Annotated in this window: 50 protein-coding genes and 1 pseudogene (1 of these 51 cut by a window edge); 19 read left to right on the top strand and 32 right to left on the bottom strand. The window is 72.2% G+C overall.

What is annotated here, in order from left to right; translation table 11 throughout:
• Both ACWEQO_RS11705 and xylB read right to left on the bottom strand, forming a co-directional pair.
• Positions 1-761: the 5' portion of an ROK family transcriptional regulator gene (locus ACWEQO_RS11705; protein ID WP_361458821.1), read on the bottom strand. Its footprint begins 475 nt before the window's first position; 761 of the gene's 1,236 nt are visible here — the first part of the coding sequence; it begins with the start codon at positions 759-761; the stop codon falls past the left edge of the window.
• Positions 762-827: 66 nt separating this feature from the next.
• Complete coding sequence (gene xylB, locus ACWEQO_RS11700; RefSeq protein ID WP_361458819.1) at positions 828-2,309, bottom strand: xylulokinase; 1,482 nt, start codon at positions 2,307-2,309, stop codon at positions 828-830.
• A 114-nt stretch (positions 2,310-2,423) separates the two neighbouring features.
• Between xylB and xylA the strand changes: the two genes are divergently transcribed.
• Positions 2,424-3,590 (top strand): xylose isomerase, encoded by a 1,167-nt coding sequence (gene xylA / locus ACWEQO_RS11695; protein ID WP_452981688.1) that lies wholly within the window; start codon positions 2,424-2,426, stop codon positions 3,588-3,590.
• 428 nt (positions 3,591-4,018) lie between these two features.
• A complete protein-coding gene (locus ACWEQO_RS11690) occupies positions 4,019-4,342 on the top strand; it encodes a hypothetical protein (protein WP_452981685.1) in 324 nt (107 codons plus the stop codon).
• Between the two features lie 44 nt (positions 4,343-4,386).
• Here ACWEQO_RS11690 and ACWEQO_RS11685 read toward each other — a convergent pair whose 3' ends face one another.
• Entirely contained in the window at positions 4,387-5,706 is a 1,320-nt protein-coding gene (locus tag ACWEQO_RS11685; protein WP_452981682.1) for an SWIM zinc finger family protein, read from the bottom strand.
• Positions 5,703-8,735 carry a DEAD/DEAH box helicase gene (locus ACWEQO_RS11680; protein ID WP_452981679.1) on the bottom strand — a complete coding sequence of 1,011 codons (3,033 nt, stop codon included), beginning with the start codon at positions 8,733-8,735 and terminating at the stop codon, positions 5,703-5,705. The genes ACWEQO_RS11685 and ACWEQO_RS11680 overlap by 4 nt, the downstream gene beginning before the upstream one ends.
• Positions 8,736-9,007: 272 nt before the next feature.
• On the opposite strand from ACWEQO_RS11680, the gene ACWEQO_RS11675 reads away from it, so the two are divergent.
• The gene (locus ACWEQO_RS11675; RefSeq protein ID WP_361458809.1) at positions 9,008-9,190 is read left to right on the top strand and encodes a hypothetical protein; all 183 of its coding nucleotides are present in this window, start codon (positions 9,008-9,010) and stop codon (positions 9,188-9,190) included.
• Positions 9,191-9,380: 190 nt separating this feature from the next.
• Positions 9,381-10,278 (top strand): annotated as a pseudogene (locus ACWEQO_RS11670) (oxygenase MpaB family protein).
• Positions 10,279-10,299: 21 nt separating this feature from the next.
• On the opposite strand, the gene ACWEQO_RS11665 reads toward ACWEQO_RS11670, so the two are convergent.
• Complete coding sequence (locus ACWEQO_RS11665) at positions 10,300-10,920, bottom strand: class I SAM-dependent methyltransferase (RefSeq protein ID WP_452981676.1); 621 nt, start codon at positions 10,918-10,920, stop codon at positions 10,300-10,302.
• Between the two features lie 302 nt (positions 10,921-11,222).
• Here ACWEQO_RS11665 and ACWEQO_RS11660 point away from each other — a divergent pair, with 302 nt between their 5' ends.
• Positions 11,223-11,636 (top strand): roadblock/LC7 domain-containing protein, encoded by a 414-nt coding sequence (locus ACWEQO_RS11660; RefSeq protein ID WP_361458804.1) that lies wholly within the window; start codon positions 11,223-11,225, stop codon positions 11,634-11,636.
• 255 nt (positions 11,637-11,891) lie between these two features.
• Here the strand turns inward: ACWEQO_RS11660 and ACWEQO_RS11655 are convergent, their stop codons facing one another.
• Both ACWEQO_RS11655 and ACWEQO_RS11650 read right to left on the bottom strand, forming a co-directional pair.
• Positions 11,892-12,758 carry an acyl-CoA thioesterase gene (locus ACWEQO_RS11655; RefSeq protein WP_361458802.1) on the bottom strand — a complete coding sequence of 289 codons (867 nt, stop codon included), beginning with the start codon at positions 12,756-12,758 and terminating at the stop codon, positions 11,892-11,894.
• A gap of 19 nt (positions 12,759-12,777) precedes the next feature.
• Entirely contained in the window at positions 12,778-15,300 is a 2,523-nt protein-coding gene (locus tag ACWEQO_RS11650) for a DEAD/DEAH box helicase (protein ID WP_361458800.1), read from the bottom strand.
• 136 nt (positions 15,301-15,436) lie between these two features.
• Between ACWEQO_RS11650 and ACWEQO_RS11645 the strand changes: the two genes are divergently transcribed.
• Complete coding sequence (locus ACWEQO_RS11645; RefSeq protein ID WP_361458798.1) at positions 15,437-16,231, top strand: metal-dependent hydrolase; 795 nt, start codon at positions 15,437-15,439, stop codon at positions 16,229-16,231.
• A 27-nt stretch (positions 16,232-16,258) separates the two neighbouring features.
• On the opposite strand, the gene ACWEQO_RS11640 is transcribed toward ACWEQO_RS11645, so the two are convergent.
• The 5 genes from ACWEQO_RS11640 to ACWEQO_RS11620 form a co-directional block, all read right to left on the bottom strand.
• Positions 16,259-16,513: a type B 50S ribosomal protein L31 gene (locus tag ACWEQO_RS11640; RefSeq protein ID WP_109380703.1), complete on the bottom strand. Its 255-nt coding sequence runs from the start codon at positions 16,511-16,513 to the stop codon at positions 16,259-16,261.
• A 77-nt stretch (positions 16,514-16,590) separates the two neighbouring features.
• Positions 16,591-17,061 carry a DUF5709 domain-containing protein gene (locus ACWEQO_RS11635; protein WP_452981671.1) on the bottom strand — a complete coding sequence of 157 codons (471 nt, stop codon included), beginning with the start codon at positions 17,059-17,061 and terminating at the stop codon, positions 16,591-16,593.
• A gap of 200 nt (positions 17,062-17,261) precedes the next feature.
• Positions 17,262-19,043, bottom strand: coding sequence for an ABC transporter ATP-binding protein (locus ACWEQO_RS11630; RefSeq protein WP_452981667.1), 1,782 nt, complete (start codon positions 19,041-19,043; stop codon positions 17,262-17,264).
• Positions 19,040-20,932, bottom strand: coding sequence for an ABC transporter transmembrane domain-containing protein (locus ACWEQO_RS11625; protein WP_452981664.1), 1,893 nt, complete (start codon positions 20,930-20,932; stop codon positions 19,040-19,042). The genes ACWEQO_RS11630 and ACWEQO_RS11625 overlap by 4 nt, the downstream gene beginning before the upstream one ends.
• A 183-nt stretch (positions 20,933-21,115) precedes the next feature.
• On the bottom strand, positions 21,116-21,583 hold the full coding sequence (locus tag ACWEQO_RS11620) for a MarR family winged helix-turn-helix transcriptional regulator (protein ID WP_361458790.1): 468 nt from the start codon (positions 21,581-21,583) through the stop codon (positions 21,116-21,118).
• Between the two features lie 166 nt (positions 21,584-21,749).
• Between ACWEQO_RS11620 and ACWEQO_RS11615 the strand changes: the two genes are divergently transcribed.
• The gene (locus tag ACWEQO_RS11615; RefSeq protein WP_452981661.1) at positions 21,750-23,552 is read left to right on the top strand and encodes an ABC transporter ATP-binding protein; all 1,803 of its coding nucleotides are present in this window, start codon (positions 21,750-21,752) and stop codon (positions 23,550-23,552) included.
• A gap of 43 nt (positions 23,553-23,595) precedes the next feature.
• Positions 23,596-24,435, top strand: coding sequence for an endolytic transglycosylase MltG (gene mltG, locus ACWEQO_RS11610; RefSeq protein ID WP_361458786.1), 840 nt, complete (start codon positions 23,596-23,598; stop codon positions 24,433-24,435).
• A 73-nt stretch (positions 24,436-24,508) separates the two neighbouring features.
• Here the strand turns inward: mltG and ACWEQO_RS11605 are convergent, their stop codons facing one another.
• Positions 24,509-25,591, bottom strand: a complete 1,083-nt coding sequence (locus tag ACWEQO_RS11605) for an NAD(P)-binding domain-containing protein (RefSeq protein WP_452981657.1) — start codon at positions 25,589-25,591, stop codon at positions 24,509-24,511.
• 114 nt (positions 25,592-25,705) lie between these two features.
• On the opposite strand from ACWEQO_RS11605, the gene ACWEQO_RS11600 reads away from it, so the two are divergent.
• Complete coding sequence (locus ACWEQO_RS11600) at positions 25,706-26,134, top strand: YjbQ family protein (RefSeq protein WP_452981655.1); 429 nt, start codon at positions 25,706-25,708, stop codon at positions 26,132-26,134.
• 348 nt (positions 26,135-26,482) lie between these two features.
• Here the strand turns inward: ACWEQO_RS11600 and ACWEQO_RS11595 are convergent, their stop codons facing one another.
• The gene (locus tag ACWEQO_RS11595; protein WP_452981652.1) at positions 26,483-27,319 is read right to left on the bottom strand and encodes a universal stress protein; all 837 of its coding nucleotides are present in this window, start codon (positions 27,317-27,319) and stop codon (positions 26,483-26,485) included.
• Between the two features lie 139 nt (positions 27,320-27,458).
• Positions 27,459-28,361: a universal stress protein gene (locus ACWEQO_RS11590; RefSeq protein ID WP_452981649.1), complete on the bottom strand. Its 903-nt coding sequence runs from the start codon at positions 28,359-28,361 to the stop codon at positions 27,459-27,461.
• Between the two features lie 301 nt (positions 28,362-28,662).
• Here ACWEQO_RS11590 and ACWEQO_RS11585 point away from each other — a divergent pair, with 301 nt between their 5' ends.
• Positions 28,663-29,133, top strand: a complete 471-nt coding sequence (locus ACWEQO_RS11585; protein WP_361458776.1) for a cation:proton antiporter regulatory subunit — start codon at positions 28,663-28,665, stop codon at positions 29,131-29,133.
• A 142-nt stretch (positions 29,134-29,275) separates the two neighbouring features.
• Here the strand turns inward: ACWEQO_RS11585 and ACWEQO_RS11580 are convergent, their stop codons facing one another.
• Positions 29,276-30,568, bottom strand: a complete 1,293-nt coding sequence (locus tag ACWEQO_RS11580; protein ID WP_452981645.1) for an MFS transporter — start codon at positions 30,566-30,568, stop codon at positions 29,276-29,278.
• A gap of 126 nt (positions 30,569-30,694) precedes the next feature.
• Positions 30,695-31,786, bottom strand: coding sequence for a DNA polymerase III subunit beta family protein (locus tag ACWEQO_RS11575; protein WP_452981642.1), 1,092 nt, complete (start codon positions 31,784-31,786; stop codon positions 30,695-30,697).
• A gap of 390 nt (positions 31,787-32,176) precedes the next feature.
• Here ACWEQO_RS11575 and ACWEQO_RS11570 point away from each other — a divergent pair, with 390 nt between their 5' ends.
• Positions 32,177-33,871 carry an IS200/IS605 family accessory protein TnpB-related protein gene (locus tag ACWEQO_RS11570; RefSeq protein ID WP_452981639.1) on the top strand — a complete coding sequence of 565 codons (1,695 nt, stop codon included), beginning with the start codon at positions 32,177-32,179 and terminating at the stop codon, positions 33,869-33,871.
• Entirely contained in the window at positions 33,868-34,242 is a 375-nt protein-coding gene (locus ACWEQO_RS11565) for a VOC family protein (RefSeq protein ID WP_452981636.1), read from the top strand. Before ACWEQO_RS11570 ends, ACWEQO_RS11565 begins: the two co-directional genes overlap by 4 nt.
• Before the next feature lie 233 nt (positions 34,243-34,475).
• On the opposite strand, the gene ACWEQO_RS11560 is transcribed toward ACWEQO_RS11565, so the two are convergent.
• The 3 genes from ACWEQO_RS11560 to ACWEQO_RS11550 all read right to left on the bottom strand — a co-directional run bounded on the left by ACWEQO_RS11560 (position 34,476) and on the right by ACWEQO_RS11550 (position 36,366).
• Positions 34,476-35,039 carry an SRPBCC family protein gene (locus ACWEQO_RS11560; RefSeq protein WP_452981633.1) on the bottom strand — a complete coding sequence of 188 codons (564 nt, stop codon included), beginning with the start codon at positions 35,037-35,039 and terminating at the stop codon, positions 34,476-34,478.
• A 266-nt stretch (positions 35,040-35,305) separates the two neighbouring features.
• On the bottom strand, positions 35,306-35,512 hold the full coding sequence (locus ACWEQO_RS11555; RefSeq protein WP_452981630.1) for a DUF397 domain-containing protein: 207 nt from the start codon (positions 35,510-35,512) through the stop codon (positions 35,306-35,308).
• Positions 35,509-36,366, bottom strand: coding sequence for a helix-turn-helix domain-containing protein (locus ACWEQO_RS11550; RefSeq protein ID WP_452981627.1), 858 nt, complete (start codon positions 36,364-36,366; stop codon positions 35,509-35,511). The genes ACWEQO_RS11555 and ACWEQO_RS11550 overlap by 4 nt, the downstream gene beginning before the upstream one ends.
• Positions 36,367-36,542: 176 nt before the next feature.
• On the opposite strand from ACWEQO_RS11550, the gene ACWEQO_RS11545 reads away from it, so the two are divergent.
• Positions 36,543-37,046, top strand: coding sequence for an ATP-binding protein (locus tag ACWEQO_RS11545; protein ID WP_452981624.1), 504 nt, complete (start codon positions 36,543-36,545; stop codon positions 37,044-37,046).
• Between the two features lie 497 nt (positions 37,047-37,543).
• Here ACWEQO_RS11545 and ACWEQO_RS11540 read toward each other — a convergent pair whose 3' ends face one another.
• The 4 genes from ACWEQO_RS11540 to ACWEQO_RS11525 all read right to left on the bottom strand — a co-directional run bounded on the left by ACWEQO_RS11540 (position 37,544) and on the right by ACWEQO_RS11525 (position 40,926).
• Positions 37,544-38,920 carry a hypothetical protein gene (locus ACWEQO_RS11540; protein WP_452981621.1) on the bottom strand — a complete coding sequence of 459 codons (1,377 nt, stop codon included), beginning with the start codon at positions 38,918-38,920 and terminating at the stop codon, positions 37,544-37,546.
• A gap of 220 nt (positions 38,921-39,140) precedes the next feature.
• The gene (locus tag ACWEQO_RS11535) at positions 39,141-39,371 is read right to left on the bottom strand and encodes a hypothetical protein (protein WP_452981619.1); all 231 of its coding nucleotides are present in this window, start codon (positions 39,369-39,371) and stop codon (positions 39,141-39,143) included.
• Positions 39,372-39,765: 394 nt separating this feature from the next.
• Positions 39,766-40,254 (bottom strand): hypothetical protein, encoded by a 489-nt coding sequence (locus tag ACWEQO_RS11530; RefSeq protein WP_361458756.1) that lies wholly within the window; start codon positions 40,252-40,254, stop codon positions 39,766-39,768.
• Positions 40,255-40,533: 279 nt separating this feature from the next.
• The gene (locus ACWEQO_RS11525; RefSeq protein ID WP_361458754.1) at positions 40,534-40,926 is read right to left on the bottom strand and encodes a DUF5997 family protein; all 393 of its coding nucleotides are present in this window, start codon (positions 40,924-40,926) and stop codon (positions 40,534-40,536) included.
• Positions 40,927-40,997: 71 nt separating this feature from the next.
• Between ACWEQO_RS11525 and ACWEQO_RS11520 the strand changes: the two genes are divergently transcribed.
• On the top strand, positions 40,998-41,798 hold the full coding sequence (locus ACWEQO_RS11520) for a LysR family substrate-binding domain-containing protein (RefSeq protein WP_361458752.1): 801 nt from the start codon (positions 40,998-41,000) through the stop codon (positions 41,796-41,798).
• 26 nt (positions 41,799-41,824) lie between these two features.
• Here the strand turns inward: ACWEQO_RS11520 and ACWEQO_RS11515 are convergent, their stop codons facing one another.
• Both ACWEQO_RS11515 and ACWEQO_RS11510 read right to left on the bottom strand, forming a co-directional pair.
• Positions 41,825-42,574 (bottom strand): DUF4142 domain-containing protein, encoded by a 750-nt coding sequence (locus ACWEQO_RS11515; protein WP_361458750.1) that lies wholly within the window; start codon positions 42,572-42,574, stop codon positions 41,825-41,827.
• 503 nt (positions 42,575-43,077) lie between these two features.
• Complete coding sequence (locus ACWEQO_RS11510; RefSeq protein WP_361458748.1) at positions 43,078-43,773, bottom strand: HAD family hydrolase; 696 nt, start codon at positions 43,771-43,773, stop codon at positions 43,078-43,080.
• A gap of 222 nt (positions 43,774-43,995) precedes the next feature.
• Between ACWEQO_RS11510 and ACWEQO_RS11505 the strand changes: the two genes are divergently transcribed.
• Positions 43,996-45,048 carry a lactonase family protein gene (locus ACWEQO_RS11505; protein WP_452981612.1) on the top strand — a complete coding sequence of 351 codons (1,053 nt, stop codon included), beginning with the start codon at positions 43,996-43,998 and terminating at the stop codon, positions 45,046-45,048.
• A gap of 105 nt (positions 45,049-45,153) precedes the next feature.
• On the opposite strand, the gene ACWEQO_RS11500 is transcribed toward ACWEQO_RS11505, so the two are convergent.
• Both ACWEQO_RS11500 and ACWEQO_RS11495 read right to left on the bottom strand, forming a co-directional pair.
• Entirely contained in the window at positions 45,154-46,077 is a 924-nt protein-coding gene (locus ACWEQO_RS11500; protein WP_452981609.1) for a sirohydrochlorin chelatase, read from the bottom strand.
• Between the two features lie 84 nt (positions 46,078-46,161).
• Entirely contained in the window at positions 46,162-47,250 is a 1,089-nt protein-coding gene (locus ACWEQO_RS11495; RefSeq protein WP_452981606.1) for an N-acetylglucosamine kinase, read from the bottom strand.
• Positions 47,251-47,344: 94 nt separating this feature from the next.
• Between ACWEQO_RS11495 and ACWEQO_RS11490 the strand changes: the two genes are divergently transcribed.
• On the top strand, positions 47,345-48,061 hold the full coding sequence (locus ACWEQO_RS11490) for a uracil-DNA glycosylase (protein ID WP_361458740.1): 717 nt from the start codon (positions 47,345-47,347) through the stop codon (positions 48,059-48,061).
• Positions 48,062-48,170: 109 nt separating this feature from the next.
• On the opposite strand, the gene ACWEQO_RS11485 is transcribed toward ACWEQO_RS11490, so the two are convergent.
• Together ACWEQO_RS11485 and ACWEQO_RS11480 are read right to left on the bottom strand one after the other, a co-directional pair.
• Entirely contained in the window at positions 48,171-49,331 is a 1,161-nt protein-coding gene (locus tag ACWEQO_RS11485) for a WD40/YVTN/BNR-like repeat-containing protein (RefSeq protein WP_452981602.1), read from the bottom strand.
• 52 nt (positions 49,332-49,383) lie between these two features.
• Complete coding sequence (locus ACWEQO_RS11480; RefSeq protein WP_452981599.1) at positions 49,384-51,102, bottom strand: DNA alkylation response protein; 1,719 nt, start codon at positions 51,100-51,102, stop codon at positions 49,384-49,386.
• 101 nt (positions 51,103-51,203) lie between these two features.
• Between ACWEQO_RS11480 and ACWEQO_RS11475 the strand changes: the two genes are divergently transcribed.
• Positions 51,204-51,992: a PaaX family transcriptional regulator C-terminal domain-containing protein gene (locus ACWEQO_RS11475; protein WP_452981942.1), complete on the top strand. Its 789-nt coding sequence runs from the start codon at positions 51,204-51,206 to the stop codon at positions 51,990-51,992.
• Positions 51,993-52,099: 107 nt separating this feature from the next.
• Here ACWEQO_RS11475 and ACWEQO_RS11470 read toward each other — a convergent pair whose 3' ends face one another.
• Positions 52,100-52,903, bottom strand: a complete 804-nt coding sequence (locus ACWEQO_RS11470; RefSeq protein WP_361458732.1) for a pectate lyase — start codon at positions 52,901-52,903, stop codon at positions 52,100-52,102.
• Between the two features lie 374 nt (positions 52,904-53,277).
• On the opposite strand from ACWEQO_RS11470, the gene ACWEQO_RS11465 reads away from it, so the two are divergent.
• Complete coding sequence (locus ACWEQO_RS11465) at positions 53,278-53,745, top strand: DUF6214 family protein (protein WP_361458730.1); 468 nt, start codon at positions 53,278-53,280, stop codon at positions 53,743-53,745.
• 18 nt (positions 53,746-53,763) lie between these two features.
• On the opposite strand, the gene ACWEQO_RS11460 is transcribed toward ACWEQO_RS11465, so the two are convergent.
• Positions 53,764-54,435: a DUF305 domain-containing protein gene (locus ACWEQO_RS11460; protein ID WP_452981595.1), complete on the bottom strand. Its 672-nt coding sequence runs from the start codon at positions 54,433-54,435 to the stop codon at positions 53,764-53,766.
• Between the two features lie 207 nt (positions 54,436-54,642).
• Between ACWEQO_RS11460 and ACWEQO_RS11455 the strand changes: the two genes are divergently transcribed.
• Positions 54,643-56,163: an LVIVD repeat-containing protein gene (locus tag ACWEQO_RS11455; protein WP_361458726.1), complete on the top strand. Its 1,521-nt coding sequence runs from the start codon at positions 54,643-54,645 to the stop codon at positions 56,161-56,163.
• Positions 56,164-56,254 lie beyond the last annotated feature (91 nt).

The following is a 56,254-nucleotide window of genomic DNA, read 5'->3' as shown; positions in this document are numbered from 1 at the left end:
TGCAGCAGCCGCCCGTCCACGACCACGGCGGCGCCGATGCCGATCTCGGCCGACACATGGAGGAAGTCGCGCGGTGTGCCCTCGCCGAGCCAGAGTTCGGCCAGCGCGCCGCAGTTGGCCTCGTTGGCCACGGTCAGCGGGAACCGCGCCGGGAGCAGGGCGCCGAGATCGGTGTCGCGCCAGCCGAGGTTCGGCGCGCGTACGACGGTCCGGGCGTCCCGTGCCACCAGGCCCGGCACGGCCACGGTGAGCCCCGCCGGCCACAGCCCTTCGCCCTCGGCCTCGGCGACGACCCGGAGCAGGAGTCCGGTCAGTTCTTCGAGCACCGGTCCGGGGGAGCGGCCGCGGTTCGGGACGTGCCGTACCGCCCGCGCCCGGACCCGTCCCCGCAGATCGACCGCGCACACCGCGAGGTGGTCGACGCCGACCTCGGCACCGATCCCGGCCGGACCGCGCCCGCTGACGGCGAGCGCCGAGCCCGGCCGGCCCACGCGTCCGGGGCGCTCGGGGCCCAGTTCCTCCAGCAGGCCCGAACGGATGAGCTCGTCGACCAGGGTGGACACCGCCGCCCGGGTCAGGCCGATGCGGGAGGCGACGGCGGCCCGGGACAGCGGCCCCTCGGCGCTGACGGTGTGCATCACCCGCGAGAGGTTGCGGCGGCGCATGCCCTGCTGGGTGTCGGGCAGTGTGCGTCCCGGGCCGGGCGGGGGCGGCACCCGCCCCGAACCGGCCGGGCGGGCCTCGTGCAGCGGTGCGCTCATGCCTCCGTCAGTCCTCGTCGGTTCCGTCATGGTGCGGGCCGGGGCCGGTGTCCGCCGGCGAAGGCCTCAGTCGGTGTCCGTGCCCCGCTCCAGGAGCGGGGCCGCGTCGGAGAGTACCCCGGCGATCCTGGCCAGCGTCTCCTCGTCCCGCTCCACCGGCTCCAGCACCGGCCCCGCCGCCGTGTCCCAGCGGCGGGCGACCGCGGCCGGGTCCTCCCCGGTGAGCAGGCCGGCCGCCTGCGCCGCCGCACCGAGCGCCACCAGTTCCCGCGCCTCGGGCACCTGCACGGCCCGGCCCGAGAGCCGTCGTACGGTCTGCTGCCAGGCCGCGCCCCGGGAGCCGCCGCCGATCAGCAGCAGGGGCGCCGACGGGTCTGTGCCCTCGCCGTCCTGGCCGTCCTTGCCCTCCTGGCCGTCCTTGCCGAGGACGCGGTCGAGCGCGCCGAGCAGGGAGTGCACGGCGCCGTCGTAGGCGGCCTGGAGCAGCTGACCGCCGGTCGTGTCATGGCGCAGCCCGTGCAGCAGGCCGGACGCGTTCGGGAGGTTGGGGGTGCGTTCGCCGTCGAGGAAGGGCAGGAGCGTGATGCCGCGGCCCGGTTCGACGGCCTCGCGGTCCAGCCCCAGCAGGGTCGCCACCCGGTCCACGGCGAGCGTGCAGTTGAGCGTGCAGGCGAGCGGCAGCCAGTCGCCGCGCGCGTCGGCGAAGCCCGCCACGATGCCGGTCGGATCGGTCGGCCGGCGCCGCGACACCGCGTACACCGTGCCCGAGGTGCCGAGGCTCATCACCGGGGTACCGGGCCGCACACCGAGGCCCAGCGCGGCGGCCGCGTTGTCCCCGGTGCCGCCCGCCACCAGGGTGCCCTTGGAGAACGGCAGGTCGGGGTGGGCGCGCACGGTCCCGGCCACCTCTCCGGACCGTACGACACGGGGCAGCAGCGCAGGGTCGAGCCCCACGTGGGCGAGGATCTCCTCGTCGTACGACTCGGTCCCGGAGGCCCACCATCCGGTGCCCGAGGCGTCGCCGCGGTCGGTGGTGCCCTGGCCGGTGAGCCGTCCGGTGAGGTAGTCGTGGGGGAGCCGGACGGCCCTGGTGGCACGGACCGCCTCCGGTTCGTGCTCCGCCAGCCAGCTCCACTTGGTGACCGTGAACGAGGCGGTCGGCACGCTTCCGGTGCGCTCGGCCCAGAACTTCGCGCCGCCCAGTTCCTCGGTCAGCCGGTGGGCCTGCGGCGCGGAGCGCACGTCGTTCCACAGCAGCGCCGGACGCACCGGCTCGCCCCGCTCGTCCAGGGTGACCAGCCCGTGCTGCTGGCCGCCGATCGACACCGCGGCGGCCTCGTGCGCCGCCTGCCCGCACTGGCGCAGGGCCTCGGAGAGGGCGTCCCACCACTGACGCGGATCGCTCTCCCGGCCCGCCCCCGAGGTCACCGTGTGCGGCGCCTGGCCGCTCGCGACGACCCGTCCGGTGGCCGCGTCGACGACCAGCGCCTTGGTGGACTGGGTGGATGTGTCCACGCCGACGACGAGCGGACCCTCGGCTGCTGACATCGGTTTCTCCCTCTTCCGCGGTTCAGCGGGTGTCTCTACTTCCCAGAGCTGCTCCCGCATACTAATTTGTAAATCGCCATGACGAAATAGTCGCAGCGAGCAAGGAGCCACGTCATGAACTACCGGCCCACCCCCGAGGACAAGTTCACCTTCGGTCTGTGGACCGTCGGCTGGCAGGGACGCGACCCGTTCGGCGACGCCACCCGGCGCGCCCTCGACCCGGTCGAGTCGGTGCAGCGCCTGGCCGAGCTGGGCGCTCACGGCGTCACCTTCCACGACGACGACCTGATCCCCTTCGGCTCGAGCGACAGCGAGCGCGAGGGGCACATCAAGCGGTTCCGGCAGGCGCTGGACGCCACCGGCATGAAGGTGCCGATGGCGACGACCAACCTCTTCACCCACCCGGTGTTCAAGGACGGCGCGTTCACCGCCAACGACCGCGACGTGCGCCGCTACGCGCTGCGCAAGACCATCCGCAACATCGACCTCGCGGTCGAACTCGGTGCCCAGGTGTACGTGGCCTGGGGCGGCCGCGAGGGCGCCGAGTCCGGTGCCGCCAAGGACGTACGGGTCGCCCTGGACCGCATGAAGGAGGCCTTCGACCTGCTCGGCGAGTACGTCACCTCCCAGGGCTACGACCTCCGCTTCGCCATCGAGCCGAAGCCGAACGAGCCGCGCGGCGACATCCTGCTGCCCACCGTCGGCCACGCCCTCGCGTTCATCGAGCGCCTGGAACGGCCGGAGCTGTACGGCGTCAACCCCGAGGTCGGCCACGAGCAGATGGCCGGGCTGAACTTCCCGCACGGCATCGCACAGGCGCTGTGGGCGGACAAGCTGTTCCACATCGACCTCAACGGCCAGTCCGGCATCAAGTACGACCAGGACCTCCGGTTCGGGGCCGGTGACCTGCGTGCCGCGTTCTGGCTGGTGGACCTGTTGGAGTCGGCCGGCTACAGCGGCCCGAGGCACTTCGACTTCAAGCCGCCGCGGACCGAGGACCTCGACGGGGTGTGGGCCTCGGCGGCGGGCTGCATGCGCAACTACCTGATCCTCAAGGACCGTGCGGCGGCCTTCCGTTCCGACCCGGAGGTGCAGGAGGCGCTGCGCGCGGCCCGTCTGGACCAGCTGGCGGAGCCCACGGCGGCCGACGGCCTCCAGGCACTGCTCGGCGACCGGTCGGCCTTCGAGGACTTCGACGCCGACACCGCCGCCGCGCGAGGCATGGCCTTCGAGCACCTCGACCAGCTGGCGATGGACCACCTGCTGGGCGCCCGGGGCTGAACCCGGATCACCCGGGGGCCGGGGCCCGGGACGGTGTGGGCACAGCCGGCGCGCCGCTTCGCGCGGCGGCCGAGCTCATACGGGGCCGCACGAGCCCGGCCGCCGCGCGGAGCACACCGCGGAGGCCGGGCCCGTGCCCCGGCTCCGTGTCGCATTCCGTGCGGGACGCTCGCGCCGGGAGCGCGTCCGAGGCGACCATGGCCGGTATGGCCAAGCCACCGGTACCGCCCCAGCCGCCCGGCCCGCCGGATGACACGCCGCCCCCGGGCGGCGGCTTCGGACCCCCCTCGTACGGCGGCGCATCTCCGCCGCCGGACCCGCCTCCGCCCGGTCCGCCTCCGCCCCCCGACCCGCCGCAGGGCCCGCCCGGGGGCGGAGGGGACGGAGGGGGACCAGGGCCCGGTGGGCGCAGGAACCTGCTGCTCATCGTGCTCGCGGCGATCGTGGCCGTGGCGGCCGTCTTCGTGGTCGTGCTGACGGCCTCGGGAGGCGACGACCCGCCGGACGAAGGCCCCGCCGGGAGCGGCACGGCCGCCCCCGGTTCGCCCGACCCGTCCCCGGGCGTCCCGTCCGAGCTGCCCAACGGTCCGGAGAGCCTGCTGCCGTCCGGTCTCCCCACCGAACTGCCGTCGGACTTCCCGAGCGAACCGCCCAGCGGTCTGCCGACCGAGCTGCCGAGCGGCGTGCCCAGCAATCTGCCGAGCGGGCTCGAATCGCTCCTCCCGCCCCTGGACGAGGCCGGGCTGCGCTGACCCGGGCCGGGCACGTACGCGGCGTCCGTCGGGGGAGGGCTGTTTCAGGCCCTTCTCCCGGAGCGGAGCTCCGCCCTCGCCGACGCCAGGGCCGTCGCCGGGTCCTGAGCGGCGCCTCCCGCCGGGACCCAACGGCCGCGCTCCTTGCGGTACGGCCACCAGCGGCCGTCGCGTCCCAGCCGCAGCTGGACCGGCGCGCCGACGACGGTCCAGCGGTTGGCGCGAGCCCGGAACACCGGCCGCTCGTACTCGTCGCCCTCGGCCCAGGCCGACTCGAGGGCCCCGCGCGCCCGGGCGAGCGCTTCGGCGTCCACCGTCCACTCCTCGTCGAGCACGGCTAGCGCCGCCGTACCACCCTGGCGCCAGGCCCGCACGGCCACGGCCAGACCCTCCCGGCCACGCCCCGAACCGGTGGCGAGCCGGTCCGCCACGGCGCGCGCCGGGTCACCGGCGGCCAGCCGCACCGCGTCCCGGGCCACCGTCGGCTCCGGCTCCACCGACTGCCGTTCATGCGACTGCCGTTCATGCCCGTCCCGGAGCGCCTCCGCGAGCAGGTGACGGGCCTGCGCGGAGGTCCGCGCGGCCAGGAACTCCAGGGCGGACGGGTCGATCCCGGCGGGGGGCGGCCCGTCCGTGTCCAGTGACGGCGGCACCCCCGGCGCCACGGGCAGCGGGGGAGCGGCGGGCAGCCCCGGCCGGATGCCGCCCACCGCGAACGCCTCGGCCGCGTCCACGCCCTCCGGGCGGGACCGCTTCTCCGTGCGGGTCCCGGCATGCGACCGGAGCGCGTCCAGCAGGGCCCGCTCACCGCGTCCCCGCAGCAGGAACAGGACGAACGGATCCTGGTCCAGCAGCAGGGCCACCTGGTAGCAGAGCGCCGCCGTGTGACCGCAGTGGTCCCAGGCCCCGCAGTCGCACTCCGGCTCCAGATCGCCCAGGCCCGGCAGCAGTTCGACCCCGGCCGACTCCGCGTCCTCCACCAGGTGCGGCGGCATCTCCCGGTCGAGCAGCGCCGCCACATGTCCGGCCCGTTCGACGGCCATGCCCAGAAAACGGTCCCACTGCTCGCCGGACAGCTCCTGGAGCAGGACGTCCGCCCGGTGCGCCGTGCGGTCGCGGTCCTGCACGACGGCCGTGATGCGTCCCGGACGGACGGACACCGCGCCGACCGCTCCCGCGCGGGCGAGCCTGCGCCCCGCCTTGAGCTGCCGGCCGTCCAGGGCCGTGTCCTCCAGCGCCGTCAGCCAGGCCCGGCCCCACCAGGTCCGCGCGAAACCACGCCCCCGCGCGGGAGGCGGTGCGGCGAACGTCCGCTCCGGCCCGGCGGCTTCACCGCCGGCCGCATCACCGTCGTACCGGCTCATCGTGTTCCCCCTCGCAGTTCCACCAGATCCGCCAGTTCGGCGTCCGTCAGTTCGGTGAGCGCCGCCTCCCCGGAGCCGAGCACCGCGTCCGCCAGTTCGCGTTTGCGGGCCAGCAGTCCGGCGATGCGGTCCTCGATCGTGCCCTCGGCGATCAGCCGGTGCACCTGCACCGGCCGGGTCTGGCCGATGCGGTACGCGCGGTCCGTCGCCTGCGCCTCGACGGCGGGGTTCCACCAGCGGTCGTAGTGCACGACGTGCTCGGCCCGGGTGAGGTTCAGCCCCGTGCCCGCCGCCCTCAACGACAGCAGGAAGACCGGGACCTCGCCGTCCTGGAAACGCCGCACCATCGCCTCGCGCTCGGCCACCGGAGTGCCGCCGTGCAGGAACTGCGACGGCACGCCCCGCGCGGCGAGGTGACGCTCCAGCAGACGGGCCATCCGCACGTACTGCGTGAAGACCAGCACCCCGGCCTCCTCGGCGAGCACCGTGTCGAGGAGCTCGTCCAGCAACTCCAGCTTCCCGGACCGCCCCGCGAGCACCGGACGGTCCTCCTTGAGGAACTGCGCCGGATGGTTGCAGATCTGCTTGAGCCCGGTCAGCAGCTTCACGATCATTCCCCGCCGCGCCATGCCGTCGGTGCCGTCGGCGCCGGAGATCTCGGCGAGGGCCTCCCGCACCACGGCCTCGTACAGCCCCGCCTGCTCCTGGGTGAGCGACACCGGGTGGTCCGTCTCCGTCTTCGGCGGCAGCTCGGGCGCGATCCCGGGGTCCGACTTGCGGCGGCGCAGCAGGAACGGCCGTACCAGCCGGGCCAGCCGCTCCGCCGCGGCCGGGTCCTGCCCGCCCTCCACGGCGTCCGCGTACCGCCTGCGGAAGGTGCCCAGCCGGCCGAGCAGGCCGGGCGTCGTCCAGTCCAGGACGGCCCACAGTTCCGAGAGGTTGTTCTCCACGGGGGTGCCGGTGAGCGCCACGCGTGCGCGTGCGCCGATGGAGCGCAGCTGCCGGGCCGTCGCCGCGTACGGGTTCTTCACGTGCTGGGCCTCGTCGGCGACGACCATTCCCCAGTCCACCTCGGCGAGCCGGGGAGCGTCCAGGCGCATGGTGCCGTACGTGGTGAGGACGAACTCGCCCTCGGCCAGGTCGTCCAGCGAGCGGCGCGCACCGTGGAAGCGGCGCACCGGCGTACCGGGCGCGAACCGTTCGATCTCCCGCTGCCAGTTGCCCATCAGGGAGGTCGGGCACACCACGAGGGTGGGACCGGCGGACGCGGGATCGGACTGCCGGTGCAGATGCAGGGCGATCAGGGTGACGGTCTTGCCGAGGCCCATGTCGTCGGCGAGGCAGCAGCCCAGGCCCACGGACGTCATGTGGGCCAGCCAGTTCAGCCCGCGCCGCTGGTAGTCCCGCAGGGTGGCGGCCAGAGCCGCCGGCTGTGCGACGGGCTGCTGCGCCTCGGGGTCGGCGAGGCGGTCCCGCAGGGCCGCCAGCCAGCCGGTGGGCCGCACCTCGATCCGGTGGCCGTCCACCTCCACCGAGCCGGTCAGGGCGGCCCCCAGCGCGTCGACGGGCCGCACCTCGTGGTCCTGGCGCGCGCGGGCGCGGAGCACCTCCCGAGGATCGAGCAGCACCCACTGGTCGCGCAGCCGCACGACGGGACGCTTGCTCTCCGCGAGCCGGTCCAGCTCCGCGCGGGTGAGCTGCCGGTCGCCCAGGGCGAACGACCAGTCGAAGGCGAGCAGCGCGTCGGCGGAGAGGAAGGACGGTCCCTGCGAGGCGTCCGCGACGCCGGTTTGCCCGGCGTGCCGCTCGTCGGCAGCGGGACCGATCTCCGCGCGGGTGGTCAGTTCGCGGGTCAGCTCCCTCGGCCAGTGCACGTCGACACCCGCGCCGGCGAGCGCCCTGGCGCCCTCACCGAGGAGCTCGGTGACCTCCTCGTCGACGAGCTCGACCGCGTCCGGCACGGTCGCCGACAGCAGGGGGGCGAGCGGGGCCCAGGCGCGGGCGGCGCGGCGGAGCGCGAGCAGCGTGTCCATCCGGGCGCGCGGTCCGAAGCCGCCGGCCGCGCCGTCTGTTCCGTATGCACCGTCTGTGCCGTGTGTGCCGTCTGTGCTGTCCGAACCGGCCGAACCGGCCGAGGGGGCCGCCCACACGTCGGCGGCGTCCGCGACGAGCGCGGGATCGCTCACACTGTGCACCTGGAGCACCACTCGGAACGTGGCGTTCGCGCCGTCGTCGTCCATGGTGCCGCTGTCCACGGCGCCGTCGTCCCGGGGGTCCGTGAGCCCCGTCAGGTCCGTGAGGCCGTGCACCTCGACGCGCAGCGACAGGCGTACGCCGGCGTCGTGGCCCGCGGCGACGTCGGCGGCCCAGTCGCGCAGTTCGGGCAGGTGCTGCCGCTGCGGCGCCGCGTAGGCGGGGGTGCCGGTGACGAGGGGAGCGGCGGGGGAGCGGGGCAGGGTGTCGGCGACCGCGTCGAGGAAGGCGCGCAGCAGCCGTTCGGGATCGGGCAGGCGCAGCGGCCCCGGGCCGCCCAGCGGCAGGGCGTGCGCCTCGGGCGGCATCGCGGCGGCCAGCCGGCGCACCGCCTCGACGTCCTCCGCGTCCAGCGGGCCGGTGCGCCAGGCGTCGTGGCCGGCCGGGGACAGCCCCGGCAGCAGCAGACCGCGCGCCACCAGAGCCAGGGCGTGCACGGCGGCAGCGCCCCAGAACACGGCGGCGGGGTGCCCTTCGTCGTGCCTCCGTGCCCGGGTGAGGACGGGCAGCGCGGCGCGCACCGGCAGCAGCGCCGCCGGGACGTCCACCGTCTCCACCCCGCTCTCGCCGGGAACGACGACGGTCAGCTCCTCGACCGACGCCGCGTCCACGGCGGGGGGAGCCGACCCGTCGGGCCGCCAGAAGGCGATCCGGCCGGTGCGGGCCGGGTCACCGGGTACGAACACGGCCGAACAGCGGGCCAGTTCGGCGTACTGAGCGGGAGCGTGCGGCGGGGGAGGCGGCTGCGCGACGATGACGGAGATCCCTTGTTTCATTGATTCATCAAACTTGACTAGTGGCGTCGGAGCCGCCGAGAGTACAGCACGGCCGGGGGCGACCGGGTATCCCTGGGCGGTGAACCGGGTCACCATGGACGCGCGATCGTGTTCCGTTCCGGGGCATCGCCGGGTCGCCGGGTCGCCGGTGGCTCTCAGGGAAGCCCGGGGGCGAATCTCAGGGACGTCTCAGGGTCGCGGCCGGAACCGCCGTGGGCGCGGGTCCGTTTTCACGACAGAGAGCGGCAACGGCCGCGAAGGAGGCGACACTCATGTCGAAGAACGCCAAGATCGCCGCAGGGGGTGCGGTGGCCGGGCTCATCCTGCTCATCTGGCTGCCCTGGTGGGCGGCGCTCCTGATCATCCTGGGAGTTCCGGCCGCCGCGTACCTCGCCCTGGACCCTTCACAGCGGAGCCGGCTGCGTCGTGTCTCGCGCAAGGAGCTGGGCCGCTGAGACCGGGGGGCGCGTCCGGCGGGCCGGAACCGGGTCAAGCCCTGGCCCCGGCCCGGTTCCGGGGCCGGCCGCTCCGAGCCCCGCCGGGCGTGCCCTCGGGCACCCGGTGGACCGCCGTGACCCTCACCGGACGTACGGATCCCGCGACACACAGTAGAGTCGAAGTCCGGTGGCAGGAGGGGGCGGCGCGGTGAAGCGCTTCGAGCGACTGGAACAGATCCGGCGGATGGACCCGCACCGGGACGCCACGGAGATCTACCGCCTCAGCGCGGCGTACGAATTCCCCTGGGACTTCGCCCGGTCACTCGAACTCGCCCTGTACCGCACGTACGCCGGTTCCCCGCATCGGCCGTCTGCTCGCCGAGACCGCGGAGCTCACGGACCGCTCCCAGAAGCGCTACGACGACACCTCGCTCCTCCTGGACGCCCTCGTCGAGCACGGATTCGGCAGTGACCGGGGCCGGACCGCGATCCGCCGCATCAACCGGATGCACCGCAGCTACGACATCCCCGACGACGACATGCGGTACGTCCTGTGCACGTTCGTCGTGATGCCCAAGCGGTGGATCGACGCCTACGGGTGGCGCAGGATGTCACGGCACGAGACCGTCGCCAGTGTCGTCCATTACCAGACACTCGGGCGGCACATGGGCATCCAGGGCATCCCCGGCTCCTACGAGGAGTTCGAGAGCTGCCTCGACTCCTACGAGCAGTCCCACTTCGGCTGGGACGAGGGCGCGCGCCGGGTCTCGGACGCCACGCTCGCTCTCATGGCCTCCTGGTACCCGCGCCCGCTCGCCCCGCTGCTGCGCACCGCCACACTGGCCCTGCTCGACGACCCCCTCCTGCGGGCCTTCCGGTACACCCCGCCGAGCGCCGCCACACGCGCGTGCGTACGCCGCGCGGTGCGGCTGCGCGGCCGCGCGGTCCGGCTGCTGCCGCCCCGGCGCGCCCCGCACTTCGCCCGGCAGAACCGGGAGATCAAGAGCTATCCGGACGGCTACCGACTGGAGGACCTGGGCACCCGCCCGGTGCCGGGCCTCGGCGGCTGCCCGGTGCGACACCCGGACAGCGCGCCCACCGACTGAGCACCGGGGCGGCCGAAGAGGTCAGTCCTCCCGGACGGCCAGCGCCAGGAACCGCGTCTCCTCGTCGGCGTACGACGTCATGCGCCAGCCCGAACCGGCCAGCAGCGGGCGGAGGTTGTGCTCCGCGCGGAGATCGTCCGGTGTGAGCGAGCGGCCCTGGCGGGCGGCGAGCGCGGCCCTGCCGATCGGGTGGAACAGCGCGAGCGTCCCACCGAGGCGCACCACCCGTGCCAACTCACGGAGATTTTCGGCCGGATGGGGCAGGTGCGCGATGAGGCCCGCCGCGAACACGGCGTCGAGCGACCCCGGGCGCAGGGGCAGTGCGGCGACGTCGGTGAGCAGCAGCGTGCCGTCGCCGTCCCGTCCGGCGGCCGCGGCCTCCCGCAGCATGGCCGGCGTCAGATCCGCCCCGAGGACCGTCCCCGAGGAGCCCACCGCGGCACGCAGCGGCGGCAGGGCCCGTCCGGTGCCGCAGCCCGCGTCGAGCACCCGGTCGCCCGCACGCAGTCCGAGGTCGGCGACCGCGGCCGCGTAGGCCGGACCGTCGTCGGGGAAACGGCGGTCCCAGCCGGCGGCACGTGCGGTGAAGAACTCCTGGACGTGTGTGTGGTCGTCCGTGCGGTCGTCGCTCATGTCCCGCATGATCCCCCACCGGACGGCCCGGACCGCACCGTCCGGCGGCAAAGAGCTCGCCGGTACGGGTTCCGTGCGGGTTCCTCACGGGTTCCTCACGTGTTCCGTGCGGGACGGAATCGCGCCGTTCCTCGTCGGTCATCTTCTGCCCCATGGCTCCTAACCTCCTTGTCCGGCGCCCGGTCGTGGGGAAGGCTGGCCACGGGGATCTCCCCGCCAGGGGATGTGCCGCACGGGGGAAGCGAACGGAAAGGCTCACGAACAGGACCACGGGAACCATCACGGGGAAGAGCAAGGGGGAGATGCGCGAAATGACGCAACAACAGGGACTCGACTGGCTGCTGGACGACCTGGCCCAGCGTGTCGAGCAGGTGCGGCACGTTCTGGTCCTGTCCAACGACGGACTGGTGACCGGGACGAGCACGGGACTGCGCCGGGAGGACGCGGAGTACCTGGCGGCCGTGTCGTCCGGACTGCACAGCCTCGCCAGGGGATCCGGACAGCACTTCGGTGCGGGCGGAATGCGCCAGACGATGATCGAGTTCGACGACGCCATGCTCTTCGTCACCGCGGCGGGCGCCGGCAGCTGTCTGTGCGTGCTCAGCGGGGCCGAGGCCGACGTCGGACGGGTCGCCTACGAGATGACCCTGCTGGTCAACCGGGTCGGAGAACACCTGGACGTGGACGCCCGCCGACCGGGCTCCAACGGTCTCGCGGGGAGCTGACCCGCACGCTCGTCGACCCCGCGGAGTTGTCCACAGGCCTGTCGCAGAGAGTGACCGTGTGGATACGGTTCTCTCCGGGCCGGCGCACGCCGTGCCGGCCGTGCGCATTCCGCGGGGGAGACGAGCATGTCCGTGAACACCACCACCCACACCACCACGACGAACACGCCCGCCACGCCCGGACCGCCCGCCACGCCCGGCCGGCCGGGCGTCGGCCGGAAGCACGCGGCGGGAACCGGCGACCGGCCCGCCGGTCTACAACGCCCGGAACAGACCCTCCTGGACGACGGACACCAGCATCCGCCCCGCACGGTCGTAGATCCGCCCGCGGGCCAGCCCCCGCCCGCCCGTGGCGATCGGTGACTCCTGGTCGTACAGGAACCACTCGTCCGCACGGAACGGGCGGTGGAACCACATGGCGTGGTCCAGCGAGGCCATGTCGAAGCCCCGCGGGCCCCACAGCGGTTCCACCGGGATCCGGACGGCGTCCAGCAAGGTCATGTCGCTGGCGTAGGTCAGGGCGCAGGTGTGCACCAGCGGATCGTCACCGAGCGGGCCGACCGCGCGCATCCACACCGCGCTGCGCGGCTCGGCGTCCTTGACCTCGTCCCGGTTCCAGCGCAGCCGGTCCACGTAGCGGATGTCGAAGGGCTGACGGCGGGCCATCAGCTCCAACTGCTCCGGCAGCGCGCCCAGATGCTCGCGGATCTCGTCCGTGACCGTCGGCAGCGACTCGGGGTCCGGGACCGCGCGGGCCGGCGGCAGCTGGTGCTCGAAACTCCCCTGCTCGGGCTTGTGGAAGGAGGCGGTGAGATTGAAGATCGTGCGCCCCTGCTGCACGGCGGTGACCCGGCGGGTCGTGAACGACCGTCCGTCCCGCACCCGTTCCACCTCGTACACGATCGGCACCCCGGGACGCCCCGGGCGCAGGAAGTACGCGTGCAGCGAGTGCACGGGGCGGTCGCCCTCGGTGGTGCGGCCCGCGGAGACCAGGGCCTGGCCGGCCACCTGGCCGCCGAAGACCCGCTGCAGCGACTCCTGCGGACTGCGGCCCCGGAAGATGTTGACCTCGATCTGCTCCAGGTCGAGCAGGGCGACGAGGCTCTCGGTCGGATTCGTCATGCGAGAAATGCTCCTGTGCTCACAGCTGGCCGACATCGGTGACCCGGACGACCGCACGGCCCTCCGCGTCGGAGGCGGTGAGGTCGACCTGCGCGCTGATGCCCCAGTCGTGGTCGCCGTTCGGATCGTCGAAGATCTGCCGGACCCGCCACAGCCCGTCGGCCGGCACCTCCTCGATCAGCAGCAGCTTGGGACCGCGGGCGTCGGGGCCGGTGCCGAGCTCCTCGTACTCGTCCCAGTACTTGTCCATCGCCTCGCCCCAGGCGTCCGCGTCCCAACCGGCCTCGGCGTCCAGCTCGCCCAGCGCGTCGACCTGGTCCAGAGCGGCGAGTTCGACCCGGCGGAACATGGCGTTGCGGACCAGGACGCGGAAGGCACGCGCGTTGGCGGTGACCGGCTTGACCTGGTCGGCCTTCTCCTGGGCCTCCTCGGCGGTCATCTCCGCGGGGTTGGCCAACTGCTCCCACTCGTCCAGCAGACTGGAGTCGACCTGACGCACCATCTCGCCCAGCCAGGCGATCAGGTCCTGGAGGTCCTCGGACTTCAGGTCGTCCGGGACCGTGTGCTCCAGGGCCTTGTAGGCGCTGGCCAGGTACCGCAGCACGATGCCCTCGGTGCGGGCCAGCTCGTAGTGGGACACCAACTCCGTGAAGGACATCGCCCGTTCGTACATGTCCCGCACCACGGACTTCGGCGACAGCGGATGGTCGCCGACCCAGGGATGGCTCTTGCGGTAGGTGTTGTACGCGTGGAAGAGCAGCTCCTCCAACGGCTTCGGGTACGTGATGTCCTGGAGGCGCTCCATGCGCTCCTCGTACTCGACGCCGTCCGCCTTCATCAGGGCGACCGCCTCGCCGCGCGCCTTGTTCTGCTGGGCGGCGAGGATCTGGCGCGGGTCGTCCAGCGTGGACTCCACCACGGACACCATGTCGAGCGCGTACGACGGCGAGTCGGGGTCCAGCAGCTCGAACGCGGCCAGCGCGAAGGTGGACAGCGGCTGGTTCAGCGCGAAGTCCTGCTGGAGATCCACGGTCAGCCGGACGATCCGGCCCTCGGCGTCCGGCGCGTCCAGCTTCTCGACGATGCCGCCGTCCAGCAGCGAGCGGTAGATGGCGATCGCCCGCCGGATGTGCCGCAGCTGCTGCCGGCGCGGCTCGTGGTTGTCCTCGAGGAGGTGCCGCATCGCCTCGAAGGCGTTGCCGGGCCGGGCGATCACCGACAGCAGCATCGTGTGCGTCACCCGGAAACGCGAGGTCAGCGGCTCGGGATCGGATCCGATGAGCTTCTCGAAGCTCTGCTCCGACCAGGCGACGAACCCCTCGGGCGCCTTCTTGCGGACGACCTTGCGGCGCTTCTTCGGGTCGTCGCCCGCCTTGGCCAGCGCCTTCTCGTTCTCGATGACGTGCTCGGGGGCCTGGGCGACGACGAACCCCTCGGTGTCGAAGCCGGCCCGTCCGGCGCGGCCCGCGATCTGATGGAACTCCCGGGCCCGCAGCGTGCGCACCCGGTTCCCGTCGTACTTGGTCAGGGCGGTGAACAGCACCGTGCGGATCGGGACGTTGACGCCCACACCCAGCGTGTCCGTACCGCAGATGACCTTCAGCAGACCGGCCTGCGCGAGTTTCTCCACCAGCCGCCGGTACTTGGGCAGCATGCCGGCGTGGTGCACACCGATGCCGTGCCGGACGTAGCGGGAGAGGTTGCGGCCGAACTTGGTGGTGAAGCGGAAGTTGCCGATCAGATCGGCGATCCGGTCCTTCTCCTCACGCGTGCACATGTTGATGCTCATCAGCGCCTGGGCCCGCTCCACCGCCTGCGCCTGCGTGAAGTGCACGATGTAAACCGGAGCCTGCCGGGCCGCCAGCAGATCCGTGAGCGTCTCGGTGAGCGGCGTGTAGCGGTACTCGTAGGACAGCGGCACCGGGCGGGTCGCCGAGCGGACCACCGAGGTGGGGCGGCCGGTGCGGCGGGCGAGGTCCTTCTCGAAGAAGGAGACGTCACCGAGCGTCGCCGACATCAGGACGAACTGCGCCTGCGGCAGTTCCAGCAGCGGGATCTGCCAGGCCCAGCCGCGGTCCGGCTCCGCGTAGAAGTGGAACTCGTCCATCACGACCTGGCCGACGTCGGCGTACCTGCCGTCGCGCAGCGCGATCGAGGCCAGCACCTCGGCGGTGCAGCAGATGACCGGGGCGTCGGCGTTGACGGACGCGTCGCCGGTCAGCATGCCGACGTTCTCCGTGCCGAAGACCTTGCACAGCTCGAAGAACTTCTCCGACACCAGGGCCTTGATGGGGGCCGTGTAGAAGGTGACCTCGTCCCGCGCCAGCGCGGCGAAGTGGGCGGCCGCCGCGATCATGCTCTTGCCCGAGCCGGTGGGCGTCGAGACGATCACGTTCGCCCCGGAGACCACCTCGATCAGCGCCTCCTCCTGGTGGGGGTAGAGCGTGAGACCGCGTTCCTCGGCCCACGACTCGAAGGCTTCGTACAGGGCGTCGGGGTCGGCGGTCGGTGGCAGCTGATCGATAAGGGTCACACCCCCCATCTTGCCTGCCGTCGGGCCCCGCGTGGGAATCGGATTCGGGAACGAAGATCGCTAAGGCTACGCTGTGGCGCCGAGAGGCGTCAGCGCACCTGGTCAACCGGACAGCGGTGCACGAGCAATGGGGCGGGTAACGGGGATGATGGGACCAGCACACTCACTGTCGGGCGCCGCGGCCTGGCTCGGTGTCGGAGCGGCGACGGCCGCCGCAGGGAGCCCGATGCCCTGGCCGGTGCTGCTCGTCGGCGCGCTCATCTGCGCCGGCGCCGCCCTCGCCCCGGACCTGGACCACAAGGCGGCGACGATATCCCGCGCCTTCGGGCCCGTCTCCCGCAGGCTGTGCGAGATCGTCGACAAGCTGTCGTCCGCCGTCTACAAGGCCACCAGGAAGCCGGGCGACCCACGCCGTTCCGGCGGCCACCGCACCCTCACCCACACCTGGCTGTGGGCGGTCATGATCGGCGGGGGCACCTCCGTCCTGGCCATCACCGGCGGCCGGTGGGCGGTGCTGGCCATCCTCTTCGTCCACATGGTGCTGGCCATCGAGGGTCTGCTGTGGCGGGCGGCCCGGGGCGCCAGCAGCGACGTACTGGTGTGGCTGCTCGCCGCGACCAGCGCGTGGATCCTCGCGGACATCCTGGACCAGCCGGGCAACGGCGCCGCCTGGCTGTTCACTGCACCGGGCCAGGAGTACCTGTGGCTGGGGCTGCCGATCGTCCTGGGCGCGCTGGTCCACGACATCGGGGACGCGCTGACCGTCTCCGGCTGTCCGATCCTGTGGCCCATACCGGTGGGCCGCAGGCGCTGGTACCCCGTGGGCCCGCCGAAGGCGATGCGGTTCAAGGCGGGCAGCTGGGTGGAGATCAAGGTGCTGATGCCGGCGTTCATGCTGCTCGGCGGAGTGGGCGGCGCGGTGGCGCTCAACGTGGTCTGAGGCGGCGGCCCGGCCCGCCCGGGGCTCTCACCCGGAGCCCTCACCGCCGTACCGGCGCTCGAAGCGGGCGACGCGCCCTTCCGTGTCCACGGTGCGCGCCTTGCCCGTGTAGAAGGGGTGGCTCTCCGAGGAGATCTCCACCTCCACCACCGGGTAGGTCTCGCCGTCGTCCCATTCGATGGTCTGCTCGCTGGTCGCGGTGGACCGGGTGAGGAAGGCGTAACCGGCGGACCGGTCGCGGAAGACGACGGGGTGGTAGTCGGGGTGCTTGTCCTGCTGCATGAAAGCTCCTTGTGCGACTCGTGCCACTCGTTGCGACGTGCCTCGTCCGGGGACGGCGGGCAGGGAGGCGGAGGGGGTCACCCGGGCAGGGTGTCCTCGTCGATGACATGCACGGCGGCCTCCTCGGCCGAGGCCGCCGCGCCGTCGATACCGACGTCCGTGGCCACCAGGGCGGTCTCCTCGTCCTCGTGCGCCCCCTCGTCGGGAGCGACGAGCCGGCCGGAGCGCGCGGCACCGACCTCGTTGTCCAGGAGTTCGCCGTCGGTGCCCTCGCTGTCGCCGAGGCCGTCGCCGTCGAGAGCCGCGGTGTCGGGCAGCTCCTCGGCGAGCCGCTGGTCCAGCGTCTCGCCCTCGCGGCCCTCCGCGGCCGTCACACCGGTGTGCTCCACGGCCCACGGCCGCTCGGGAGGGGACCAGCCCCGGTCGAGGGGGTCGTCCACGCCGTCGTCCATGAGGGTGTCCTCGGCATCGAGCAGTCCGGCGTCGTCCTGAACCTCGGACTCGTCGGGCTGGTAGACATCGTCTCCCCAACCGCCGGCACTGTTCACGGGTACCTCCAGGGGTGGCGACGGGCCCGTTCCCGCCGTGGCCCGCTGCGGGCCGCACCTGCACGGAGCACCGGCCTCACCCGCACCCCGGCCCTCCGGAGCCCCCGGATGTTCCCCGAGCCGGTGCCTGACTCCAGCCTTCCACCCAGGTTCGGCTCCGCGCAACGGCACGGCGTCCCGCCGGGCGGGCGGCAGTGGCCTCACCCGTGCCAGGAACGCCACAGCGCCGCGTACGCGCCGTCCGCGGCGACCAGCTCGTCGTGGCTGCCCAGCTCGCTGATGCGGCCGTTCTCGACGACGGCGATGACGTCCGCGTCATGGGCGGTGTGCAGGCGGTGGGCGATGGCGACGACGGTGCGACCGTCGAGGACCCGGGACAGGGAGCGCTCCAGACGCCGCGCCGCGCGGGGGTCGAGCAGTGAGGTCGCCTCGTCCAGGACCAGCGTGTGGGGGTCGGCCAGCACCAGGCGGGCCAGCGCGATCTGCTGGGCCTGGGCCGGGGTGAGCGCGAGCCCTCCCGAGCCGACCTCACTGTCGAGACCGTCGTCGAGCGCATGGGCCCAGCCGTCCGCGTCGACCGCGCCGAGTGCCGCCCACAACCGGTCGTCCTCGGCGTCCGTCCGGGCGAGCCGCAGGTTGTCGCGCAGGGAACCCACGAAGACGTGGTGCTCCTGGTTGACGAGGGCCACATGGCTACGGACCCGTTCCGCGGTCATCCGGGACAGCTCGGCACCGCCCAGGGTCACCGTGCCGTCCCGGGGCGCGTAGACACCGGCGAGCAGCCGGCCCAGAGTGGACTTGCCGGCGCCGGACGGACCGACCAGCGCCAGCCGGGTGCCGGGGGCGACCTCGAGCGACACCTTGCGCAGCACGTCGACGCCCTCGTGGTAGCCGAAGCGCACCTGCTCCGCGCGCACCCGGCGCCCGTCGGGGGCCAGGGTGCCGTCACCGGCGTCGGGCTCGATCTCCCGGACGCCGACCAGCCGGGCCAGCGACACCTGGGCCACCTGCAACTCGTCGTACCAGCGCAGGATCAGCCCGACCGGGTCGACGAGCATCTGGGCGAGCAGCGTCCCGGTCGTCAGCTGGCCGACACCGATCCAGCCCTGGAGGACGAACACCCCACCGATCATCAGCACCGAGCCGAGCACGGTCACGTGGGTGATGTTGACGACCGGGAAGAGCACCGACCGGAGCCAGAGCGTGTAGCGCTCCCAGGCCGTCCACTCCCGCACCCGCTGATCCGACAGCGCCACGCGGCGCTCGCCGAGGCGGTGGGCCTCCACCGTCCGCCCCGCGTCCACGGTCTCGGCGAGCGCCGCGGCCACGGCGGCGTACCCGGCGGCCTCCGAGCGGTACGCCGACGGCGCCCGCCGGAAGTACCAGCGGCAGCCGGCCACCAGCAGCGGAACGGCCACCAGCACGGCCGGCGCCAGTTCGGGCGCCGTGACCACCAGACCGCCCAGCAGCAACGCCGCCCACACCACACCGATGGTCAGCTGGGGCACGGCCTCGCGCATCGCGTTGCCGAGCCGGTCGATGTCGGTGGTGATCCGGGACAGCAGATCACCGGTTCCGGCGCGTTCCAGCACTCCCGGGGGCAGTCCGACCGACCGCACCAGGAAGTCCTCGCGCAGATCGGCCAGCATCCGCTCGCCGAGTACGGCCCCGCGCAGGTGGACCTGCCGGACGAACACCGCCTGGACGATCAGCGCGAGCACGAACAGCCCGGCGGTGAGCCCCAGATGGAGCTCCCGCGTCCGGTCGGACACCCGCTCCACCAGACCGCCCAGCAGATACGGGCCGATCATCGAGGAGACCACCGCGACGGTGTTCACCGTGATCAGCAGGACGAAGGCCCGGCGGTGCCTGCGGAGCAGCTCGGCCACGTAGGCGCGGACGGTGGCGGGGGCGCCCACGGGCAGGGTGCCGGCCGTGGTGGGGGCCGCCGGGTCGTAGGCCGGTGGCGCCACGCCGATCATGCCGTCTCCTCGATCTCTTCGAGTTCTTCCAGAGCGTTCAGACCGTTCGGACCGTCCAGGTCGTCCAGGTCGTCCAGGTCGTCCAGGTCGTTCAGGTCGTCCAGGTCGTTCAGGTCGTTCAGGCTTTTCAGGTCGTCGACGTCCTTCAGGCCGTCGCGGTCCTCCCGGGCCACCACGGCCCGGTACCGGGGCTCGGTCCGCACCAGCTCGCGGTGGCCGCCCACCGCCACGACAGCTCCGTCGTGCAGGAAGACCACCTGGTCGGCCCGGTCGAGCAGCAGGGGCGACGAGGCGAAGACCACGGTGGTGCGGCCCGCCCGCAGTTCGCCCAGGCCCTGTGCGACACGGGCCTCGGTGTGCGAGTCCACGGCGGAGGTCGGCTCGTCCAGTACGAGTACCTCCGGATCGGCGACCAGCGACCGGGCCAGGGAGAGCCGCTGGCGCTGGCCGCCGGAGAGGGACCGTCCGCGTTCGGTGATCAGCGCGTCCATCGGATCGGCTGCGGCGGGTGAACCCTGCACCAGTGCCGCCAGCACGTCCCCGCACTGCGCGGCCTCCAGGGCCTCGCGCGCTCCGACGGCACCGGAGGCGGGTACGTCGAGCAGTTCGCGCAGCGTGCCGGAGAGCAGCACCGGGTCCTTGTCCTGCACGAGGACGGCGCCGCGGGCGGCGTCCAGCGGCAGCTCGTCGAGCGGCACCCCGCCGAGCAGCACCGAACCGTCCCGCCCGGCGGACGCCGCGTGCCCGCCGAGCCGTTCGGCCAGCCGCCCCGCCGCGTCCGGATCCCCGCACACCACGGCGGTGAGCCGGCCCGCCGGGGCGAGCAGACCGGTCACCGGGTCGTACAGGTCACCGGCGGGCGTGACGGCAGGCGGCGCGCCCGAGGTGCCCGTGGCCCGCTCCAGCGACAGCACACGCGCCGCGCGGGTGGCCGAAGGCCGTGAGAAGGAGTACGCCATGGCGATCTCCTCGAAGTGCCGCAGCGGGTAGGCGAGCAGCATGACCGAGCTGTAGACGGTGACCAGTTCGCCCACCGCGATGCGTCCCTCACGGGCCAGGTGGACGCCGTAGCAGACCACGGCGATCAGCAGGATTCCCCGCAGCAGCACCTGGACCGCCGCGATGAGGGACCACATCCGGGCACTGCGCACGGCCGCGTGGCGGAGGTCCTGGGACGCGCGCCGGTAGCGCTCGAGGAACAGTTCCTCGCCGCCGATGCCGCGCAGCACCCGCAGTCCGGCGACGGTGTCCGAGGCGAGTTCCGTGGCCCGGCCGGCCTTCTCCCGCTGGGCGTCGGCCCTGCGGGTGGCGTGCGGCAGCAGGGGCAGCACCGCGAGCGCCAGCAGGGGCACCCCCACGACGACGAGCACGCCGAGCGCGGGCTGGAGGACGAGCAGGCCGACACAGACCGCCACGACGGTGACCACCGCCGCGGTGAACCGCGACAGGGCCTCCACGAACCAGCCGATCTTCTCGACGTCACCGGTGGACACCGCCATCACCTCGCCGGCCGCGACACGCCGGGTCAGCACGGACCCCATGACCGCGGCCCTGCGGGCGAGCACCTGCTGGACGCGGGCGGCCGCGGTGATCCAGTTGGTGACGGCGGTCCGGTGCAGGAAGGTGTCACCGACGGCGTTCGCCGCGCACGCCAGCGCCAGGAGACCGCCGGCCAGGGCCAGGCGGGAGCCGGAGCGGTCGACGGCGGCCTGGACCCCGACACCCACGCAGAACGGCAGCGAGGCGACGGCGGTGAAGTGCAGCAGTCCCCAGGCCAGCGATCTGAGCTGGCCGGAGAGCTGATTCCGGAAGAGCCACCACAGGAATCGGGGACCCGAGCGGGCATCGGGCACGCCCGGATCGGGATACGGAAGGTCTTGGATCTGCATGACGTCCCAGTGACTCGCAGAGGCGGGGCCGTGCGTCGTCCGCGGACGACTGCGGCAGCAAACCGTGACAGGTTGACCCCGCTGCGTACGGGAAGGCAAACGGTTTTCCACGAGAGCGCACGGAACCGGCTGCCCGCCCCGGAGGGGCACGGCGCGGACTCCGGACGGGCGCGCCGCGCCGCCTCAGCAGGACGTGTCGTCCTGCCGCGGTACGGCCGCCGTTCCGTCGATCAGGGCGTCCAGCAAACCGCCGAGGGCCTCACGCTGTTCGTCCGTCAGCGGAGCCAGGATCTCCTCGGCGGCGGCCCGGCGCGCGGCGTGCAGCTCCCGCAGGGCGGTGTGCCCGTCCTCGGTGAGCTCGATCCGGATCACCCGCCGATTGGCCGGATCGGGCACCCGCCGTACCTTGCCGTTCGCCTCCAGTCCGTCGACCAGCGTCGTCACCGCTCGTGGCACCACTTCCAGCCGTTCGGCCAGATCGGCCATGCGCGGTGGTGAGGCGTAGTGGGCGAGGGTGCGCAGCAACCGGGACTGGGCCGGGGTGATGCCCAGTTCGCGCCGCACCAGATGACGCTTCTGGATGCGGTGCACCCGGCGGGTCAGCCGAAGCAGCTGCTCGGCCAGCAGGCCGTCGGGGTCGGGGGTGGTCATGCGCGGAACAATATCAGGATGCCGTTCATTGTGAGTATAGGTAACAATGAGCTAGGCTCCGCTGACCCCGGCGTGCCCGGCACCGGGCGGCCGTTCCCGGCTCCCTGTCGCGCCCTGTCGCCCTGTACTTCCTCCAGCTTCCTGCTGCCAGTTCCCGAAGGAGACCATGCACCCCGACCGCGAACCCGTCTGGAGCGCACCCGCGGGCGCCGGGGAACAGCCCCGGCAGGTGCGCCGCATCCTGAAGTTGTTCCGCCCCTACCGGGGGCGGCTCGCGATCGTCGGCCTGCTCGTCGGGGCGGCGTCCCTCGTCTCGGTCGCCACCCCGTTCCTGCTGAAGACGATCCTCGACGTCGCGCTCCCCGAGGGCCGGACCGGACTGCTCAGCCTGCTCGCCCTCGGCATGATCCTCGGCGCCGTCCTCACCAGCGTCTTCGGAGTGCTCCAGACGCTGATCTCCACGACCGTCGGTCAACGGGTCATGCACGACCTGCGCACCGCGGTCTACGACCGGCTCCAGCGCATGTCGCTCGCCTTCTTCACGCGCACCCGCACCGGCGAGGTCCAGTCCCGCATCGCCAACGACATCGGCGGCATGCAGGCCACCGTGACCTCGACGGCGACCTCGTTGGTCTCCAACCTCACCAGCGTCGTCGCCACCGTCGTCGCGATGCTCGTCCTCGACTGGCGGCTGACCGTCGTCTCGCTGGTCCTGCTGCCGGCGTTCGTGTGGATCAGCCGCCGCGTCGGCAACGAACGCAAGAAGATCACCACCCAACGCCAGAGGCAGATGGCTTCGATGGCCGCCACGGTCACCGAGTCGCTGTCGGTCAGCGGCATCCTGCTCGGCCGCACCATGGGCCGCTCCGACTCTCTGACCAGGGCGTTCGCCGACGAGTCCGAACTGCTGGTGGACCTCGAGGTGCGGTCGAACATGGCCGGCCGCTGGCGCATGGCCGTCATCACGATCGTCATGGCCGCCATGCCCGCCGTCATCTACTGGACCGCGGGCATCGTCCTGCAGGCGGGCGGGCCCGGCGTCTCCATCGGGACGATCGTCGCCTTCGTCTCGCTCCAGCAGGGTCTGTTCCGGCCGGCGGTGAGCCTGCTGTCGACCGGTGTCCAGGTCCAGGCGTCGCTCGCGCTGTTCCAGCGCATCTTCGAGTACCTCGACCTCCCGGTCGACATCACCGAGCGCGCGGAGCCGGTCCGCCTCGCCCGGGTCGGCGGCGAGGTCCGGTTCGAGAACGTCACCTTCGGCTACGACGGCAAGGGCGGTCCCGTCCTCGACGGCGTCGACGTCACCGTCCCCGCCGGCACCAGCCTCGCCGTGGTCGGTTCGACCGGCGCCGGCAAGTCCACGCTCGGCCACCTCGTGCCCCGGCTGTACGACGTCACCTCCGGCCGGGTCACCCTCGACGGCGTGGACGTGCGCGACCTCGACTTCGACACCCTGGCGCGCGCGGTCGGCGTCGTCTCCCAGGAGACGTACCTCTTCCACGCCTCCGTCGCCGACAACCTGCGCTTCGCCAAGCCCGACGCCACCGACGAGGAACTCCACGCGGCGGCCCGCGCGGCGCAGATCCACGACCACATCGCCGCCCTGCCCGACGGGTACGACACGGTCGTGGGGGAGCGCGGTCACCGTTTCTCCGGTGGCGAGAAGCAGCGTCTGGCGCTGGCCCGGACCATCCTGCGCGACCCGCCGGTCCTCGTCCTCGACGAGGCGACCAGCGCGCTCGACACCCGTACCGAGGCCGCCGTCCAGCAGGCCATCGACGCGCTGTCGGCCGACCGCACCACGCTCACCATCGCCCACCGGCTGTCCACCGTCCGCGGCGCCGACCAGATCGTGGTGCTCGACGCGGGCCGGGTGGTCGAACGCGGCACGCACGAGGAGCTGCTGGAGCTGGACGGGCGCTACGCGGGACTTGTCCGCAGGGACGCCCAACTGGAGCCGACAAAATGAAAATATGCCGGGTTTGGGGCCCTATGGGCGTTACCGTGCCCGCATGCAGAAGAACACTCCGTCACGGAACACGATCCGACTGACGCGCCGGGGCCGGCTCGCCCTCGTCGTGACCGGGGCCGTCGTGGCCGGCACCGCCGTGGCGGTGCCCCTGCTGATCCTGGGCGACGGCGATTCCCGCCCCACCACCCTGGTGATCCCCGAGGGCCACCGGGCGAGCCAGGTGTACGCGGCCGTCGACGAGGCCCTCCGGCTGCCCGCGGGGAGCACGAAGAAGTCCCTCGCGAAGGCCGGCCTCAAGCTGCCGGACGACGCCGAGGGGAACCCGGAGGGTTATCTCTTCCCGGCGACCTATCCGCTGAAGGAGGGGGCGACGCCGGAGCAACTGCTGTCGCTGATGGTCGACACCGCCAACAAGAAGTTCAACGGCGCCCCGACCGCCGCCGGTGCGCAGCGCAACGCGATGAGCGTCTACCAGGCCGTCACCGTCGCGAGCATCGTCCAGGCGGAGGCGTCCACCAAGGCCGACCGGGGCAAGGTGGCCCGGGTGATCTTCAATCGGCTGGAGCGGGGGATGCCGCTGCAGATGGACTCGACGCTCGCCTACGCCCCGGGCCGTTCGGCATCGCGCTCCACCGAGGCGGACACCGAGGTCGACAGCCCCTACAACTCGTACACGCGCATGGGGCTGCCGCCCACCCCGATCGACAATCCCGGCGAGGAGGCGATGCGGGCGGCGATCAACCCGACGCCGGGCGACTGGCTGTACTTCGTCACGGTCGCACCGGGCGACACCCGCTTCACCGCCGACCACAAGGAGCACCAGCGCAACGTCGCCGAGTTCAACGCACGGCAGAAGAAGGAGAAGGGGGAAAAGGCGTAAGGGGGGAAGGGGGCAGGAGGCGAGCGGCCGGCCCGAGGAGTGAGCCGGCCGGCACCACCACTCGAAAGGGGCGTCAGGCCGCGACGCGTTCCTCCGCCAGCAGACGCCTGATGTCCCGTACGGCCGAGCGCCCGGCGCGGTTGGCCCCGACGGTACTGGCCGAAGGACCGTAGCCGACGAGGTGGACGCGGGGGTCGGCGACCGCCCGGGTGCCCTCGACGCGGATGCCGCCGCCCGGCTCCCGCAGGCGCAGCGGAGCGAGGTGCTCGACGGCGGGACGGAACCCGGTGGCCCACAGGATCACGTCGGCCGCCACTCGCCGCCCTTCCCCCCACTCCACCCCCTCCGGCGTGATCCGGTCGAACATCGGCTGCCGGTCCAGGACGCCGTCGGCGAGACCCCGGCGGATCGCGTCGTTCAGCGGCAGCCCCGTCACCGAGACGACGCTGCGCGGCGGCAGCCCCTGCCGTACCCGCTCCTCGACCAGTGCCACGGCCGCCCGCCCCGCCTCCTCGTCGAAGGGGCCCTCGTGGAAGACCGGGGGCCGCCGGGTCACCCAGGTGGTGGCCGCCGCGTGGGGGGCGATCTCCAGCAGGTGCTGGGTGGCCGAGGCGCCTCCCCCCACCACGACCACCCGCCGGCCGGCGAACGCCTCGGGGCCCGGGTACTGAGCGGTGTGCAACTGCCGTCCCAGGAAGGTCTCCTGGCCCTCGTAGCGCGGCCAGAGCGGCCGATTCCAGGTGCCGGTGGCGTTGATCAGCGTCCGTGTCGACCAGGCGCCCGCCGAGGTCTTCACCAGCAGCCGCCCGCCGGTTCCCTCCCGCACCGCCCGCACCCGCACCGGTCGCCGTACCCGCAGGTCGAACGTCTGCTCGTAGCGGTCGAAGTACTCCGTGATGACCTCGGAGGACGGCCGGGCCGGATCGGCGTCCGTGAGTTCCATGCCGGGCAGCGAGTGCATCCCGTGCACCTTGCCGTACGTGAGTGAGGGCCAGCGGTACCGCCAGGCGCCGCCGGGGCCGGGGTTGTGGTCGAGCACCACGAAGTCGCGGTCCGGCTCGAACCCGGTGCGCCGCAGATGGTAGGCGCTGGACAGGCCCGCCTGCCCGGCGCCTATGACGACTGCCTGGACCTCGGTCACCTCTGCCCCACTCATGTAGTTCATATTTCTACTAACACGGTTGGGGGGACACATCTTCCCGCGGACCGTCACCGCCGCTCGGAGGCGTCCTTCCCCGAAGGCCCCGGCACATGGGCCAGGATGGAAGCCATGTCAGATGCCTTCACCACCCGGGTCCTGAACGTCGCCACCGGCTCCGCGGAGCGGGTCGTCGACATCACCGGCCACTGCGAGTCCTTCCTGCGGGAGGTGGCAGCCGGCCGCGACGGACTGCTCAATCTCCTCGTGCCGCACGCCACCGCCGGCATCGCCGTCATCGAGACCGGCGCCGGCAGCGACGACGACCTCCTGGCCACCCTGCACACCCTGCTGCCGGCCGACGACCGCTGGCAGCACCGCCACGGCAGCCCCGGCCACGGCCGCGACCACGTCCTGCCCGCCCTCGTCCCGCCGCACGCCACCCTGCCCGTACTGGACGGCCGGCTGGAACTGGGCACCTGGCAGTCCGTGTGCCTGGTCGACACCAACCGCGACAACCCCGACCGCCAGGTCCGGCTGAGCTTCCTCGGCGGCCGGTAGACCGGTGGTCCGGCAGGACCGGTGCTCCGGCGAGGCCGGTGACCGACGGAGCGGGCCGGACGCGCCGGCGCCCGGCGGGAGCCCGCTTCGTCGTCGGCGTCGGGCCCGGCGCCGGGGACACTCCCGTGGACCACCAGGGCGGCGGTGCCACCGTCGCCGGCGTCGGTGCGCTCGGCGGACCTGCCCGGCGCGCCCGGTGCGTCGCACGTGAGCGAGACCCGGAACCGGCCGCTCTCGCGCGATCGCCTCCGCGTTCGCCGACCGGGAGACCCGCGTCGTACACCTGGCCCCCTCGTGCCGTCGAGGTGACCGGACGTCATCACGTCCGACGGCACCGCCTCCGGCCGGTCACCGCTCGCCGCGGACGACGGTGACGGGGCAGTCGGCGTGGTGGAGCAGTGCCTGGCTCACCGAACCCAGCAGCATCCCGGTGAAGCCGCCGTGCCCCCGGGCCCCGGTCACCAGCAACTGGGCCTGCCTGCTGGCGTCCAGCAGTGCGTGGCGCACCCGGGACCGCTCCACGAGCAGTTCCACGGACACCTCCGGACGAGCGGCCCGGATCGGCGCCAGGGCCTCCTCCAGCCGGTGCCGGTGCTTCTCGCGGAGCTGGTCCAGGTCCACCAGCACGTTCAGCGGGTCGGCGGGGCGCTCGTACGGTGTCGGCTCGTTCCAGGTGTTCCACACGTGCAGTGCGACCAGCCGGGCCCGGCGCAGCGCCGCCTCGGCGAAGGCGAACTCGGCCGCCGCCGCACCGGCCGCCGAGCCGTCCGCGGCGAGGAGCACGGGCCCCTGCGGATCGGGGCGTCCCCGGACCGTCATGACCGGGCAGTGCCCGTGGGCGGCCAACTGCACGACCGTCGAGCCCAGCAGCAGGCCCCCGAACCCGCTGCGGCCCCGTCTGCCGAGCACGGCCAGCACCGCGTGGCGCGACTCGCTCCGCAGCACCGTCAGGGCGCCCCCGGAGACCACGGTCCTGGCCACCTCCAGACCCGGCGCCAGGTCGGCGGCCCGCTGTTCCGCCTGGGCCAGGACGCCGTGGATCATCGGGTCCAGGTCGGACGGACGACTGAAGGCGTGCACGATCCGCAACTGTGCGTCGCGCAGCCGGGCTTCCCGGGCCGCGACGTCCACCGCGGCGAGACTGGACGGCGATCCGTCCACTCCGACGATCACGGTGTTGTCCACTGCTCACTCCCGTCCGGGCCGGCCCCCGAGGCGGGTGCGTCCCGGTTCACGCCCGCGAGTCCCCGCCCGGGTACCCGAGGGCCGGGGGCCGTACCGGCCAGGAGCCCGGCGGCCCGGAAGCCCCGGAAGGGGAAGCGCGCTACGCGTCCCCCTCCGCCTTCTCCCCGCCGGCGCCGCGGACGACGGCCACCGGGCAGTGGGCGTGGTGCAGCATCGCCTGGCTGACCGAACCGAGCAGCAGCCCGGTGAACCCGCCCCGCCCCCGGGCCCCGACCACCAGCAAGCGAGCCGTACGGCTCGCTTCGATGAGCGCTTCGCGGGTACCGCCGTGCACGAGCTCGTGCCGGACCTTCACACCGGGATACCGCTCCTGGTACCCGGCCAGCGCCTCGGACAGCAGACGCTCCTCACCGGCCTCCAGCTCACCGGGCGCGCCCGCGTAGGGAGCCTTCTCGTCCTGCGGGGCCGGGGCCGGCGCGTTCCAGGTGGTCCAGGAGTGCAGCGCGACCAGTTCGGCACCGCGCAGAGACGCTTCGGTGAAGGCGAAGTCGATCGCCGCCGCGCCCGCCGGGGAACCGTCGACCCCGACCACGACCGGCCCGTCCACCGCCCCCGACTCGCGCACGACCAGAACCGGGCACCGCCCGTGAGCCGCCAGGTGCACCGCCGTCGACCCCACCAGAAGCCCGACGAAACCCCCCATCCCGCGGGATCCGACGACCACGAGCTCCGCGGAGGCGGACTGCGCCTCCAGCACGGACAACGGTTCTCCCGTCACCACGGTGTGCGAGACGTCCACGTCCGGCGCCACCGACCTGGCGTGTTCCACCGCCTCAGCCACCAGCTGATCGGCCGCGGCCTGCAGACCGCTTTCGGGCGGGCCCAGCGGCGAAGGACCCAGCGGCACATGCATGGCGGGCCAGAGGAACGCATGCACCACCCGCAGCTCGGCCTTACGTTGCCGGGCCTCCTCGGCCGCGACACCCACCGCGGCCAGGCTCGAGGCCGATCCATCGACTCCCACAACGACCAGACGACTCATGACGCCTCCCCAATCGGTATGTCACCACCATGATCTCATTGCGGAACCGCGTGGCGATGGGCCCAACGGGCCACACTTCCGGAGCGATCAGCACCCTCCGATGGTCCGCCTCCGTGAGGGTCGAGTCCACCGCGACCGTTTGTCCATCCTTGACACCACCCACCCTCTCGACGGCATGGCGGGATGACACCATGTCCCCCACGGGGGGGCTGACCATCAGCGGGATGGAGGGACCCTCCCACCCAGCACGACGGATGATCAGAAGAAACCGGGAAGGGGACGGGCTGTGCCTGCTCCACGGATGAGCACCACGCCACTGCCGGGCATCGGCGTGAAATACGACCTCACCACGCGTGAGCGCCAGCACCTCTCCGTGATCGCGCACCGGGACGGCGCACGCACGGTCAACGTCTACCGGTCCGACGACCCGGACGCCTGCGCCCAGTCGCTACGGTTGAACGTCGCCGAGTCGGCCGCCCTGATCGACGCGCTGATGCCCGCCCACCACAGCCCGAACCTGCTGCACACGACCGACCTGGGCCTGGTCGCGGAGCGCATCGAACTGTCCGCCGCCTCCCACTGGAACGGCAGGGTGCTGGGCGACACCAGGATGCGCACCGCCACCGGCGCCTCGATCGTGGCCGTGCTGCGCCGGGCCGAGGCGATCCCGTCCCCGACACCGGACTTCCGGCTTGCGGGCGGCGACACCCTCATCCTCATCGGCACTCGTGAGGGCATCGAGACCGCCGCCGAGATCCTCGGGCGGGAGTGAGCGCGCGTACTCCCTTTTTCGCGAGTTTTCGCGAGCCTCCGTCACCGCGCTGACGAAGACGGCCACCGACCGGTGGGCCGCTCGACGGGCAGACCGTCTCCGGGCCGTGCCGCCGTTACGCAGCCGGCACGGCCGGCCCCGCTCAGCGGGACCGCAGCCCCGTACGGTCGTTGCGCAGCGGCCCGGAGGCCAGGCCCGCCAGCCCGACGCCGACGAGCATGACGGCACAGGCGACGAGGACGACTGCGGGACCTTCGAGATCGGCGAAGGCGCCGAGCGCACTGTTCATGAGCAACAAGGCCAGGCTCTGGACGAGCACGAGAACCGCCTGGACGCGGGACAGATGGCTTTCCGGTGCTGCTGCCAGGATCAACGGCGCGATGTGCGCGGAGAAGACCCCGTTGCCGACACCGATGACCACGCCGGCGGTCACCGCCCCCGCCGCGCCCGGTGCCAGCGCCAGGGCGAGTACCCCCGCACCGGCCAGCACGAGCGCGCCCGCCGACAGCAGACCGGGCCGTCCCAGCGGACCGCGCCTCACCACCACCAGGGTGACCGCCACCATGCCCACGCCCTGCGCTCCGATCACGAGCCCCGCGGCCCCCGCGCCCCACTCCCGCTCACGGGCGAGCAGGGGAACCAGGAGCGACAGCACGGGCAACAGGAAGCCGGCCGCGAAACCGGTGAGGCAAAGACCCGGACGCAGCACCGGATGGGCGAAGGCCACGCGCACGCCGTCCACGGCCTCCTTGAGCAGACCGGCCGCCGCAGGGGACCGCGCCGCTTCGTACCGCGGGCGGACGACCGCCAGGACGATCAGCGTGAAGGCGAAGGTGACGGCGTTGAACACGGCCGCGCCCGCAAGCCCGGCAAGACCGACCAGGACGCCGCCCAGCGGCCCGCCTCCCATGGTGATCACCTGACCGCCGGCCTGTCGCAGGGACAACGCCCGCGGCAACTGTGCCTCGGCCACCAGCCGACGAGGCATGGACCCCGAAGCGGGCAGATAGAAGGCATCGACCACACCGACCGCGATGCCCGTCGCGATGAGCAACCAGGGCGGAGCCCCCAGGCGGTGGGCGAGGACCGCCAGACCGAGCGAGAAGACCAGCATCACCGCATCGCCGGTGATCAGCACACGACGCGCGCTGACCCGGTCGCCCACCGCGCCCCCGACGAGAAGGAGCAGAACGCGGGGAAGCGTGACCGCGCTCAGCACCAGACCCGCGACGCCCCCGCCGTACGCACTGGCGGCCCAGCCGAGAGCGAAGTAGAAGACCGCATTGCCCACGAGCGAGACCAGGATTCCGACGAGCCACCACAGGTAGGAGCGAGGCAGCCGCTCCCGGGCCCGCGAGTGCCGCCCGTCGTCCTGCGCGGACGGAACGCCACAAGCCGCCCCGGGAGACTCCTCGGTCCCGTCATCGACCGGCATCAGAACCCCCGACCCATGCCGCACCGGCCTCGGAACGAACGCTCCCGGTCACGCCCCACCCATCCATGTCGAGCCATCGGTCCATCCCGCCAGGGGCCTCAGTGCTTCAGTGCCTCAGAGCCCGGCTCAGGCCTGGCCGTCCAGCCGGACCGGCATCAGCAGCGAGAAGGTGTCCTCGTCGTCGGGGCGGCGGACCGCGAGCGGTGCCGTGGAGGCGCCGAACTCCAGGACCAGCCGGTCACGGGCCCCGGCGTCGAGGGCGTGCAGCAGGAACTCGCGGTTGACGGCGACACGGTCCTCGCCGTCGTCACCCTCCTCGCAGAGGACCACCGTGCCGTCCTCGGCCACCCCGAGCACGCTGACCTCGTAGGGCACCCCGTCCTGCTCACGCACCTCGCCGGTCCGGACGGGGCCCGCCTCCACCGCCTCCCGGAAGGCCGCCACGTCGACCATGGCCCGACGCCCGGCCGGCAGACGGACCAGGCGCCGGTAGTCCGGGAACTCCTGGTCGAGGCACCGACCGGCCACCTGCCGACCGCTCTCGGTCTCCAACGTCACCCGGTCACCGTCCACGGAGAGCCGGACGGGTTCGGTGCCGCCGGCCAGCGCCCGCATCGCGTCGACGAGCGGCAGGGGCACGGTCACCTGCACCCGGGGCCCGCCGTGCCCGGTGACCGCGGCCCGCGCGACGGCCAGCCGGTACCGGTCGGTCGCCACGAGGCGCAGGACGTCGTCCTCGAGGTCGAACAGGACCCCGCCGAGCATCGGCAGCTCGGGATCCGTACCGGCGGCGAAACGGACCGCGTCCAACGCGGCGGCCAGCTCGGGCGAGGAAAGCGCCGGTCGGGCCGAAGAGGTACGGAGCGAGGTCATGGGTTTCTCCCTGTCGTCGAGGAGAGCTCGGAGCGTGGAGAACTCACCGCGGGCATCGGACAACCCCTGTTCCAGCCGACGCAGGTGCTCCTGAAGGAGCTGCCGTACCAGATCGGTGTCCGCCCCGGCCCAGCCGGCCAGCACCAGCCGGATGTCGGCCAGTGGCATCCCGGCCCGGCGCAACCGCGCCAGCAGCCTGGCCTCGTCCGACTGCTCGGGCGCGTACCAGCGGTAGCCGCTGACCGGGTCCACCCAGTCGGGGACCAGCACCCCCGCACGGTCGTAGAACCGCAGGGCGCTCACGCTCAGGCCGCTGTCCCGGGCCATCTCACCAATGCTGCGCATCTCGCTCTCCACACCCGGGACCCTGCCGCCTCGACAAGGTCGAGGGTCAACCCGGACCGAACCCGGCTCGCTTCCTCTGCCTTCTCATCGTGCCCGGTTGCGGCCGCGGGTCCGGACCGTGCAACGGCCGTACAGAACCCGGACCGGTGGCGGACCGGCGTACCGCCGCGCATGCCCGCTGCGACCTGGGGTGGGGAAGTGCTGGGGTGTGGCTGAGCACGAGTGTGTTCCGGTGTGGATGAGTGAGCACAGACGGTCCGGGCCACGACCCACAGTGCGGGCGGTCATGCCGGAAGGGGGAATGGGGGTTCGTCTGCCGAATGCGTGACCCTGGCGGGTGGTGCTCGTTGGGCGGGATGAGCGGGTCGTCGGTCTGAGGGGGGTGGCGGGGTGGAGGGACCGCGGAAGCTCGCGGCGCCGTTCGTCGTGCCCGGCCCGTCGGGGGTGGCCATCCGTACCCGGCTCAAGCAGCTCACGTACGCCGATGAGGAGGTGCTGCGGCGGGTGAGCGCGCACCTGGGCGCGCTGGCCTCCGGTGATCTGAAGGCACGCTGCCGGGACGGTCTGGCCCATGATGCCGGGGCATGGGCTACGCGCAAGCGGGAGCTGACACCCCAGTCGTCGGCGCGGTGGGCGGGGGCAATCACCAGGGCCACGCACGACCAGTGGGCGCTGGCCCGCCGCAGTGCGCTGGCCCACCTCCAGGCGCTGGAAGCCGGTGTCCGGACCCTGCGCCACCGGCTGTCCCTGCCCCTCGGGGAGAAGGGCAGCAAGCGGGCGCCGGGCGGGTACCGCAGCAAACGGGAATGGCACGCCAAGGCCCGTCGGCTGCACGTACTGGAGGACCGGCTGGCCCGGGAGCGCGCCGCCTGGGAGGCCGGGACCGTACGCGTGGTGCGGGGCGGCCGGCGGCTGGCCCGGCTGCGGCACCAGCTGCCCGCCGCCCAGCTCACCGAGGACCAGTGGCGCGCACGCTGGCAGGCCACCCGGTGGTTCCTGCAGGCGGACGGGGAGAGCGGGAAGCGCCACGGCAACGAGACCATCCGCGTCGGCCCGGACGGTCAGGTCAGCATCAGGCTGCCCGCCCCCCTCGCTGGGCTGGCCAACGCCCCGCACGGCCGGTACGTGCTCACCGGCCGGGTGGCGTTCGCGCACCGGGGCGATCAGTGGGCCGACCGCGTGTCCGCGAACCGGGCGGTGGCCTACCGCATCCACCACGACCCGGACCGGGGCCGCTGGTACCTCACGGCCTCGTGGACGATCCCCCCGGTCCAGACCGTGTCCCTGGCGCTGGCCCGCTCGGGTGGTTTGATCGGCGTGGACACCAACGCCGACCACCTCGCCGCCTGGCGGCTGGACGAGCACGGCAACCCGTGCGGCGAGCCCCGCCGCTTCTCCTACGACCTCAGCGGCACCGCCCACCACCGGGACGCCCAGGTGCGGCACGCCCTCACCCGACTGCTGCACTGGGCTCGACGCGAAGGCTCCGCCATCGCGGTCGAAAACCTCGACTTCGGCGCGGAGAAGACCCGCGAGAAGCACGGCCGCAAAAAGCGGTTCCGCAAGCTCATCTCCGGCCTGCCCGTCTCGAAGCTGCGGGCACGGCTCGTGTCGATGGCGGCCGAACTCGGCATCGCCGTCGTCGCAGTCGACCCCGCGTACACCTCGATGTGGGGCGCGCAGCACTGGCAGAAGCCCCTCACCTCGAAGAACCGCAGGACCACCCGTCACGACGCCGCCGGCGTCGCGATCGGAAGGCGCGCCCTCGGGCACCGTATCCGGCGGCGGACGGCACCGCCCCCGCAGTACCAGAGCGATGCTGCGGGGCATCGGACCGCCCAGGCCGGATACGGTGCCCGAGGGCGTGAGGGAACCCGCCCCCGCATCCCCGGACCCCGCACGCGATGCGTGTCGCCGGATGCGGAGCGAACGCGGGCGACCAGTGCATCCACCACCGTTCGGGATGCGCCAGATGCTCAGGGCTGGGTCCAGGACTCACTCCTGCTCACTGATGAGGAACGGTACGACCCTTCCCGTACGGCGGAGTCGAGGAAGCATCCGAAGAACGAGGAGTATCGGAAGTGATTCGAAAGCTGCAGGCGGTCGCGCTGGACTGCGCCGATCCGGTACGGCTCGCGGAGTTCTACGCGGAACTGCTCGGCGGCCGGGTGGTCGCGGACCCGGAGGCTCCCGAGTGGGTCGAGGTGCACGGGTTCGAGGGGACGCCGTTGGCCTGCCAGCGGGTGGACGGCTACCGACCGCCCGAATGGCCCGGCCAGGGGCGTCCACAGCAGCTCCACCTGGACTTCGACGTGGACGACCTCGACGGCGAGGAGAAGCGGGCGCTCGCCCTCGGCGCGACCGTGCTGGAGCGGACGGACCAAATCCGCCCGGAGGCCAACTGGCGGGTCTACGCGGACCCGGCCGGCCATCCCTTCTGCCTCTGCCTCCACTGAGTCCCTGGGTCCACCGCAGCCACTGAGACAGCGTCAGGAACCGTCCCCAGGCGGAGCCTTCCGGGCCCGGGCATGCGGCTTGGCGCTGTCCCCGGTATCTCCCCGGCGCGAGGTCGACTTGTACGAGCACGCCGCCGGCACCCCGGCCACCGCTGGCACCCCGGCCACCGCCGGCAGCAAGACCCTGGTGGTCAACACCGATACCACCACCCCTTCGGAGGCCGCTGCCCGGATCACTGCCGCTCTTCGGCAAGCCTCTTGATGCCGCGAAGGGTGGCTTCCATCCCCGCGCGCAGTTCTTTCAGCCGGAAGGAAATGATCTCCTCTTCCCGATCCGGCCAGCGCTCGATGGCCAGGGTGACCCCGTTGCGGCCCGGCCCGATGAGGGCCGACTGCCGCAGCCGGGAGCCCTCGCCCTCGGCCTCGAGTTCATAGCGCCAGGACGCCATAGGCTTCGCCGGATCCAGCGTCGGCTCTCCGTACCGGCCGTCCGCATCCGTGACGGCCCAGGCGAACACCCTTGGTTCGTCCGCCTCGACCACGTGGGAGACGGTCCGCCACTCGCCGAGCTTGTCGTGGTGGTTGTAGCCCTCGAAGCGCGCACCCACCACGGGCCGGTCCGCGCCGTCGAGCCATGCGACGCGCTGCAGCTCCGGACTGAGCCGGGCAGGCAGATGGACGTCCGCCACCAGCTCCCAGACCTGCGGCAAGGCCGCCTCGACATGAACGTCGCAGTGCACACGTGGGCCATCGGCGAATCGCACGTCAGTCTCCCTCGGTTCGGACTGCCTGATCATCTACGGTCCTGATCCGCCTTGACAACCGTCCCAAGCCTCGTCGGCTCGTACAGGGGCCGGGCAACCGCAACAAGCGGCTCGTCGGGGAGGAGGGAAACTGCTGCGTTCGCCCAGGGCTGTGACCGACGTCCGCTACAAGCAGGCATACACCGACCCGGTGAGCGGCGCCACCCCCTGTCTGAACCGGCGGCATGACAAGGGGCTCGTCCACGTCACCTGAAGTGGCGCGGACGAACCCGTTGTTGCGCTTCGGAACTCCAGCGGCGCTACAGGGCTGCGAGCGCCACGAACGCAGCCCACCCGGCCTGGCCGACCCGCAGCACGGGCCCGCCGTCCACGGCCTTCGAGTCCCGTACATACACGGTGTCCGAGCCGACGGCCACCTCTACGCAGTCCCCGCCGCTTGTTCCGCTGTAGCTGCTCTTGAACCAGGCGAGTTCGCTGGACTGCTCGATGCCCTGATCGGTGCTCATAGCTCCCCTGCCATGCGCTCGATGAGACGGGAGGACTCCTCGGTGTTGAGGGCCTGTGTGCGCAGCATCCCATACCGCAGCCAGAACTCGCTGACCTCGTGCCGGTCGGACCTGACGCTTACGACGTCCTGTGCCTCGATGTACGCGAACTGCTTGCGGTCGGTCGACTCGATCAGCACCATCGGCCCGTTGAGTCCGCTGTGGGCACCTCGAACCGTGGGCATGATCTGGAGTTCGATGTTGCGCATCTTCGAGCACATCAGCAGGTGCTCCAACTGTCCTTGCATGACGGCAGCGCTGCGGACCACCCGCAGGATTGCTGCCTCCTCCACGACGAACACGAAGACCATGGGCGGGCTCTTGCGACTCAACAACGCCTGACGCGCAAGGCGAGCCGCGACCCTTTGCTCGACGATCTCATCGGACAGTGGCGGAAAATGCGCTTCAAGCAACGCCTGTGCGTATGCCTCGGTTTGCAGCAATCCGGGAATCAAGAGGGGATCGTACGAGAACCTGCTCACGGCCTCGGCCTCCAGCAGGGCGAAGTCCTGGAAAAAGACGGGGAGTTTGGCCCGGTCCACGTCCTCCTGGAGCACCCGCAGAGCCCCGCTTGCCTCCAGTACCCGCTCTGCGGCCTCCGTGAAGGCCGCCTTCGCCGGTCTGCGGCCCTGTTCGACGGAGGCGACCTGCTCCAGTGAGTACCCGATCGCCTCACCGAGGGCCTGCTGGGTGAGGCCGGCGCGTTCGCGGAAAAGGCGGACGAGCTTGCCATAGGCGCTCCACGCCGCCGGACGTTCCTTGTCCGGCCCGCGTCGGCCGGTGGTCCCGCATTCCCGCTGGGTGGTCCTGCCCATCGCGCCCCCTTGTTCCGCGCAGCGTTGCGTTGTGACCGATAACGACCGACCTGACGTTCCGGCCACGAGCACGGATCCGTACACCTGCCGTACGAACCCGTACAGCGGCCGTACCGCGTGACCGGGTACGGAAGTCCGACCTCGCCAGGCTATCTGCGTGACGGGACGGTTACTCTGTGGAGTCATCCAATGTCAGGGTCGAACCACCCACCGGCGCCCCACAACTCACCCTCCGCCTCAGCAGCACCGCACGCGGAGCCCGTCTCGCCCGCCACCTCGCCGGGCAGCAGCTCGCGGCCTGGGGAATCCCGTACGAATCCGAGACGTCACAGGCCGTCGCCCTCGTAACGGCGGAGCTGGCGGCCAATGCCATCACTCATGGCCGTACCCCCGGACGGGACTTCCGGCTGACGCTGCTCCTCCTGCCCGAGCGTGCCGCCGTCCGTGTCGAGATCACGGACACCCGCCCTGAACGCCTGCCGGACGACTCGGCCGCCGGTCCGGCCGCACTCGATGCCCCGTCGGGACGTGGGCTGCTGCTCGTGGAGGCATACGCCGAACGGTGGGGCTGCGAGGTCCGGGACGCGTACACGAAGACCGTCTGGGCGGACCTGACGGTCATCGGGCCGCCCTTCTCCCACGCATGGAGGAGTCTGCCGGCTGAAGCACGCCCGCGGTGAGTAGATTCTCCCCGCACGACCATGGTCCGACACGCGGCCGTGGACCCCGCGCCATGGAAGAGGGCTTCAAGCTGGGTGACATCCCATGTCCGTCCGGGACCCTGGCCGTCGTCGACGGCGCCCGGCAGCAAGGCGAAGCCGGAGGAAGCGGAGACTTCGAGGACGGGCTGCGACACGATCACCCGGAGAGTGTGCGGCACATCGTTCCCGTTCCGCACTGTCATAGTGCGACGGCCGCCGTCCGCGAAGATCCTGGAGGACCTCCGGGAGCACCCTGGACCCCAAAATGCTTCGGGCTTCGCGTAGTTGTCGTTTGCCCTGGCGGCAGGGGCCACGCGAAGACCTCCTACGTCTGCCTGCCCTGGCGGGCCCACGCCTTCTCTGGGGGGCCCTACGGGTGAGGCGATCCCTCGACAGAGTTCATGCAGCTCAGTGGCTTGGATATGGAATGGAGCGTCTGCAACAGGTGTGGTGCAGGCGGACTCACCGAGTCCTCCCTAGAAGGGTGGCTCCAAGGAGTACCCGCCTTCGCTCAGAGGGACGGGCTCGGGCTTCGGTGCGGCGGCCCGCTGCTCGGCCACTGTCGGGTGGACGGCGATCGCCTCGGCCGCCTGTCCTTGACTGATCAGGACCTCGCACAGTTCCTCACGTGCCTTGATTGTGCCGAGTGCCCGCAGTTCAGTGGCGGCAGCGTCGAGGTGGCCCGCGGCGCTGAGGAGGCCGGCCTTGACGATACGGAGGTCGGTCCAGGGGTCCGGGCGGGCTTCGGCGAGGGCGATCGCCTCGTCGACGCGGCCGAGCCCGGCAAGGGCGAAAGCCCGCCACCAGTGCTGGAACTCCTCGTGGTCGTAATGGGGCACGACACTGGGGTGCTCCACGAGGTGGAGCAGCTCCTCGGGACGGTCGAGAAGCGGGTGGACGAGTGGTGCGAGGAGGTTGGAGCAGTCGTACCAGCCGAAACCGGGTTCGGCCACGGCGATCGCGTCGTCCAGCCGGCCGTCCCGCAGCAAGACCGAGGAGAGCCAGGCGCGGTAGCCGACCCAGTCGTCGGCAGCGATGGCATCGCGCATCACGGACTCGGCCTCCTCGGCTCGCCCGTGGTCGCGAAGGGCTCCGGCGTAGATGTCCAGGACGGTGTGCGCGTTCTGTCCGGTGGCCAGCTCGCGTAGCTCGTCGAACCGACCATGACGCGCCAGAAGCTCGGCGTAGGCAGTGAGAGTGTTCTGCGTGAGGTAGTGGTCTCCGGCTATGTCCTGACCCAGGATCCGGATCGCCTCGTCGGCACGGCCGGCGCGCTCCAGCACCTGGGCCTGGAGCTCCTGCGCGTTGGAGAAGGGGTGGTTCCACCGGCTCTCGCCCCGGGCCCGGCGCGCGCTGTCGGCGTGCGGGGCGATCAGCTCCAGCACCTGCTCGTCACGCTTCTGGCCTGCGGTGATCTCCACCAAGACGGACAGGGTCCACCATCCGTCGATGTGCGGGACGAGCAGATCGATGGCCTCGTCGACGCGCCCTGCCCTGACAAGCAACTCAGCGAAGTCATGGCACTCGGCCTTCGAAGGCCGACCGGCTTCGTCCGGACGGACCAGATTCAACGCTTCCTGCGGCCGTCCCGCCCGGAGCAGGATGTCCGCCTTCGCCCACACGGCAGTCGGCCACCCGGTCGCGACGAACGGCTCCGTCACCTTCAGCGCCTGTGCGAACTTTCCCGTCCGGCACAACTCCTCCACCGCGCCCTTTGCACAGAACCACTCGCCGCGTTCCGCCGCCGCCTGGATCACCAGGTCCAGATGACCGTGCTCCAACAGAAGGCCCACTCTTCTCGGGGGAAGACCACCGAAGTTGCTCGCCTGCCATGCAAGATCATCCATGCTCATGTACGAGAGCGTAGGAGCGCCCACCGACATGCTGCCGAGAGGAGCGGCCCGACCCGTCGGGGTGACATTCGGAATGACCGGACCGCCGACCCGGAGGGGGCCGTACCACCCCGTCCCACCAGGGATGACGGGCCGTAGAGCTCAACACCGTTGCGTTTGGGTCTTGAGTGGCGGGTCAAGTCCCGGTGAACTGGACAACGGGAGGCCCTGAGAGAAGTCGTCACTCCTCGTGCGGCATGGGTGCCGGTTCGGCCTCCTCCATGCGGCGGTCGGTCCAGTACTCCTCCACGTCGCGCTGGTCGTGCTGAACCTCGGAGGTCGATGTGTCGCCCCCGGGCTCAGGCGGAGAGGCGGGCGACTCGGACGTGTTCTGACGGAGTGTGACGACGGTGGCCACAGCCGCAGCGACGCCTGCGGTGACGATGAGGGCGCGGACGCCGGAGCGCTTCATGGGCTACCTCCTCGGCGAGTGCGGAGCCGTACGGGAACGGCGCTCACCCCGCCACGCTATTGGCTGTGCGGCGGGGTGAACACCGATCCGCTGGATGCCGGGTGACGGAGCCCTGGTCGTCGAACATCTGCTTGACGCTGTCGCCGTAGGAGGAACTCCGGTTCAGGCCGCCGAAGTCGCAGCCAAGCGCCGGCTTGCCGCCGTATCTCGAACGGCATGGCAGGGGTGTTCACAGCGCTCCTCACCGCGGAGGGCCGTGACGCGGCGGCTGACCTGCACCAAAGTCCATGGTCGACGTGTCACGCAGGGATCAGGCACAGCTTCTTACGGCGGTCCAGCGGCTTGCGGCGACATCCCGTCTCGTCGAGAGAGGAAGATCACCTCGACGAGGCACTCACCACCCGCCCGGCTCCGCCGGTTCCGGGCCGGGCGGGGTGAGGACGGCGAGGGTGCCGGTGGCTGTGCGCAGGGCCTGTTCGAGGGTGGTGGGGCAGTGCAGGGTGCCGGTGCCGTCCGGGGGGACGAGCCACTCCAGGCGGCCCGTGGGGCGGTACGGCGGGGGCACCGCCACCCAGGAGCCACGGCTGACGTGCCGCACACCGAACCCGACCCACTCGCCGGACGGATCGGGCGGCAGGAAGAACCCGACTCTGCGTGCCATGACATCCACCAGGGTGGGTCCGGGCACCTTCAGCGGGTCGCTCCACAGGAGGTCCAGGGCGAGCAGCCCGAGCCGGTCGGGAACGCTCAGCACGTCCCAGTACCGTCCTGCGGCGAGCAGTGCCGTCCCCGTGCCGTGATCCCATTCCCGTTTGCACTGCCGGGGGTCCCTGGCCGCCGCGGCCAGCCATTCGACGGCCTGTTTCCAGCTGGCGCTCTGCATGTCCCACCCCGCGCACGGTCGGCTGCGCCGCTGTCGGCGCGTGCTGGTCACGGGCCGACGGCCGTACGGTCGTCCGCGCGTCGACCCGGCGTGCAGCCATGGTCGTAGATATTTCTATGCGACGGAAGGGGTGGGACAGGCTCGCGTTCCGTCGGTATCGCGGCACGCGGGGGCGCGTGCGGACGAGAACACCCCCGAAGGGAAAGCCCGTGCGGGGGTGTTCGGGCTCGTTCGAGGGTGTTCGGTGGTGAGGAAAGGGCGCGCTGGGGGATCAGCCGGTCAGCCGTTGCGCTTCGCGCGCTCCTCGTTCCGCTGCCGGATGCGCTCTTCTTCCTTGCGGACCTCCGCCTGCGTGGCCTGTTCCCGCGCCAGCCACTCGGGGCGCTCCTCCCGGAGAGCCTTGATCTGCTCGGTGGTGAGGGGCTCGGTGATCCCACCGCGGGCGAGACCCGAGATGGAGATGCCCAGCCTGGCCGCGACCACCGGGCGGGGGTGCGGGCCGTCGCGCCGCAGGTCCTGCAGCCACTGGGGCGGGTCCGCCTGGAGCGCGTTCAGCTCGGCGCGTGAGACGACACCCTCCCGGAATTCGGCGGGGGTGGCCTCGAGGTACACACCCAGCTTCTTCGCCGCGGTCGCGGGCTTCATGGTCTGGGTGCTCTGGTGCGACGTCATGGTGTCCAGGGTATCGACCGTGTGCGCGACCGCCGACCACGATCAGTGGACGGGGCCGGTAACCTGGCCGGGTGACAGGCTCGGATGTGTCCCCATCGTTCCGGCTCGTGTACGCACCCGGGGTGATGCCCGGCAAGTGGGCGCGCGTCTGGGGCGAGCGACTGCCCGACGTCCCGCTGACCCTCACCCAGGTGCCCGCCGCGGAGGCGGCCGACCTGCTGCTGAACGGGGACGCCGACGCGGGCCTCGTCCGGCTGCCCGTCGACCGGACGGTGTTCAGCGCGATTCCCCTCTACACCGAGCAGACGGTCGTCGTGGTCCCCAAGGGCCACCTCGTGACGGCGGTCGACGAGGTGGCCCCCGAGGACCTGGCCGACGAGATCGTGCTGCACCCCCTCGACGACGTCCTCGGGTGGGAGACCCTGCCCGGGAAGCCCGCCCTCGAACGGCCCGCGACCACCGCCGACGCCGTCCAGCTCGTCGCGGCCGGGATCGGCGTGCTCGTCGTACCGCTGTCCCTGGCGCGGCTGCACCACCGCAAGGACGTCACCCACCGGCCGCTCAGGGACGCCCCCGAATCGAGCGTGGCGCTGGCGTGGCCCGAGGCGGCGACCACCGACTCGGTGGAGGATTTCATCGGGATCGTCCGCGGCCGGACCGTCAACAGCACCCGGGGCCGCACCCGACCCCAGCCCTCCGCGCAGGAGAAGCGGGAGAAACGGGAAAAGCAGGAGAAACCAGGGCGGGCCGCCGGGAAGGGCGGTGCCCGCCGGCAGCAGGCGGCGGGCGGACCGGCCGACCGGGGGCGGCGGAAGGGCACCGGCGGCACACCGAAGAACCCGCGCCGGGGCACGCCCCGCCGCGGGTCCTGACGTCCGCCTCCCGGCTTCCGGGGCGCCTACTTCACCGCTTCACCGGGCGTCGGCGCGGGGGAGACCGTGTTGAGGTCCTTCAGCTCCTCGGGGATCTCGAGCACCAGCACCGGGGCGCCCGCCTGCGGGGCCGGCGGCGTCACCTGCTCCCTGGGCAGCTTGGGCGGGCTGGTCTGCTGGAAGTTGACCTGCTCGTGATTGACCAGTCCGGTCTTCTCCAGGACCGTGATGTGGTCGAGCACGGTGTCGTTGGCCTGGTCCGCCAGCTGTCGCACCAGGGTGTTCCTGGTGTTGGCCCGGACCTTGGCGATCACCGAGAAGATCTGGCCGTGCGTCACCCGCATGATGTTCACGGCCGTGGTGTCGAACTCCTTGTCGTTGGTGGCCTTGATGGTCTCCACGAACTGTTCCTGCTGGGGCGAGGCCTGGTTGGGCAGGGTGATGCCCAGTTCGAGGGAGATCCTGCGGCAGCTCTCGTCGAGTCGTCCGTGCCCCACGACCAGGTGCTCGCCCACCTCCTTCATCTCCGGCGTCGTGCCCCGCTCCATCGACAGCAGGCCCAAGGGGTGCTCCCACAGTCCGGCGGCGCGCACCTTGACCACGAAGTCACGGTCGGCCTCGGTCAGTTGCCCGTACTGCGTGTTGGCGACGACCCGGTCCTGGGTGCTCGAGGTGTTCTGCACGCCCAGCATGGTGGGGTAGGCGAGCGCGGAGAGGGTGAGAACCATGGCTCCGCCCACGAACGCGGTTCCTGCCGTGCTGCGCGAGATGCGCATCGTGCCTCCTGGTGTATCAACAGCCCAACGCCAGGGAGTACGGATGGCAGTGGTGAAACAATCACCGTTCCGGAAGGAATCTTCTGCCGCCGGCCCCCGGTGCCGACGACCGGCGCGACCGTGCGACGCCGGGTGTCCCGACTTGTGAACTCAGGCCCCGTGCGAGGCATTCTGGACGGTACGGGTCGCCTTGTCGCCATCCGCTCCGCCGGGCGGACCGGCCGGCAAGCAGGCGGCCGCGGCGATCCGCACTCGTGTGACCAGGGGTTTCCTGCCGTCAATGGGCGTTCCTGGCCGGATCCGGTTCAGCGGGGTGCCGCCATCGCCGCTCCGGAAGGGACCGGGACGCCGGAGTCGGAGGTGTCGAAGATCACACGCGGATCCGGGCGCCGGAAGCAGGCGTGCGGCGGCAGGCACAGCAGCAGAACGGACGGGGCGCGGCCGCTGCCGACGGCCGGCGTGCCCGCCCGGACCGGGCGGGCAGCCCTGCACCCGGCCGGGCGTCAGGCCGGTCGAGCCGAACGCGTCAGCCAGTCGTACGCGGCCCGCGCCGTGAACTCCCGCTGGCCACCTCGCAGCAGCAGCCCGGCGGTGGCGAACTCCGGGGCGTCGGCCTGCGCCGCGACATACGGGATCGCGATGCAGCGCATGCCCGCGGCGTGCGCTGCCGCCGCGCCCGGGGCGGCGTCCTCCAGCACCACGCAGTCGGCCGGGTCCGAGCCGAGTCGGCGGGCCGCCTCCAGGAAGACGTCCGGAGCGGGCTTGCCGTGCGCGACCTCCTCGGCCGAGACGACGATGCGCAGATACGCGTCCAGGCCCGTGCCGGCCAGAATCGCTTCGATCGCCTCGGGCGAGGAGCCGGAGGCCACGGCCATCGGAACGCCGTCGGCCGCCAGCAGTTCGACGAACGCGCGCATCTCGGGGTACTCCTGTGTGGAGGCGCGGGCCAGCCCGAGGTAGTGACGGTTCTTGACGCTCAGCAGCTCCTCCACCGGGGCCCGCAACCCGTACCGCTCCCGCCAGTCGGCGATCGTCTCCCGGGTGCTGATTCCGACGTAGCGTTCGTGTTCCGCCCAGGAGAAGTCCGGCACGCCGTACTCGGCGAGAGTCAGCCGGCCCGCCTCGTAGTAGTTCGGTTCGCTGTCCACAAGGGTGCCGTCGAGGTCGAAGAGGACCGAGAGTCCGTCGAGAGTGCTCATGGGGGCCATGATCCCAAAGCGTCCAGGGTGCCAGGTGCTGCGCCCGAGCCGTCCGGCCGATCGACTCCACCGAGCGAACCGAGAGCTTTGGTCTAGACCTTGGGGGGTGGGCTGCTAGCGTCACTCCGGTCGGTGTGAAACCGGCCAGCGCGGAACCGGTCGGAGACCGGCGAGGACCGGCAGGATCAGCCGCGGACGGCGGGGAACCGGAGAGGATCGGGCGTGACGGACGGCAGAGGGCGGGCGTTCATCGGATCGTTCACGGCGGGGGGAGGCCCGGGCATCGTCACCGCCGCCGTCGCCCCCGAGGACGGCGCACTGACCGTCCTGGGAACCCGGAGGGATCTGCCCGACCCCTCCTGTCTGGCGCTCTCGCCCGACGGAAGGACGCTCTACGCGGTCAGCGAGACGGCCGAAGGGGCCGTGGCCGCATACCGGGTGCCCGGCTCCGGGGCGGGGGACGTGCCGGAGCCGGCCGGCTCCCCGGTGCCGGTCCGGGCGAACGGGCCGACCCACCTCTGCGTCTTCGCCGGACACGTCCTCACCGCCAACTACGGCTCCGGCAGCGTCACCGCCGTCCCCGTCCGCGCCGACGGCGGCCTGGGACGGTCCGCGTCCGGGGTCTTCCGGCACACCGGCTCGGGCCCTCACCCGCAGCGCCAGCAGGGGCCGCACGCCCACCAGGTACTGCCCGACCCGAGCGGCCGCTGGGTGGTCGGCGTCGACCTCGGCACGGACTCGGTGCGGGTGTACACCCTGACCGACGGTGTTCCCGCGCAGCACCGGGAGGTCGCGCTGCGCCCCGGCTCCGGCCCCCGGCACCTGGCCTTCCATCCGGACGGCACACGCGCGTACGTCCTCAACGAACTCAGCCCCACCCTGGTCGTCTGCCACTGGGACGCCGCCGAGGGCGCGCTCCGGCCGCTCGCCGAGATCCCGGTCCTGCCCGGCATCCCGTCGGGCGACGCCTACCCGTCGGGCGTCGCCGTCTCGTCCGACGGACGCTTCGTGTGGACCGCGACCCGCGGCGAGGACGTGCTGTCGGTCTTCGCGGTCGAGGGGGACACCGTGGGGACGGCCGGGCTGCGCCTGACCGCCACCGTGCCCTGCGGCGGTCACTGGCCCCGCGCGCTCACCGAGTCCCGCGGCTTCCTGTACGTCGCGAACGAGCGCTCCGGGGACGTGACCTGGTTCGAGACCGACCCGGACACGGGCGTACCCCGGCGCGGCGGTGCGATCCCGGTGGCGGCGGCGTCCTGCGTGGTCGTCGGCTGAGAACCGTCACCCGGCGGGCACCAACCGAAAGGCCCGCTCCGACCACTGGAACGGAAGCGGTCGGAGCGGGCCTTCGGTGTCGTACGAGCGGATGAGCCGCCCCGGTCAGTGCGCCGGAGTGCTCTGCGCCTGCTGCGGGGCGATGCCCAGCGCGGACGTGTACTTGGCGAGGGCGAGCTTGCCGATCGCCGGGTAGGGGCCCAGCGCCTCGGAGGCGGCGCAGTCGATCTCCTTCGCGGCCTCCTCGACCAGGCTCGCGTCGATCTCGGGACCGATCAGGTACGGCGCGAGAGCCAGCTGCTGCGAACCGGAGTTGCGCAGCTGCTCGGCCACCGACGCGATCGAACCCTCCTCGTCCAGGGCCGCCGCGATCACCGGCACGGCGAGCCGTGCGGCGAGCAGCATGCCGGTGATCCCCGCCGCCTGAACGGCCTCGTCACCGCCCACGGAGGCGAGGATGATGCCGTCCGCGGCGGTCGCCACGGTGAACAGCCGGGCCCGGTCGGCGCGGGCCAGACCGGCCTCGGACAGGCGCACGTGCAGAGCCTCCGCGAGCAGCGGATGCGGGCCGAGCACATCGGTCAGCTCGGCGGCGACGCGGCTGTCCATCAGCGCCTGACGGACCTGGCGCAGCAGCGCGCTGTCCGGACCGGCGAGCAGCGGCACGACGACGGCGACGGGGCCGTCCGGTTCCTTGACGTCCATGCCGGCGGCACGAGCCTGCTCGAAGCGGGCGGTGCGCTCCTCGGCGGCGTACGCGAGTACCGACTGCAGCGTGGGAAACTCCTCGTCGTCTCCGTCGAGGTAACCGATCCGAGCGTCCAGGCCGGGGAGCTCGGAGCGGGCGATGCTCACGACCTCGTCCGCGAGGGAACGGGTGGCGCTGCTCGGAGTACCCGGCACGGCGAGGACGAGCGCGGGCGCGCCCTCGGGAGCCACCAGAGGCTCGGGACGGCGGTGCCGTCCGGGCTGGCGGGGGCGCGGCATTCGTACTGGCAGGCCGGACGCGGGCCCAGTGGGGGTGCTCATGGAGCGGAATGTTAGTGGTTTCCTGGGCTCCTCTGTTCGGGGAGGGTACGTCTGCGAGACATCCATCCGGATATGTCTGTTGTGTTATGTGTCGGCGTCAGGGACGACGATGCCCCCTCCACCTGCCGGACTTGTCACGCACAGCATCTTCTCGTCACCCGGAAGGGTGAACGAACCGGTCGCGAGGTCGGTGGCGATGCACACCGCCCCGTGCAGCGGATTGCCCTTGGCCGCCACCCGTCGAGCCCTCGGCAGCCGTTTCGCCAGCTCCTCGTCCAGGGGCACGAGAAGCGGGTCGCCCATGTTGAACAGGCCACCGGTGAGCGCCACCAGAGGCTCGACCGAACCCGGGCTCGAACCTGAACCCGAACCGGCCCCCACGCCCGGACCCGTCTGCGGGCAGACGGCCGCCGCCGAGTCGGCCATGTGCCGGGCGGCCGCCCGCAGGATGTCCGCGGCGACGGCGTCGTCCCCGGCGCACTCCGCCACCCGGGGCGCGAAGGAGGCGAGGACGGCCGCCCGGTCGGTGCGCGGATACAGGTGACCGGGCAGCGCGGCCGCCGGGCCGAACATCTCCTCGGCGCACTCCAGCAGCCGGCCGGAGCCGCCGGCCCGTCCGTCGTGGGCGCGCAGCGCCGCCTCCAGGCCCGCCCGCCCGATCCACGCGCCGCCGCCGCAGTCACCGAGCAGATGCCCCCAGCCGTCCGCCCGGCGCCACCCGGTCAGATCGGTGCCGACGGCGATCAGACCCGTGCCGGCGGCGACCACGGCACCCGGCCGGGACCCCAGGGCGCCGACATAGGCGGTGACGGCGTCGGCGGCCAGCGCCACACGCCGTACCCCCAGTTCCCGCGCCAGCGCTCCCGGCAACTCGGCGCGCAGCGCGTCCCCGAGGCTGGCCAGCCCGGCCGCGCCGACGGCCACCGTGTCCAGCCGTCCGATCCCGGCCTCGGCGGCCAGCCCCCGTGCCATGGGCACGAGTTGCTCCATGAGATGCCCCGGGTCGATTCCCCGGGAACCGGTCCGCACCGGTTCACCGGAAGCGCCCCGGGCGAGCGGACCGCGCCCGGCGGCACCGACGACGACACGCAGTCCGGAGCCCCCGGAGTCCACGGCGACGAATCCGGGCCCGGCGGACAAGGACACCGCGTCCCCCACCTCCTCGACGACCACGACGGGGAGGAAGACTAGCGCCCGGACGGCCTCCGGCGCAGGGGCCCGACCGCTCGGTACGGGATGTCGGTGTGAACCACTAGAGTGATCCGGCGTGGCACCACGACCCTTGCATGAACTTGTTGAGCCCGGCTGGGCGAAGGCCCTGGAACCGGTGGCCGGACGCATCGCGGCCATGGGGGACTTCCTGCGCGCCGAGGTGGCGGCCGGCCGGACGTACCTTCCGGCGGGAGCGAACGTGCTGCGGGCGTTCCAGCAGCCCTTCGACGACGTGCGGGTCCTGATCGTCGGTCAGGACCCGTACCCCACACCGGGCATGGCGATCGGTCTGAGCTTCGCGGTCTCGCCGGACGTGCGGTCGCTGCCGGGCAGCCTGGAGAACATCTACCGGGAACTGAACGCGGACCTGGGCCTGCCCAGGCCCGCCAACGGCGATCTGACCCCGTGGACCGAGCAGGGGGTCCTGCTGCTCAACAGGGCGCTCACCACCGCCCCGCGCAAGCCGGGCGCCCACCGGGGCAAGGGCTGGGAGGAGGTCACGGAGCAGGCGATCCGTGCCCTCGCCGCGCGGGGCGGGCCGTTGGTGTCGATCCTGTGGGGCCGGGACGCGCGCAATCTGCGTCCGCTGCTCGGGGACTATCCCGCCATCGAGTCGGCTCACCCCTCGCCGATGTCGGCGGACCGGGGCTTCTTCGGCTCGCGCCCGTTCAGCCGGGCCAACGACTTCCTGGTCCGGCAGGGCGCCGCCCCCGTCGACTGGCGGCTGCCGTCGGCCCAGGAGACGAACACGGCGGTCCAGCAGGGCCGTTGACGAGGGGCCCCGGGTCCGCCAGGAGGGCGGCCCGACAGCCCGAGTCCCACGGTGCGCACCCGAGCGGTCCACACCGTGGGGCCTCGCGTTTTTCCGGTCCGCGACCCCCTCAGACCACCGCGGCCCGCACGCACAACACGTCCGGCAGATGTGCCGCGAGCTGCTGCCAGCTGTCCCCGTCGTCGGCCGACGCGTACACCTCACCGTTCCGGTTGCCGAAGTACACGCCCGCGGGGTCGGCGCCGTCGTGGCACAGCGCGTCACGCAGCACCGTGCCGTAATGGTCGCCCTGCGGCAGGCCCTCGGTGAGCGGCTCCCAGCTCCCGCCCGCGTCCGTGGTGCGGAAGACGCGGCAGCGCCGGTCGGCCGGGACCCGGTCGGAGTCGGCGTTGATCGGGAACACGTACGCCGTGTCGCCTCGGTGCGGATGCGCCGCCACCGCGAAGCCGAACGTCGACGGCAGACCCCCGCCGATGTCCGTCCACCGGGCGCCCGCGTCGTCGCTGCGGTACACGCCCCAGTGGTTCTGCAGATACAGCCGGTCCGGTGTCACCGCGTCCCGGGCGACCTTGTGCACGCACTGCCCGAACTCCGGGTTCGGATCCGGCAGGAACACCGCGGAGACCCCGGAGTTGGAGGGGTCCCAGCTGGCGCCGCCGTCGCGGGTGCGGAACACGCCCGCCGTGGACACGGCCACCGTCACCGCACGCGGATCCCGCTCGTCGGTCAGCACGGTGTGCAGACCCTCGCCGCCACCGCCCGGCACCCACCGGGAACGGGTCGGATGCTCCCACAGCGGACGGACCAGGTCGAAGGTCTCCCCGCGGTCCTCCGAGCGGTAGAGCGCGGCCGGTTCCGTGCCCGCGTACACCACGTCGGGCTCCGCCGCGGCCGGATGAAGCTGCCAGACCCGCTCCAGCGACGCCCCCGTGTCCTTGGGGAACCTGACGGCGGGCCGCGCCGGTTCGGTCCAGGTGCGGCCCAGGTCGTCGGAGTGGAACACGGACGGACCCCAGTGCGCGCTGTCCCCGCCGACCAGCAGCCGGGGGACCGCGCCCCGGGTGTCGACGGCGATCGAGTACACCGCCTGGGCGTTGAAGCAGGGGCTGCCGTCGAACTCCCAGACGCCACCCCGCCGGCGCCCGATGAACAGGCCTTTGCGGGTGCCCACCGCGAGCAGTACCTCGGTCATGCCGATCACCTCCGCGACGTCGCCGACGCCTTCGTCGACGCATCCGTTTTGGACACCGGCCAGTGTGCACCCCACCACTGACAGTCACTTTTGGATCAGGCGTCGTCGCAGGTCGGACCGGTGCGGCGGCCTACGGGGCCGGAAGCGCGCGGTCCACGATCGAGTCCAGACCGGCCCCCTCGGGCAGCGTGCCGAAGGCGTGCCCCCAGTCACCGCCGAGCCGCGTCGCACAGAAGGCGTCGGCTACCGCGGACGGGGCGTGCCGGACCAGCAGGGAGCCCTGGAGGACCAGGGCCAACTGCTCGACCAGCCGCCGGGCCCCCGCCTGCGCACCCTCCGCCAGACGGCCCTCGAGCCGGCTCACGGCCGCGTCCAGCCGGGCGTCCGCCCCGCGGCTGAGCGCGAGTTCGGCGAAGAACGCCTGCGCCGTGGCCGTGTCCCGGCCCAGCGCCCTCAGCACATCGAGGGCGTTGACGTTGCCCGACCCCTCCCAGATCGACAGCAGCGGGGCCTCACGGTAGTGCCGGGGCATGCCCGACTCCTCGACGTAGCCGTTGCCGCCCAGGCACTCCAGGGCCTCGGCGGTGAAGGCCGGGCCCCGTTTGGTGACCCAGTACTTGCCCACGGCGGTCGCGATCCGGCGGAACGCGGCCTCCTGCGCGTCCCCGCGCACCGCGCGGTCGGCCGCCCCGGCGAGCCGCAGGGTCAGCGCCGTCGCGGCCTCCGACTCCAGGGCGAGGTCGGCCAGCACGTTGCGCATCAGCGGCTGGTCGATCAGCCGGGCCCCGAAGGCACTGCGGTGGCGCACGTGGTGCCCTGCCTCGACGAGCGTCTTGCGCATCAGCGCCGCCGACATCATCACGCAGTCCAGCCGGGTGCAGTTGACCATCTCGATGATGGTCTTCACACCCTGCCCCTCCGGGCCGACCAGCCAGGCGACGGTCCCGTCGAACTCCGGCTCGCAGGACGCGTTGGACCGGTTGCCCAGCTTGTCCTTCAGTCGCTGGATGCGGAACGTGTTGCGCGTGCCGTCCGGCAGCACGCGCGGCAGCAGGAAGCACGACAGACCACCGGGAGCCTGCGCCAGCACCAGGAACACGTCGCACATCGGCGCCGACGTGAACCACTTGTGCCCGTGCAGCGTGTACACACCGGGCTCCGCGGTCGGCGTCGCCCTCGTGGTGTTGGTCCGGACGTCGGAGCCGCCCTGCTTCTCCGTCATCCCCATGCCGGCCAGCAGCCCGCGCTTCTCGCCCGGCACCCGCAGGCCCGGCTCGTACTCCCGGCCGGTCAGCAAGGGCTCGTACACCCGGGCCAGCTCCGGCTGCCGGCGCAGGGCGGGCACCGCCGCGTAGGTCATGGAGGTGGGGCAGCCGTGCCCCGCGTCCGTGTGCCCCCACACGAGTCCGCCGGCGGTGCGCGCGACATGGGCGCCGGGCCGGTCGTCCGCCCAGGGCGCGCCGGCCAGCCCTTCGACGACGGCCGTGCGCATCAGGTGGTGCCAGCTCGGATGGAACTCGACCTCGTCGATCCGGTTCCCGTACCGGTCGTGCGTGCGCAGTTCGGGCTCGTGGCGGTTGGCCTGTTCGCTCCACTCCTGAACCTGGGCGCTGCCGGCCAGCCGGCCGAGCCGCCGCAGATCCTCCTCCGCCCAGCCGGCACCCTCGCGCCGCACCCCTTCCAGGAGGGCGGTGTCCTCGGAGGCGTCGTAGGGCGCCAGGGGAGGGGGCTGGTTCAGGACGTCGTGCGTGGCGTACCCGCGGGGTGCCGCGAGTGCCTCCGGTGCCGCGTGTCCCCCGGGGGAGGCGGCGGGTGTGCCGTGCTGCTCGTGCGCGGTTGTCGTGGCCATACGCCGAATGCTGCATTATTTCTGCGGCTGCAGCAATGGTGCAACGCGTGGCGTCCGGCAGTGCGCCGCGGGGCGAGAAGCGCGCCGTACAGTACGGATCCATGCGGATGAACGACCCGGAGCGAACCGGTGACCTGCTGCTGCGTCCCCTGTCCGCGCGGTCGGTCGTGCTGAGCCTGCTGCTCGGCACGCACCCGCCGCAGCTTCCGGCGCGGGAACTGGGGCGGCTCGTGGAGCGCTTCGGCGTCGGCGGCTCCACGCTGCGGGCCGCCCTCAGCCGGATGGTGGCCGCCGGCGATCTGGTGCGCACCGAAACCGGTGCCGGCTACCGCCTCAGCGGCCGGTTGCTCGACCGCCAGACCCGCCAGGACGAGGCCGTGGGGCCGAGGACGCGCGCGTGGGACGGTGACTGGGAGATGGTGGTGATCACCGCCACGGGACGCGGTCCCGCCGAGCGGGCGGAGCTGCGCACCCGGCTGGCCGCCCTTCGGCTCGCCGAACTCCGCGAGGGCGTGTGGCTCCGGCCGGCCAACCTGGACCGCACGCTGTCCGCGCCCCTCGACGGGGTGGCCCAGCACTACACGGCCCGCCCCGACCGGCCCGCCGCCGACCTGGCCGGGAGCCTGTGGCCGCTGGACGCCTGGGCGGGCGCGGCCCGCGCGCTCCTCGCGCACATCGGCGGCGCCGACCGCCCCGCCGACCGGCTCACCGTCTTCGCGGCCGTCGTACGCCACCTGCTCACCGATCCCGTCCTGCCTCCGGCCCTCCTCCCCGCCGAGTGGCCGGGCGAGGCGCTGCGGGCCGCCTACACCGACTACCGGCGTGAACTCGTCGGCGAGGTCCGCGCGAGCGTGGACGGGCGGGAACGGCGCGGACGAGACGGGCGGTGACGGGGCGGGCGGCGGGCGCGGCACGACACGGCGGCCGTACGGAGCACCGCGCGGGGCGCTCCGTACGGCCGCCGCCTCACCGTGGGGGGCCGTTGTGAGGAGGAGGGCTACTTGTAGGTGATGTCGGACGACGCGTACCTGCAGTACGTGCCGTCGGCGTTCGAGCCGTTGGTGCTGGGCTCCTTGCCGGTGTTGTTGCCGATGTACTTCTGGCAGGGGATGATCTTCTTGCTGCTGTCCCCGACGACCGTGATGTTGCGCAGGGTCACGCTGTCGCCGTAGTTGGTGTTGATCCCGGCGATCCTGCCGCCCTTCCAGTTCACCTCGATCGTGTTGAGGTTGATGGTGCGCTTGTACTGCGTGGAGCAGTTGCCGCAGGAGCGCACGAAGGTCCCGAAGTTCTTGACCGCGAAGTTCGACACGTTCAGCGTCCCGGCTCCGTTGAACTGGAACACCTTGTCGCCGGCTTCCTTCGCCCCGCCGCCGCTGACGGTGTAGACCGCTGACGAGGACTTGCCCTTGAAGGTCGCCGCGTCCTCACCGACGTCCTCCCACCACACGTTCTGCAGCGTGCAGGACCCCTTGCAGTGGATGCCGTCGGCGGCCGGGGCGCCGAGGATGACGTTCTTCAGGACCGCGCCGTCCGCCAGCTCCAGGATCGGGCCCTGGTCCTCGTCCTGGCTGCCGGAGCCCAGGGCGCCGGTGCCGTAGAGGCGCTTCATCCCGTAGTCCTTGGTGCCGGACACCGAGATGGTGGAGGAGACGCCCTCGCTGCCGTTGGCGGAAGGCCAGGTGGCGGCGCCGGCCGGAGAGGCTCCGGCTGTCATAAGCATGCCAACCGAGAGCCCGAGGGTGGCCAGTGCGCCGGTCAGCGCCCGCCCGCGGACGCGCGGTGTTGTCACCGAGGTCATGTTCCGGTTCCTTCTGTCGTGATGTGGGGGTGTCGGCGACGCGGGGGCGTGGAGGCGTGGAGGCGCCGTGGGCGCCCGAGGTTCACGTCGCTGAACGGAACGTAGAGGGAAAGCGCTTTCTGGTCAACGCCCCGTACGGCAGCTATTCGGCCATCTGCAGCGGCAGTGAGCGCATTCTCCTGAAGAGGGGTGAGGTGGTGTCTTCCCGCCTCCTCGGCCGCACGGCCGAAGCGGCGCCCGCTCCGCTGTCAGGGTGCCGTCCATCGGCCGGGGTGCGTGTTCGTCCGTGGGGAAAGTGCTCACGTGATTACGTTGCGGGCGTGCTTGAGGAGTGCTTTCTTCATCTTTCCGATCGTTCTCCGGCGGACGGTGCCGTGTCCGTGCGGCCTGCCTGGGAGGTGCGCGAAGGGGAGCACACGACGCGCTGGTTCGACGTGCGGCTGACCTTCGCGGACGGAGCCGGGGTCGAGGCGCTCGCGATGGTGTCCGGGCACAGCGTCTGCGTCGAGGACGTACGCGCCCGGCCCGCGCTGTCGCTGGAGGATTTGGCGCTGTTCGCCGACTGGATCGAGGGGCCGCTCGCGCGGGCCTGCGGCGTCGAGGACGAACCGGCCGCCGGTGTCCCGTCCGGTACGGGGGAGCGGCGGACCCGCCTGGTCGGACCGCAGGGGCCCGTGGGGAGGCGTTTCGTGGCGCGGGAGTACCGCGCGGCCCAGGAGGAGGGCGCCGACCCGGTGCTCGCCGTGATGTGCGCGACCGGATACAGCCGGCGCGGGGCGCTGCGGGTCATCGGCCGGGCACGTGACGCGGGCCTGCTGACCCCGCGTCACGCCCGGCGGTGAACGGTCCCGGCGCGGGCGTCACAGGAGGTCGCGCATCCGCGTGATCTCGCTCGTCTGCTGGGCGACCACGTCGTCGGCCATCTCCTCGATCTGGATGTTGTTGCCCTGCGCCTTCACATCCGTGGCCATGGTGATCGCCCCCTCGTGATGGGTGATCATCAGCGTGAGGAAGAGCTGGTCGAAGGCCTTCCCCTCGGCCGCGCGCAGGTTCTTGAGCTGGGCCGGGGTCGCCATCCCGGGCATCGCCGCGTGGTCGTGGTCGTGCCCGTCGCTCTTCTCGGCCTTCTCGGTCTTCCCGTGCGTCGTCAGCCAGCCCTCCATCGCCTTGATCTCCGGCTGCTGCGCGGCCGTGATCCGCTCGGCCAGCTTGACGATCTTCGGCGACTCGGCGCGGTCCGGGACGAGTTCGGTCATCTCCAGGGCCTGGGAGTGGTGCTCGATCATCATGCGGGTGTAGGAGACGTCCGCGGAGTTGGGGGAGTCGTCCTCGGCGCGCTGCTGTGCGGCCTCCGCCGCCGACAGCGTCCGGTTCGGCTCTCCGGGCTCGCCCGGTGCGATCACCGAAGGCCCGCCGGTCGCAGCCGACTCGGCGTCGTCCGTGCCGGAGTCGCAGCCCGCGAGCCCGAGTACGGCCAGGGCGGTCAGCCCGGTCGCGGCGACGGACACGCGTGACACGCGGCGGAAGAGCACGGGACCTCCTGTGGCTGGGGCACCCCTCCGAAGGAGGGCTGCGGGACACCTCGTGAGTGCCGACGACTGTCCTGGCACGCTTCCACGCGGCAGTGATCGGAAAACTTCGTCACAGGCGCGTTGCCCACTGTTGTTATGTCCATGGCCAGGACGATACTGCCGGTGCACCGCCCGTTCCGAGCCGAACGGTACAAGGGAGGAAAGACAGTGATCCTGTTGAGAGACCCCCGAACCCGGCGCAGACGGCTGGGAGTTGCCGCAGCGGCCGGGGGGCTGCTGGCCGCGCTGCTCACCGCCGCGCCGGCCGCGGCGATCCCCGACCCCGGGGACGAGCCGACCGCCCCGAAAGAGATCTCCCGAAGCGCGCAGGCCGAGGCGCGTGAGGCCATCGAGAGCGGCGAGATACCCGCCCAGGACGAGGTCGTCCACTCCGGCAACATCCGGCACGTGGCCAACATCCCCAAGGACGCGCTGGCCGGCACCAACTCGGACCTGGCGTTCCAGGGCCGGTACGCCTTCGCGGGCAACTACGACGGCTTCCGCATCTTCGACATCAGCAACCCGAAGTCACCGAGGACGGTGGCCCAGGTGCTGTGCCCCGGCTCCCAGAACGACATCTCCGTCTCCGGTGACCTGCTGTTCCTCTCCACCGACTCCTCGCGCAGCGACAGCAGTTGCAACAGCACCACGCAGCCGGCGACCGAGAAGTCCTCGTGGGAGGGCATGAAGGTCTTCGACATCAGCGACAAGCGGAACCCGCGCTACGTCGCGGCCGTCGAGACCGCCTGCGGCTCGCACACCCACACGCTGGTGCCCGAGCGCAAGAACGTCTACGTCTACGTCTCCTCGTACTCGCCGAACGCCGCCTACCCCGACTGCCAACCGCCGCACGACGGCATCTCCGTCATCAAGGTGCCGCGCAAGGCCCCGCACAGGGCGGCGGTGGTCGGGTTCCCGGTGCTGTTCCCCGGTGAGGGGCCGGACGGCGGCGGGAACCCGGGCGCGCCCACCAACCCGGGCGTCTCCAAGACCACGGGCTGCCACGACATCACCGTGCTGCCGTCCGAGGACCTAGCCGCCGGCGCCTGCATGGGCGACGGCATCCTGTTCTCCATCAAGAACCCCGAGCGCCCCAAGGTGATCGACCGGGTGCAGGACAACGTCAACTTCGCCTTCTGGCACTCGGCGACCTTCAACCAGCGGGCCGACAAGGTCGTGTTCACCGACGAGCTCGGCGGCGGTGGCGCCGCCACCTGCAACGCGGCCGTCGGACCGGACCGGGGCGCGAACGGCGTCTACGACATCGTCGGCAAGGGCGACACGCGCCGACTCGTCTTCCGCAGCTACTTCAAGATCCCCCGTCACCAGGCGGACACCGAGAACTGCGTGGCCCACAACGGCTCGCTGATCCCGGTCAAGGGCAAGGACCTCATGGTCCAGGCCTGGTACCAGGGCGGCGTCTCCGTCTGGGACTTCACCGACTCCTCGAAGCCGAAGGAGATCGCCTACTTCGAGCGGGGTCCGCTGGCCACCGACCGGGTCGTCACCGGCGGCTCCTGGTCGGCGTACTACTACAACGGGCACATCTACTCGAACGACATCGCCAAGGGCCTCGACGTGCTGAGGATCGACGACCGGCGCACGGACCCGGCCAAGAGGATCCGGCTGCGCGAGCTCAACGTGCAGACGCAGCCCGACTACCCCGACTACTTCGACGGCAGGGGCTAGGGCGTGTTTTGAAAGTGCCTGGATCCCCTTGTTCTGCGTCGTGATGATCTCGGTGTGGGGCGAGGGGATCTTTCAGACGAGCAGTGGTCAG

This window comes from Streptomyces sp. NPDC004051, assembly GCF_053604275.1.
This window is presented reverse-complemented; position numbering and strand designations above follow the sequence as displayed.

Coding starts and splice junctions, on each gene's coding strand:
- ACWEQO_RS11665 (WP_452981676.1), bottom strand. CDS start 10,920: ATGCGGGACATGAGCGACGACCGCACGGACGACCACACACACGTCCAG.
- xylB (WP_361458819.1), bottom strand. CDS start 2,309: ATGTCAGCAGCCGAGGGTCCGCTCGTCGTCGGCGTGGACACATCCACC.
- ACWEQO_RS11660 (WP_361458804.1), top strand. CDS start 11,223: ATGACGCAACAACAGGGACTCGACTGGCTGCTGGACGACCTGGCCCAG.
- ACWEQO_RS11685 (WP_452981682.1), bottom strand. CDS start 5,706: ATGAGCCGGTACGACGGTGATGCGGCCGGCGGTGAAGCCGCCGGGCCG.
- ACWEQO_RS11550 (WP_452981627.1), bottom strand. CDS start 36,366: ATGGGCAGGACCACCCAGCGGGAATGCGGGACCACCGGCCGACGCGGG.
- ACWEQO_RS11475 (WP_452981942.1), top strand. CDS start 51,204: ATGCGGATGAACGACCCGGAGCGAACCGGTGACCTGCTGCTGCGTCCC.
- ACWEQO_RS11510 (WP_361458748.1), bottom strand. CDS start 43,773: ATGAGCACTCTCGACGGACTCTCGGTCCTCTTCGACCTCGACGGCACC.
- ACWEQO_RS11625 (WP_452981664.1), bottom strand. CDS start 20,932: ATGCAGATCCAAGACCTTCCGTATCCCGATCCGGGCGTGCCCGATGCC.
- ACWEQO_RS11530 (WP_361458756.1), bottom strand. CDS start 40,254: ATGCAGAGCGCCAGCTGGAAACAGGCCGTCGAATGGCTGGCCGCGGCG.
- ACWEQO_RS11525 (WP_361458754.1), bottom strand. CDS start 40,926: ATGACGTCGCACCAGAGCACCCAGACCATGAAGCCCGCGACCGCGGCG.
- xylA (WP_452981688.1), top strand. CDS start 2,424: ATGAACTACCGGCCCACCCCCGAGGACAAGTTCACCTTCGGTCTGTGG.
- ACWEQO_RS11600 (WP_452981655.1), top strand. CDS start 25,706: ATGTCAGATGCCTTCACCACCCGGGTCCTGAACGTCGCCACCGGCTCC.
- ACWEQO_RS11590 (WP_452981649.1), bottom strand. CDS start 28,361: ATGAGTCGTCTGGTCGTTGTGGGAGTCGATGGATCGGCCTCGAGCCTG.
- ACWEQO_RS11605 (WP_452981657.1), bottom strand. CDS start 25,591: ATGAGTGGGGCAGAGGTGACCGAGGTCCAGGCAGTCGTCATAGGCGCC.
- ACWEQO_RS11645 (WP_361458798.1), top strand. CDS start 15,437: ATGATGGGACCAGCACACTCACTGTCGGGCGCCGCGGCCTGGCTCGGT.
- ACWEQO_RS11555 (WP_452981630.1), bottom strand. CDS start 35,512: ATGAGCACCGATCAGGGCATCGAGCAGTCCAGCGAACTCGCCTGGTTC.
- ACWEQO_RS11580 (WP_452981645.1), bottom strand. CDS start 30,568: ATGCCGGTCGATGACGGGACCGAGGAGTCTCCCGGGGCGGCTTGTGGC.
- ACWEQO_RS11560 (WP_452981633.1), bottom strand. CDS start 35,039: ATGATCAGGCAGTCCGAACCGAGGGAGACTGACGTGCGATTCGCCGAT.
- ACWEQO_RS11480 (WP_452981599.1), bottom strand. CDS start 51,102: ATGGCCACGACAACCGCGCACGAGCAGCACGGCACACCCGCCGCCTCC.
- ACWEQO_RS11675 (WP_361458809.1), top strand. CDS start 9,008: ATGTCGAAGAACGCCAAGATCGCCGCAGGGGGTGCGGTGGCCGGGCTC.
- ACWEQO_RS11540 (WP_452981621.1), bottom strand. CDS start 38,920: ATGAGCATGGATGATCTTGCATGGCAGGCGAGCAACTTCGGTGGTCTT.
- ACWEQO_RS11535 (WP_452981619.1), bottom strand. CDS start 39,371: ATGAAGCGCTCCGGCGTCCGCGCCCTCATCGTCACCGCAGGCGTCGCT.
- ACWEQO_RS11620 (WP_361458790.1), bottom strand. CDS start 21,583: ATGACCACCCCCGACCCCGACGGCCTGCTGGCCGAGCAGCTGCTTCGG.
- ACWEQO_RS11615 (WP_452981661.1), top strand. CDS start 21,750: ATGCACCCCGACCGCGAACCCGTCTGGAGCGCACCCGCGGGCGCCGGG.
- ACWEQO_RS11680 (WP_452981679.1), bottom strand. CDS start 8,735: ATGAAACAAGGGATCTCCGTCATCGTCGCGCAGCCGCCTCCCCCGCCG.
- ACWEQO_RS11585 (WP_361458776.1), top strand. CDS start 28,663: ATGAGCACCACGCCACTGCCGGGCATCGGCGTGAAATACGACCTCACC.
- mltG (WP_361458786.1), top strand. CDS start 23,596: ATGCAGAAGAACACTCCGTCACGGAACACGATCCGACTGACGCGCCGG.
- ACWEQO_RS11470 (WP_361458732.1), bottom strand. CDS start 52,903: ATGACCTCGGTGACAACACCGCGCGTCCGCGGGCGGGCGCTGACCGGC.
- ACWEQO_RS11640 (WP_109380703.1), bottom strand. CDS start 16,513: ATGCAGCAGGACAAGCACCCCGACTACCACCCCGTCGTCTTCCGCGAC.
- ACWEQO_RS11650 (WP_361458800.1), bottom strand. CDS start 15,300: ATGGGGGGTGTGACCCTTATCGATCAGCTGCCACCGACCGCCGACCCC.
- ACWEQO_RS11655 (WP_361458802.1), bottom strand. CDS start 12,758: ATGACGAATCCGACCGAGAGCCTCGTCGCCCTGCTCGACCTGGAGCAG.
- ACWEQO_RS11575 (WP_452981642.1), bottom strand. CDS start 31,786: ATGCGCAGCATTGGTGAGATGGCCCGGGACAGCGGCCTGAGCGTGAGC.
- ACWEQO_RS11630 (WP_452981667.1), bottom strand. CDS start 19,043: ATGATCGGCGTGGCGCCACCGGCCTACGACCCGGCGGCCCCCACCACG.
- ACWEQO_RS11515 (WP_361458750.1), bottom strand. CDS start 42,574: ATGCGCATCTCGCGCAGCACGGCAGGAACCGCGTTCGTGGGCGGAGCC.
- ACWEQO_RS11500 (WP_452981609.1), bottom strand. CDS start 46,077: ATGAGCACCCCCACTGGGCCCGCGTCCGGCCTGCCAGTACGAATGCCG.